This window comes from Capnocytophaga sp. oral taxon 878 (assembly GCF_002999135.1).
Taxonomy (GTDB): domain Bacteria; phylum Bacteroidota; class Bacteroidia; order Flavobacteriales; family Flavobacteriaceae; genus Capnocytophaga.
In genome coordinates this window covers 2,057,672-2,115,342 of sequence record NZ_CP027229.1, presented here as the reverse complement: position 1 = coordinate 2,115,342, position 57,671 = coordinate 2,057,672, and the positions used below count along the sequence as shown (strand labels likewise).

The window sequence follows — 57,671 nt, the reverse complement described above, 5'->3', positions numbered from 1 at the left end:
GGAAAGAAAAGAAGATGTAAAGCAAGGTGAACTCTTTAACCCTATGGAAGCAATGCTTAAAAAAGGAATGGGTACACTTGCCTATCAAGATGGTTGGAACCTCTTTGACCAGTTCTACTTCACCTATGATTTGCTTAAAGAAGACAAAAGCAGTTACCGTTATTGGAAAACTGGTATCTTTAACCGTCCGTATTTAACCAATCCCAAAGGGCGTTACAAAGGCTACCCCTTCCGCAGTATGAGCAATGGCAACTACACTTGGGGCTATTCCGACCATTTCCCTATTTATATGTATTTAATAAGAGAACTGAAATAAAGCTATTAATAATATAAAAATGCTATTTAACGAGTATAAGTATTTTAACTACTCTTTTCCTGAACCTCAGTATTTAGGAGCTAAACACACCCATTTAGCGTGGATAAAAAAATTTATCCCAAATGGGGTGTATATAGCTCTTGATGCTTTTGCAGGATCCCAATCAGTAGCTTACCTATTTAAACAAATGCAGCTACAAGTGATTACGAATGATTTTTTAAACTTTAATCACCAAATAGGATTAGCACTCATTGAGAATAGTCAAGATACCCTTACTCCTGATGATGTATCTTTATTGCTTTCAGAGTCTCCTCAAAAAAGCGAATACACTCTTATTTCCGATCTTTATACAGATATTTTTTTTGAAAAAAGTGAAGCTTTTTTCTTAGATAATTTTAGAGCAAACATTCCTTTATTAGCTTCAAAATACAAGCAAGCTCTTGCTTTTGCAGTACTTAATAGGAGTATGACACGTAAGATTACAATGGGGCATTTTGCTCATACACAAGCCTTGAACTATGCCAATGATCCTCAACGTGTTAAGCGTAATAGGAGTTTAACGCGCCCCATTCGAGATATTTTTGAAGAGCTTTTACCTAAATACAATAACGCTGTTTTTAATAATCAAGCTACTAATAAAAGTTACCAAAAAAATATTTTAGACTTACTCCCTTTGTTAGACCGAGTAGATCTTGCATATTTTGATCCTCCTTATTGTGATAGTCACGCCGATTATCAAAGTTTTTATCACTTACCCGAAACTTTCACTAAGTATTGGAAGGATAAGCAGTTTGTTAATACTATTAAACGATATGAGCCACAGCAGTTTAGTGGTTTTGATAAAAAAAGAGATGTAATCACATCTTTTGAAACTCTTTTTGAGTACAGTAAAGATATCCCACATTGGCTTATCAGCTATAATGACCGCAGTTATCCATCTATAGAAATTCTCACTACTCTTATTTCTAAATACAAAGAAGTAACAGTAGAAGCTAAGTCTTACCATAACGGTAGGGGAGGCAAAGGTAGTGTGGCAGGGAGCAAGGAAATTCTTTTTGTATGCAAACCTAAACTACATATTAGCTTTGCTGTTCCTAAAAAAGAAATATTGACCTATGGACAACTTTAAACATTGGAAAGAATCACAACAAAAACAACAATTAGCAGTATTTAATACTGATAGTAGTGCTTTGTTGTGGCTTAAAATTAAATCTATTTTACGCAAAGAATTACTATCTAAGTTCCTTAGTTTATACCATATAGATTTAAAACACACTACATTGAGTTTGCAATTTGAAGAACTATTCAATTTATTAGAACAAGATATTCCTAAATCTCACGCTATGTTGGATAGCTTTATAAAACAAATAAGTTACAAACAAATTAAGGATTCTAATCAAGAGCAACTCATTTCCGAACTTTACAAACTCAACTATTTTCAATGGGGAGGAGACTATCAGAACTCATTAGATAAGTATCTTATAAGTAAGTATGTAAAGGTAAAACAACCTTCATATCAAGAACTATTATCTAAATTCGACACCGAAATTAATACTACTGTACAAAATTATGTGCTAAGTAGCTGGTATAATCACTGGAGCAGTATCTTGATAGAAAACATCTTTAAGCAACATCCTATTGTGTTACCTACTATTGGGCAAATAAAAAATGTAGATTTCATCATTAATAATATCCCTTTTGACTTAAAAGTTACTTACTTTCCCAATGAATATATGAAGCAAAAAAGAAAGGAAATAGGATTGCCTTCCGAGCTTACTTTTTTGAAAAATAAGGCTGCTGAACTGGGAATTTTCTTTGATAAAAAAGCTAAACCAGCTACTATACAATACGAAATCATAGAAAAGTTAAAAGACAGAAATGACACATCCTCTATAGCTATATTAAAGCAGTTAGAAAAAGAGCGTTTAAGTGTTATAGCTCAAGCACAACTAAATCCTAAGTTACTTATACAGTGGCTTTATGAAAATCAAGGAGAGATGCGTTTTGGAGCTGAAAACAGATTGTTTCTAATACTTGTTGATACTGATGATTTTGAAAACTCGTGGAAACTAAAGCGTAATATTAATATACTTCAACCCGCTATTCATCAGTATTTAGATAGCTTTAGCAAGAAAGAAACTCACTCACTAAAAATAGAGTTTACCTATAAAAATAATATTCAAAAATACACAGCTTTAGCTGATTGTATTTTCATTGTAAAATAAGTATTCTATGCTCCATTATTTTTCATCAGATTTCACTATTGGAATATTGGGCGGGGGGCAGCTCGGCAAAATGCTGCTCACCGAAACCCGTAAGTTTGATATTGCAACCAAGGTGCTCGACCCTGCTGCCGATGCCCCTTCTCGCATAGCTTGTAATACCTTTGTACAAGGTAGCCTTACCGATTATGATACGGTATATAACTTCGGCAAAAATGTTGATGTGCTTACCATAGAAATTGAGAACGTGAACGTAGCTGCCCTTAAGCAATTACAAGCCGAAGGGGTGAAGGTATACCCCACACCCCAAACCATTGAGCGTATCCAAAGCAAGGCTACCCAAAAGCAGTTTTATGCAGCTCATAACATTCCTACTGCCGATTTTAAGGTGTTCAATCAGCTGTCCGAATTAAAGCAAGCCATAGAGGCAAAGGCGGTAACATTGCCTTTTGTATGGAAGTCAGCCAGATTTGGCTACGATGGGAATGGGGTCAAAATAGTGCGACAACTTTCCGACCTTACCTCCTTACCCGATGGTGAGTGTATTGCCGAAGCACTTGTGCCTTTTGCTAAAGAATTGGCTGTAATTGTAGCCCGTAGTGCCAGCGGCGAGGTACGCACATACCCAGTGGTTGAAATGGAGTTCCACCCCGAAGCCAATCAAGTGGAATATGTATTGTGTCCAGCCCGTATTAACGATGCTATAGCCCAAAAAGCACGCAGTGTAGCTATGCAGGTGGCCAACGCTTTTCAGGTGGTAGGACTTTTAGCAGTCGAACTTTTCCTAACAGCCGATGGTGATATATTAGTGAATGAAGTAGCACCACGTCCGCATAACTCGGGGCATTATAGTATCGAGGCCGCTTATACCAACCAGTTTGAGCAGCATTTAAGAGCGATATTGAATTTGCCTTTGGGCTGTACCGATAGTAAGGTTGCAGGCGTAATGGTGAACCTTGTAGGAGCCGAGGGCTACCAAGGCGATGTAGTATATGAAAATATAGAACAAATATTAGCTATGGACTGTGTTACACCTCACATTTATGGCAAGCGCCAAACACGTCCTTTCCGCAAGATGGGACACGTAACAATTGTAAGTTCCGATATTGAGCGCGCAAGGGCTATTGCCGAAAAGGTAAAGAACACTATTTTAGTAGTAAGCCGTTAGTAATCATCAGGATTAGAAATATTTAAAAGGCTGTTAGGCGTGAGTTTAGCAGCCTTTTTTGTTCTGTATTTATTCATTTTCCTACACTCATCCTATGGCTATTATTGGGTGTATACATACTTATGATAGTTAGCTAAAAGTTTCTTTTTTGAACCTTTGCAGCAGGTATATTATCTTTGCTTGATAGTTTCTGTAAGAATGATAACAGGGCTGCTTTTGTTTAATAACCTGAAAATCAACATTTAATTAACAGTTTCTATTTAAAATAAGAATAAAATAGACTACTATCTTTATTTTCATTTGGAAGTGTAAAAAAACTGTTGTACTTTTGCCTCGTAAAGACACGAAAAACAAATAATATAATGGCAACAACGAATAACAACCCTTCATCTACTAAGAAGAACAGATGGTTTCGCTTTCTGATTCCATCGTTAGTAGGGATACTGATAGGGCTTGGGGGATATATATTTTATATCTCTAAAGCACATTCCTATCTAAGTGATGATCCTAAAGCGTGTGTGAACTGCCATATTATGGAACCAGAGTATGCTACTTGGTTTCACTCGTCTCATGGGCGAAATACTGTATGTAACGACTGCCACGTGCCTCACGACAACGTGTTGCGTAAGTACTATTTCAAAGCCACTGACGGGCTTCGACACGCTACTATGTTCACCTTACGTATGGAACCTCAAGTGATTAAAATACACGCTCCAGGACAAAAGGTGGTACAAGAAAACTGTATACGCTGCCATAGCACCCTTGTAAGCGAAGTGCGAGCAGGTAAAGTTACTGCTGAAATGGCACACGCCGATAATGGTAGGCTATGCTGGGACTGCCACCGCGATGTACCTCACAGCCGTGTGAGAGGGCTTAATGCGGCTCCTCATTCGCCTGTGCCTATTGTGGACAATATGCCGAGCAACACTCCCGATTGGCTTGACAAAATGGTGAAAAACAGAGAAAAATCAAATAATTAAAAAAAAACGAAATATAATTTATACAGCGATGAAAAAGAAACATTGGTTAATTGCAGGTTTATTAGCAGTGGTTACCTTTTTATTAGGTCTATTGGCTAATTCAATAATGAATAGATCTACAGAAGCTCAGTTTATCGCAAGAGGCGGTAATAACCTCCCCGATCAGGAATGCAAAAACGAGCTCTTTGAACCGTTCTATCCTCGTGAATACGCTTCGTGGGCAGCAACTGCCGACACTACATTCCGCTCTAGGTATATGAGCAGTCAAGATGATGATTTGCTCGCTTTGCGCCCCGAAATGGTAATCCTTTGGGCTGGTTATGCTTTCTCTAAGGGATACAACGCTCCTCGCGGACACATGCACGCTATTGAGGATGTTACCAAAATTCTCCGTACTGGTGCGCCTACCGATTCTACCCACTCTCCTCAACCAGGTACTTGCTGGACTTGTAAAAGCCCTGATGTGCCTCGCCTTATGAAAGAAGTAGGTGCTGAAACTTACTATAGTGCTCCTTGGGATCAATGGGGTAGCCAAATCGTAAACCCTATCGGTTGTGCTACTTGCCACGATACTAAAACTATGAAATTGCAAGTAAGTCAATTGGCTTTACAAGAAGCCTTCAAACGTCAAGGTCGCGATATCAATAAAGCTACTCATCAAGAGATGCGTTCTCTCGTCTGTGCGCAATGCCACATAGAGTACTACTTCAAAGGTGATAAAAAATATCTTACTTTCCCTTGGGATAAAGGTATGACTGTTGAAAAGATGGAAGAGTACTACGATGCAGAAGGTTGGACTGACTATGTACACCCACTTAGCCGTACTCCTATCCTCAAAGCACAACACCCCGACTATGAACTTTCTCAACTCGGTATTCACGGACAACGTGGCGTTTCTTGTGCCGATTGCCATATGCCTTACAAAACTGATGGCGCTGTGAAATTTACTGATCACCAAATCAGCAGTCCATTGCGTAACGTGTCTGCAAGTTGCCAAACTTGTCACCGCCAAAGTGAAGAAGAATTGGTGAAAAACGTATACGATCGCCAAGATGCTGTATATGGTATGCGTATGAAACTCGAAAAACAATTAGCAAAAGTACACTTCAAAGCTAAATTCTTGTGGGATAACGGTGCTACTGAAGAACAAATGAAACCTACTTTGGCACTTATCCGCAAATCACAATGGCGTTGGGATATGGTACACTCTTCACACGGTGCCGCTTTCCACGCTCCTATCGAATCTGAACGCCTCCTTAGCGATGGTCTTATCTATGCTTATCAAGCTGAAAATAATTTAGATGTGCTTAAAGAAAAACTAAACATCAAAACAGCTTTCGTAATGCCTGATATCAGCACTAAAGCTAAAGCTCAAAAAGAAATTGGTCTAGATATCCCTAAAGAAGAAGCTGCTAAGAAAAAATTCTTAGAAACTATCGTTCCTAAATGGATTAAAGAGGCTAAAGAAAAAGGTCGCTTAGTAACACAAAAATAAACGAGCCGCATAGGCAAGTGCGAGTCGTATAGGCTATAATAAACTTTGCCAGAGTTTTAGAACTTTGGCAAAGTTTATACTTTTAATTTTAAACTTTTCACTAACAAATGAAGCAATATCCTTTTTCTATACTTGTATCGTGTATATCGCTTGTTATAGGCTTTATACTGCAAGTTAGTTTGGGAAGTATCAGTAAGAGCTGGTTTACTTTCCCATATAATATTATCGGTGGTTTTGTATTTGTAGTACTTATCACTGCTGTGTATTTTTTGTTTAGGAAATCGGCTTTTATAAGCAGGTTTTCATCGGCTCCGTTTGCTATAGTTACTGTTGTAACCCTTGGGTTACTTACTATAGGGTTGGGCAGTATTAATGTAAATGCTGAGGAGGTAGCTCATAGTTTCATAGGTAAACTTGGGCTAGATGATATTACTAAAACGTGGTATTTTGGTGTTATTTTCGTGTTGGCATTGATGAATCTTTGGTTTGCTATACTAAAGCGTTCGTTGGTGTATGAGGCTAAGAATATTCCATTCCTTTTGAACCACTTTGGCTTATGGCTTGTTATGTTTGCCGGAGTATTGGGACAAGGTGATTTGGTTCGGCTAAAAATGAACCTTTACAAGGATAAGCCTGAATGGCGTGCTTATACTGATGATAACAAGATGGCTGAACTGCCTATAGCTTTGGAGCTTAAGGAGTTCAGTATAGATATTTATCCTAATAAACTTTTTGTAATAGATACTAGTGGTACAGCTTTACCTAAAGAGAAACCACAGGGTTTTATGCTGGAGAAAGAGGGTGATAATGCAACTTTGTTACATTGGAAAATTACGCTTCATCAGTATCTTGAGAAGGCTATTCCTGATACGGATAGTACTTATACCCATCACCTTATGTGGGGGGCTACTAATGCTGCTAAGGTAACGATAGAGGATCTTCGTACTCATACTAAGAAAACGGATTGGATTTCGGCAGGGAACTTCCAGTTGTCGCCTCGAGCTATTCATTTAGACGATATGCATACGCTGGTAATGGCACCGCCTGAGGCGCGCAAATTCCAGTCGCAGGTACGTATTTATGAGAAAGGTAAGGAAGGTGTTTTGGAAGAGAAGATAGAGGTAAATCACCCTATTACGGTAGATGGCTGGCGTATATATCAGCTTAGTTATGATGAGCGTATGGGGCGATGGTCGGAGTTGAGTGTTATTGAGCTTATATCAGACCCTTGGTTACCGGTAGTGTATGTGGGTATTTTCTTACTGCTATTGGGTGGTGTAGCCTTTTTATTTCAGGCTAAAGACAAGAAAGAACAAACTTCTAATTCTTAACTTATAATATTATGTGGCATTATTTTGATTTAGTAACTTATATAACAGTAGCATTGTGGGTGCTTTCGGGTTCGCTTATTTACAGCAAGAGCAAGGGCTTAAGGGCTGTGAGTATAGCTTCACACATAGTAGCTACGCTTACCATAGGTGGCTTTATAGCTGCGCTTTGGCATAGTTTGGAGCGTCCGCCTTTGCGTACATTGGCAGAGACGCGTATATGGTATTCATTCTTTATGGGCTTGATAGGTTATGCTATCTATCTGCTTTATAGGCATAAATGGATACTTAGTTATTCGGCGGTGATGGGGATTGTGTTTGTGGTGCTTACTTATACGCATCCTGATACGATGAATAAGGCGCTGATGCCTGCCCTACAGAGTGTGTGGTTTATCCCTCACGTTATTGTGTATATTTTTGCGTATGCGATGCTTGGGATGTCTTCGCTTACTGCTTTTTATGGTATTTATAGATATAAAAAGGGACTGGAGGTGCGCTCGGTATTTGCGGTTACTGACCAGCTTATAAAAGTGGGATATGTGTTTCTTACTTTTGGATTGCTTTTTGGGGCTCTTTGGGCTAAAGAGGCTTGGGGGCATTACTGGACGTGGGACCCTAAGGAAACGTGGGCTTTTATTACGTGGCTGGGGTACTTGGTGTATTTGCATCATAAATACAATCATCGTGAGAGCAAACCTTTGCAGAGCTTTATAATTGTAGGAGTGTCGTTTATTTTATTGTTGATTTGTTGGTTTGGCGTGAATTACTTGCCAACAGCGCAAATGAGCGTGCATACTTACTCGGGATAATTGTTGGGTTGGCAATTTGGCCAACTTGTATATTAATAGGTAACTAACAGTGAGAAAGGCTGTTGGTTACCTATTTTTTTTGGCTAATAGATAAGAGATAAGGTGGGGAGAGGTGATGAGGAAAATGTGGTTTTTTGGGGATTTTGTTGCGAATTCTGCAATAGGAGAGTAAGGGGGTGATACGGCTGATAATCAGTGGTGTGGCGTTTATCCTTCGTTTATAGTTCGTTTATCCTTCGTTATAGGTTCGTTTATCCTAAGGGATTGCTGGGGGGTGGTTGGGGGAAGAGCGAACTTGAAGTGGGTTGATTATTAAGGGATTGTATTTTCTGCCAAAAAAGAAAATAAGTGGTGCTTGGCTTTGAAATATTGGCAATAAAAATGGAAAAAAGATGAATTTTTGGCAATGAGTTTTATGAGGTGGGGTGCTGGGGTGTGGGGGAAAATGCTGTGACTTTGGGGGTGGTGAGTTGCTAATTGTTAATTATTGACTATCTTTGCGGCATTGATTATTAAAAGGGTATATGCTTCATAGGATTAATCTTGAGAATATATTGTTTCTTGATATAGAGACGGTGCCACAACACGAGTTATATGCTGAGCTAACGGAGGAGGAGCAGGGGTTGTGGGAGGAAAAGACGCGTTATTTGCGCAAGGATGAGTATAGTGCTGAGGAGTATTATGAGCGGGCTGGGATATGGGCTGAATTTGGCAAGATAGTGTGCATATCGGTGGGTTATTTTTCATTCAGGCACCAACAGCGTACCTTTAGGGTGCGTTCGTTTGTGGGAGAGGAAAGGAGACTACTGATGGACTTCGTGCGTTTGGTAGAGGAGCATTTTTCACGTCCGAATCATTTGTTATGTGCGCATAATGGTAAGGAGTTTGATTTTCCGTATTTGTTACGGCGGATGATTATTAATCGTATTGCGATCCCTCAGAAGTTGCAGTTTTTTGGTAAGAAGCCTTGGGAGGTTCCGCATTTGGATACGTTGGAGTTGTGGAAATTTGGGGATTACAAGCATTATACATCGTTAAAACTTTTGGCTTACACGCTTGGGGTGCCATCGCCTAAAGATGATATTGATGGTAGTGAGGTGCGTGATGTGTACTATGAGGAGGGGGATGTAGATCGTATAGCTGTATATTGTGAGAAAGATACTATTACAGTGGCGCAGTTGGTGCTGCGTTTTAGGAATGAACCACTGCTGGAGGAGGATGAAATTTTGATAATAGGGGATAGGAATTAGGGTGATGAGGTAAAGTGTTAAAAATGTTAATTTTTATTTGTTAATTATTAATTGTTTTGTATCTTTGCCCAATATTAAACTCCCTACACAATGAAAGAAGCGTTAGAACAAGAATTAATTGATTTAGCCACCGGAATTATTGCTAACAGAGGTAACTTAGACCTTGAAGCCTTAGGCAAAGAAGCACAACGAATAGTTGAGAAAATTACTATTCTAAACTTTGTGGAGAAATACTACCAGACGATGCGAGCTTCGGAAGAGCGAGTGATGTATGCTATGCGCAAAGTAGCTCTTTTTATCAATGAGAATAAAGAAGATATTTTAAATTTGGGTGAAGCTGTTGAGGCGAAGCCGCTGCCTTCATTAGAACCTAAGAAGGAAGAGACTGAAAAGCCAGCTTTTGTAGCTATGGAGCCACAACCGGTAGTAGCGGCAAAGGAAGAGCCTGCTGCTGAGACAGAGCCAGAACCTGCTTTTGTAGCTATGGAGCCAAAGCCTATAGTGGCATCGGAACCAGAACCTATTATTACTGATATTTTGGTGGATGCAGAGCCTATAACAGCAGCTGCAGAACCCGCACCTGAGCCAATACATGCAGGAGAGCCAGTGCATACACATACGCCTGAGCCAATACACGTAAGTGAGCCGGTGCATACACATACGCCTGAACCAATACACGCAGCAGAGCCGGTGCATACACATACGCCTGAACCAATACACGCAGCAGAGCCGGTGCATACACATACGCCTGAGCCAGTACACGTAGCAGAGCCAGTGCATACACATACACCTGAACCAATACACGTAGTAGAGCCAGTGCATGTATCAGAACCTGTACACGCTCCTGCTCCTGAACCTGCTTCAGTTGAAAATAATCAAGATGTTATTGCAACTACGGAGGATTGGAATGACTGGAATAATTGGCAAACTCACTTGAATGATGCACAGCAATATCCTGAAGAAGTGCCAGCAGAAGCCCCTGTGCATACTCCTGAACCAGTACGTGTATCGGAGCCATTGCAAGAGGTAACAAGTATTAACACACAGCAACCAATGCGTGAGAGTACTTATACTGCTCCCGATTGGGCAGTATCAATAGAACAACCTATAAGACCAGTACAGCCAACGCAACCAGATCCTATAGCAACTCCGGAAGCAGTATCAACTCCAGAACCGGTACAGCAGCAGACAACACAAGAGCAAGAGATATTAAAACAAACGCCATCATTGGAAGAGTTTTTGGCAAAATCAAAGGCTGCTGCTTTTGATAAGAAAGATCCTGAAGAGCCAAAGCCAGTACAATCATTAAATGATCGTTTTAGTAAAGAAATGCAAATAGGGCTGAATGATAAGTTGGCTTTTATACAAAAATTGTTCTTTGGCAGTGAAAGTGAGTACAACCGAGTGCTAAAACACATAGAAGGGCTACATACTTTGGAAGAAGCTGTACAATACATTCAGCAACAAGTGAAGCCTACCTATACCAACTGGAAAGGTAAAGAAGAGTATGAAGAGCGTTTCTTACACTTTGTATTGCGCAAGTTTGAATAATGAGTAAGCTATACTTAATACCAACTCCTATAGGCAATTTGGAGGATATAACCTTACGAGCCCTTAGGTTGCTAAAGGAGGTAGATATGATATTGGCGGAAGACACCCGTACCAGTAGTAAGTTACTAAAACACTACGATATACACACCCCTATGCAAAGCTATCACCTTTTTAATGAACACAAGGTGGTAGAGGGATGGGTACAGCGCATAAAAGGAGGTACTACTGTAGCTTTGATTACTGATGCGGGTACGCCGGCTATATCAGACCCTGGTTTTTTGTTGGTACGAGCTTGTGTAGCAGAAGGAGTAGCTGTGGAATGCTTACCAGGAGCTACAGCTTTTGTGCCAGCCTTGGTGAGTAGTGGATTACCTAATGACCGATTTGTATTTGAGGGGTTCTTGCCAGATAAGAAAGGACGACAAACTCGTTTACAGTTTTTGGCAGAAGAAGTGCGTAGTATGATTTTTTATGTGTCGCCGCATAAACTGCTTAAAACACTTACTGAGTTTATTACTGTTTTTGGAGGAGAACGTTCAGCAAGTTTGTCGAGAGAACTGACTAAGTTACATGAGGAGACCCAACGAGGTACGCTTGAAGAGCTTTTAGAGTATTATAAAGATAAGAATATAAAGGGAGAAATAGTTTTAATAGTATCAGGGAATAAATGAGATTGCTTCATATTGAGACATCGGGGATAAACTGCTCGGTAGCGATATCGGAAGGAGAGCGTATTATAGCTGAAAAATCGGAGAATAAGGGGAGTTTTACCCATTCTGAGAGTTTGCATTTATTTATAGAAGGGGTAGTAGCAGAAGCAGGAATATCTTTATCGGAATTAGATGCGATAGCTGTAAGTGCAGGGGCAGGCTCATATACTGGGTTACGCATAGGGGTAGCTACTGCTAAAGGACTCTGTTTTGCACTTGCTAAACCACTGATAGCTGTGCCTACGCTGCAAATTATTGCAAGCCAAGTAACCGATAGTGATTGTATTATTGCGATGCTTGACGCACGACGTATGGAAGTATATAGTGCTGTGTTTGACAGTAAGCACCATTTTGTACAACCTACAGAAGCTAAAATATTAGAATCCGAAAGCTACCAAGATGAACTAGAGAGAGGAAAAGTGACCTTTATAGGAGATGGAGTAGCTAAGTTTGCATCTATTTGCAAGCATCCTAATGCTGTATTTGTACTTGATGCTTATCCACAGGCTAAAGATATGTTGCCTTTTGCAGTAGCAAAATACAAGGTAGGAGCATTTGAGGATATAGCTTATTTTGAGCCTCAGTACTTGAAGTAGTAAATAAGTAAAGGGCTAATTATCAGAAGGGAATATGATAGATTTAGATTTTATCTAAAAATATTTGGTTAAAAATTTGGTAGATTAGAAAAAAGGTTGTAGTTTTGCAGCCGAAAAATAAAGATGGTGGTTTTAGCTCAGTTGGTTAGAGCGTCGGATTGTGGTTCCGAAGGTCGTGGGTTCGAGCCCCATATTCCACCCTATATTAGAACCTACCTTTGAATGGTTTCTATTAGACATATTTTTAAGATTTAAGATTTAATAAAGCAGCCTTACTAATTGTAGGGCTGCTTTTTATTTGCGTATGAGAACGAGAAGTATAAAGAAAAATGTAATAAACGTAGTAACCTTGGGTTGCTCTAAGAACGTGTATGACAGTGAAGTGCTAATGGGACAACTAAAGGCTGGAGGTAAAGAGGTTGTACACGAGAAAAAGGGGAACATAGTAGTGATTAATACTTGTGGATTTATTAATAACGCTAAAGAAGAGAGTATTAATACTATTTTGGACTATGTACAGCAGAAAGAAGCTGGCTTGGTAGATAAAGTATTTGTTATGGGGTGCCTCTCGGAACGTTATAAACCCGATTTGGAAAAAGAAATACCCGATGTAGACCAGTATTTTGGTACAAGTGAGCTTCCAGCCTTATTAAAAGTATTAGGAGCTGACTACAAACACGAACTGATAGGAGAAAGACTTACTACTACTCCTAAAAACTATGCTTACTTGAAGATATCGGAAGGATGTGACCGACCTTGTAGTTTTTGTGCTATCCCATTGATGCGAGGAGCACACATATCAACGCCTATAGAGGACTTGGTTACTGAAGCTGAGAAATTGGCAGCTAAAGGAGTAAAAGAACTTATACTTATAGCTCAAGATATTACCTATTACGGTTTGGATTTGTACAAAAAACGCGCTCTGGCTGACCTATTACGCGCTTTGGTGAAAGTAGAAGGTATAGAGTGGATACGCATACATTACGCTTTCCCTACAGGGTTTCCAATGGATGTGTTAGAGGTAATGAAAACGGAAAGTAAAATATGTAAGTATTTGGATATCCCATTGCAACACATTTCGGATAAAATACTTATTAGTATGAAGCGCGGTACTACTCAAGAAAAAACTACTAAACTACTTACCAAATTTAGAGAAGCGGTGCCTGAAATGGCCATACGCACTACCCTAATAGTAGGTTACCCAGGAGAGACTGAAGAAGACTTTAATGCCTTGAAAGACTTTGTAAAAGCAATGCGCTTTGATCGATTGGGGTGCTTTACTTATAGCCACGAAGAGAATACTACCGCCTACGAACTAGAAGATGATGTGCCTGAAGAGGTGAAACAAGCACGAGCTAATGAGATTATGGATATCCAATCGCAGATATCATGGGAACTAAACCAAGAGAAAGTGGGTAAGACCTTCCGTTGCCTTATAGATAGAAAAGAGGGTAATTACTTTGTAGGACGTACTGAATACGACTCGCCGGATGTGGATAATGAGGTGCTTATAGATGCTAAAAAACACTATGTAAAAATAGGTGATTTTGCTACTATAAAAATAACAGAAGCATCGGATTATGATTTGTACGGAGAACCTGTGAACAACTAAAACACTATATAATTTGCTAATTAACACATACTTGTTGATTAGCAAATTATTACTACTTTTGTAGGCTGAAAAACAAAACCTTAACATATTCGTGAAAAAACAAGTTCAGAAAACTATTCTTCTTATTATTGTCCTTGTAATTATAGCAGGGACTATTTTCTTCTTTTTCAACAAAAAACCTAATGAATATACAATTGTAAGCCCTACTGATACTACTGAAAAGGGCTATATAGGCTCGGCGTCTTGCAAGCAGTGCCATGCGAAAGAGTATGCTGAGTGGACTGTTTCTGACCACTATAAAGCTATGCAATTGGCTAATGAGCAAACAGTGCTTGGCAACTTTAATAACACTACTTATACGGCTGATGGTATTACCTCACGTTTCTACCGAAAGGATGGTAAATTTTATATCAATACGGAGAATGAGAAGGGTGAATATCAGGATTATGAGGTACTGTATACCTTTGGCTATTACCCTTTGCAACAATATATTACTGATTTTCCTGATGGTAAAAAACAGGTGTTTAGGCAAAGTTGGGATAGCCGTGAGCATAAGTGGTTTCACCAATATGCTGGAGAGCTTATTGCTCCTGATGATTACTTACATTGGACACAATCGGGACAGAATTGGAACCTGATGTGTGCTTCTTGCCATAGTACGAATCTGCAAAAGAATTTAAATGCCCATTCGGATTCATATCACACTACTTATAGCGAACTTACGGTGGGCTGTGAGGCTTGCCACGGAGGAGCTAAAGCCCACGTAGAAAGTGGTGGCAAGCAGGCTACCTTCGCTCTTTCGACCCAAAATGAGGAGCTGAATGCTTGTATGCCTTGCCATACGCGTAGGGGAGAAGTTACGCAGCATCATAGTATGGTAAGAGAGGTGATGGATGAATATATACCTGAGGTGCCTGTAACAGATCTTTATTTTGCTGATGGGCAAGTATTGGGTGAGAACTACAAATATTCGTCGTTTTTGCAAAGTAAAATGCATCAGCAGGGGGTGAGGTGTACTTCTTGCCACTCGGCACATACGGGCAAACTGAAAGCTGAAGGTAGCAAGGTGTGCTTACAATGTCACGCTCCTAAGTATGCTACCAGTGAGCATACTTTCCATAAGGGTAATGAGGCAGAAACGGATTGTAGGGTTTGCCATTTGCCTACTCGTACTTATATGGGTAATGATATTAGGCATGATCATAATTTTTATGTGCCACGCCCAGACCTATCGGTGGAGTATGGTACTCCTAATGCGTGTAATGCGTGTCATACTAACAAAAGCGCGCAGTGGGCGGCTAATGCTGTTGTGCAGTGGTATGGGAAGGAACGGGCGCCTCATTTTGCTGAAAACTTGCTGAAGGGGAGTAAGCAACAAGGGGAGTATAGTATTACTGCCTTGCGCAGCCTGCTGAACAGCAAAACGACTCCTGATATAATACGTGCGGCGGCGGTGTATTACCTTGGTAATATGCCTTCGGAGGCTTCTTTTGCCCTTATTAAAAAGGAACTGAGGGCGGCAGACCCCCAAACGCGTTATAGGGCTGTGATAGCTATAGCGGATTACCCTTTGGAGCAGTATGAGGCAGATTTATTGCCTTTGCTTACAGATAAAGTGAAGGCGGTACGTATGGTAACGGCTAATGCGTTGCTGACACATAGAGACCTTCAAACTTGTAATACTTATGCTGGTTTTGGACAGGCGCATAATGACTATAAGACCTTTGTGCTATCGCAGGCTGATTTTCCTTTGGGGAGTGCTACGGCAGGTGATTATTTTGTGAAGGTAAATGATAGGGATAATGCTATTCACTTTTATGAGCGTGCGCTTACAAAGGACAAAAACTTGAACTATATTAGGCTTAACCTTGCTACCCTTTACAACAGTAGGGGTGCTAATGAAAAGGCTGAGGCTGTGCTTAAAGAGGCGTTGCGATATGAGCCTAAAAATGCGCAAATACCGTACTTTTTGGCTTTGCTGTACAGTGAACAACAACGGTATGCTGAGGCTAAAACGGGTTTTGAGCAGGCGATGCGCTTGGGGATGAATGACGAATCGGTGAAGCGGAATTACCAGAATTTGCTACAACTGATGAAAACGCAACGATAGTAGAGGGGATTTTAGCATAAAGAAGACCGTTGGGCTGAGGCTTAACGGTCTTTTTTGTAATAGGTATTGAGGGGTGTGTGGTTTGATTATTTTATATGGGATACTTGGTTGTGAGGGTGTGCTGACTATCCTTCGTTTATAGTTCGTTTATCCTTCGTTATTCGTTCGTTCAGGTTATAGGCTGTATTTTTCTGTTTTAGGGTATAGATGGAGGGAGGGTGGGGTATTTTGTAATTGAAGTTTTTGTAGGCAAGGATGTATGTTATGCTTAGAGGGTGTATGTATAGAAAATGAAGGGGTTTAGGGGCTATACTTTTTTCAATTAGCTATTAAAGTTCTTTGGAAATAAATGGGTTATGGGTGTTGGGAAGGAGGAGTTAAAGCTATTGCTGCTTACTTGGCTAAACTTAAGTGGATAGATGGTTTAAAAGGGTATTCATCTCAATAAGAAGGCTGAGATGCTAATCTGTTATTTTGCTAATTGTAGTAGTTAGCGGGAAATGATCTGATAAGGGCAGATAGTGTGTTTTAAAACTATGTATTCTAAATTTTTTATCAACTAAAATAAAATCGATACGGAAAGGGAAGTAAGCAAAGTTAAATGTACGTCCAAAGCCTCTGCCTGCTTCCTGAAAGGCATCATTCAGTTTATTACCTCGTACTTGCCTATAGATATATGAGTAAGCGGTATTATTAAAATCGCCAGTTACAATTATTTTGTGCTTACATTGAGCTTGATGAGCCAAGAACAAGCTTACTTGTTCTTGTTGTTTTGCAAACCGCCTGCTTATATTTTCTACTAGTTCTTCTTTATCTTCTTCCCACAGATCTTCTTCTTTAGCACTTACATGCAATGATTCTAAGTGCATATTATATACCCGCACAGTATCATTATCAGTTAATATATCGGCATACATCGCATTATTAGCTGTTTTGGGAAACTGTAATGATCCCCAGTTCACAATCTTCTTTTTGCTAAAAATAGCTAGCCCTATCTTGTGTCGTTGTTGTTTTACTACTATTGCCTTATAGGGGTATCCTTTAGGGTAATAAAGGGGTGAATTATAAAATTCTTGTAGGAGTATAACATCTGCTGATTCATTAGCTATAAATGAAGTAATACGCTTATGCAAGTCTTCATCAGGATGCCAATGGTAATGGTTAAATAGTCGTACATTAAAGGATAGCAGTTTTAAGCTATTTGCTTTTACCTCCTCATTCCTACCGAAGGGTTGTACCCATAGCCCTACCAATCCCAGTCCCAAGCATAGTGCTACCCCCGATATAAGCACCAGCTGTCGTCGGCGTATCAACCAGTAAATAGCAAATAAGCAGTTAATAAGCAGCAATATAGGTGTTAACAGTCCCAACACCGATAGGTAACCAAAGTGTTTAGGCGGCAAGTAAGGCACCAAGTAGCTTAGTAGCAAAAGCATTGCCACTACATAATTACTATAACGCCCTATTTTTGATAGTTTCTTCTTCAATTTATCCTCCTATGGACAACTAATCTTTATCTCTTGAAATCTGAAATCTAATATAAGTTATCGGTTTCCCTTGTTCTAAGTAAAACTGCTCATAAAATGTCTTAATTTCAGTCACTTCTGTCGGTACGCCATCGCTGTTATATATGTTGTGATTAGCATAAAGTACCTTATGTTTTGCCCCGTGTAATAATCCCAAAGTATAGCCGTGCATAAACTCGCTATCTGTTTTAAGGTGGATATATCCCTCAGGCTTCAAAATATGAGCATACCGTTCCAAAAAGCTTTCATTAGTAAGGCGGTGCTTGGTGCGTTTATATTTTATTTGAGGGTCAGGGAAGGTTATCCATATTTCGCTCACTTCATCAGGGGCGAAACATTTTTCTATCAGTTCTATTTGCGCACGTAAGAAAGCTACGTTATTTATATCTCCTTCCAAAGCCGTTTTAGCTCCTCTCCAAAAGCGCGCTCCTTTTATATCTATTCCAATAAAATTCTTCTCTGGGTGCCGTTTAGCCAACCCTACCGAATATTCTCCCTTACCACATCCTAATTCCAGTACTATAGGGTGGTCATTCTTAAAATAAAGCTCATTCCAATGCCCTTTATAGGCAAAAGCATCTGTTAATAGTTCTTCGCGCAATGGCTGAATTACATTGGCAAAGGTCTTATTCTCTTCAAAACGTTTTAGTTTATTTTTACTTCCCATAAAATTATTAGCAAATTAGTAAAAGTCCTCATCACCTCGCTCTCGCTCTTTCTTATCGGTTCAATTTAATCCGAGACGAGGCTATTACCGAGGCTATTACACCCAGTATAATAATAGTAGCCAGCACTATACCTACATTCATAAAGGTAATAGCCACTGGGTAAGGCAAAGTAGGGCTTATCATTACAAACGAATAGTGTTGTTGCAGTAGTATGATTATCGTTCCTATAGCCACACCTATAACCGCTCCTATAACCGATGCCATAGTACCTTGCCAGAAGAATATCTGTCGCATTTGTCTTTGGTTCATCCCAAGGGCATACAGCGTTTGCAAATCTTCTTTCTTATCCAAAATCATCATTATAATAGCCCCTACAAGGTTAAAAAAGGCAATGATAAGCACCAAAATAAAGATCAGATATACAGCTATGTTTTCAGTATTCAGCATCCGGTACAGGGCATCGTTCAGCTGAGCGCGGTTTTTCACTACCACAGGCTGCTTAAAGGCTGTGCTAAGCTCGGTCATCACCTCCTTTTCATTCGCTTGAGGTGCCAATTTCACCTCAATAGCCGATACTTCTTCCCCCGTTACTCCCATCAAAAACTGAGCCTCTTCCAAGGTCGAGAACACATATTTCTTATCCAAATCCTCCGTCAGCTGGTAAATACCCTCCACTACCGAGAAGGCCTGCCTATACGGCATTGGGTCATTCAAAATACTACCCTTCCCAGCCTTCGGTACCACTATCTGCAAGGGCGAACTCCTATTTAATAAGTTCAGTCCCAAATTATTAAATATCGTCGCTCCCACAATAACCCCTGGCGAATGCAGCTTCCAATCCCCTATTATCAAGATACTATCTACGGCATTCACTTGCGGGTAATGCGCATCCACCCCCTTTATATAAGCAATATGGTTTTTCTGTGCGTGGGTCAAAAATACTTGTTCCTCAAGTACTTTGCTGTAGTGGGCTATCCCTTTTATTTGCCTCAGCCGCAACGTATCTTCAGCCCCTACCCCAAGGTACTTCCCTTCTTTAGGGAAAACCTTTAAATCTGGGTCAAATGTCGATGAAAAAGAAAGCGTGAAGTTCTTAAGCCCAGCAAATCCCGCCAATACAATAAAAAGAGCAGCAGTACCCAGCACCACCACAAAGGCCGTAACCCTATTGATGATGTTGATAACATTCTGCGAGCTCTTAGCAAAAATATACCTACGAGCTATGTAAAAAACCGACTTCACTGCTCCCTAAGTCATTTTCCGTTTGTACAATAAGGCGCGGTTCTCAATCGGGTTATCCTCCTCTTTTAATGATTTTTCAATCCCCTCTATATACTGCAATGAGTCATCTATATAGAAAAACAATTCCGGCATACGCCTAAACTGATGCTTCGTAATTTGCGACAACTCATGTTTAATAATAGGGCTATTAGCAGTCACACCCTTAAGCACAGCCGCCGCCTCACTCTCAGGAAATACACTAAGGTACACCTTAGCTACCGATAGGTCTACCGTTATATTCACCTTAGTTACCGATATCAGCAGGTTACGCCCTCCAGCATCCTGAATAGAGCGAAGCAATACCTTGGCCAATTCCTCCTGAATGATACCCGCTATTTTCTTTTGTCTGTTATTTTCCAATGCAATAATTATTATATTCCGACTGCAAAAGTACAAAATAATTTCCAATAAGCAATTACCCTACCATAACATTCCCCCCAAACGCCTTCCAACCACCCTCTATCCCGAACGAACGAATAACGAAGGATAAACGAACTATAAACGAAGGATAGTTAGCCAGCAGGCACAGCTCAGTATGCCGCCAAGGATAGTCTCCTTCTCATCACTTCCCTCCCCCTCTCATATCTCCCTCAAAAAAAACTTCCCGAAAAATTTGGAAAATATTTTTATAAGTATTACTTTTGGCGCGAAAATAAAGCTAAACAAATTCTTAAAATATGTAATAACAATACCCCCAACCTCACCTCTTTACCAAATCTAACAAGGTGTTTCTCCTCAAAAACTAATAAATAACAAGCAAATTAACCTACTTATGAAAAAGAATCTCTTTTTAATCTGCCTTCTAATTTTTAGCAAAGCTTTTTCTCAAACCTTGTTAGAAACAGACACCAAAGGAATGAATATCACATTTAATATTCCCAAATCTTTTCAGTTCTCCAATAATACAACCACCATATATCCAGCCGAGATAACAGAAAAGAATCCCTTACCCTCTTTGGCACAAATTTATGGAATCGAGATCGATGCAAACGATGTATTTATCAACTCCCTTTGGGGAATGATTACCTCAGTAGCCTATAACAAGGATAAGGACTATTATGTTTTTATCAAAACTTTTCAAAGCTCTAATGATAGAAACGGAGTAAGTGTAAAAACTCTTGCCAATTGCCTCTCCTCTCAAGAGATTTTATGGTTAGAAACCCTTCCTTTTGATGCTATAAAACAAAAATTCCGTTATGGCATCCCATTTAGTGGAGCGACAGAATATGAAGCCTATGAGTTATACCAAATGCTTCATTTCTTCGACAAAAAAGAAGCTAAAAACTTCTTTAATGGCGAAATAATGTTCAGCTTCCCCGTCAATTTAAAAGGACAAAAATACAAGGAAAAATACGCCCATTCCAAAGCCGTAGTACTCCAAAAAGGAGGCAAAATAATCTATTTGTATTTTATGATGACCAACGACAATTTCTGTAACTTCAATACCTTCCTTAATGACTTTAGCAAAGTATTTTGGTTCAATAACTAATATCCTTTTATGAAAAAATATAAAGAAGTGCTTAATACTAGGAGTATTATATTACATTTAACATCTCTTCTTTCAAAAGCAGGAGGTATCTCTTCTATTTGTCCATTCTCATTTATCTTCTTATGCACATGAAATAGGTCATGTTTTAGGACTTCCACACACTTTCTTAAATGAGGGTAAAAATTATCAGCAATTAGCAAGGGACGCAGAAATATATGCAAGGAAAAGAAAAGAAATAACTGATAAAATAAGAAATTTCATTAAAGATGCTATTAATATGAGATCTCCAAATATAGATAAAATAAAAAGTGAAAATGAAGCTGAGTTTATTGAAGCTGAAACACAAAGAAAAAAATGGGAAATAATAGCAAAAGACTATAGAAAAATACAAAAATATGATATTTATAAATTTATACAGAAGGAAACAAGTAATATAATGGATTATGATCACAATGATCAGAAGTTTTTTAATAAATATCAGATTGATATAATGCAAAGTGAAACTAAGAAATATTATGCCAAAAAATAAATTATTATATCTGTTTTTTTTTACCTTTTGTGCTTGCAAACCTATAATATATAGGTTGCCTCCTGAATATGTAATTATTATAGATAGGAAAGCTACAGGGTATGATATAAGTGTAGATCATTTTGTTAGAGATTATTATTTTAATAGCAACGGAAAATTCCTACGTGTAAATGATACAATAGTACCTTCTAACTATCATATATATAAATGGTTTTATATAGATAATAAAAGAATTGAACTTGAATGTATTAAAATCATAAATGGATATTTAGAAGGCATATATACAATAAATCCAGATATGCCTTTAAAAGAAATCTATTATAAGAAAAGTAAAATGGCGGGAAAATATATAGTATATAATACAGATAGACAAATATTATATCGGACATATTTTACAAATGGGAATGGTTATTGGAAGGATTATTACTATAAAGAAGGTAAAATAAGAGAAGAAGGAAAAGTTGTGAACCACTATAAATACGGCGAATGGAAATATTATAATGAAAATGGAAAAATAGATAGCATTAAAGCATACCAATTAAGCGATTCCATAGATGTTCGATTTCCTCATTGTTTATTTAATAAAAATGAACCTTGCTATTGAGAGAATATGGTTATCCAGTTCAAAGTCAAGCTGATATCTTTTTTTAATAAAACCACTAATAAATATTTATACAATGAAAAAAATCATCTTCACCCTACTGCTTAGTATGAGCCTCTCATCAATCGCCCAAAACACCAAAGATGAAGGCACTAAATTCTTAAAAACTTTTTATACAAAGTACATCAATGAAAGCTTTAAAAACAATGAGATGGACTCCTATCTATCCGATTGTTTTAATCAAAAATACCCACTATTGTCCGAAATGTTAGGCGTCGATGTCATTGTTCGCGCCCAAGATGTAACCCCCCAAATGCTCACAAATTTACAGGTCACACCTATCAAAAACAAATGGTATAAAGTCTCTTATCTCACCAATTACAACAATAAAAAAGAGCGAACCAACATATACGTTAAGCTCAATAATAACAAAATAACAGACATCTATCCTTGGCATATAGATACCGATGTTATCGATGCCCAACCAGCTCCCCCTGCCAAAATAGCCAATACCAATGCGCTTACTTTTGTGAAAACCTTCTATGAAAACTATTTAAATGCTTATTTTGATTGCCCTAATCAGGCACAAAAAACCTTAAAAGCTATGCAGCAAAAGTACTGTACCCAAAAGTTTATCAATAAAATAGCCTCCTTAAAAAAGTACAGAAAAGAGGATAGTAATGAGTACTATTATGACCCTCTTATTGATAATTCCTACTTTGATAAGTCTTTCCTTAAATCAGTTACTATAACTCAAGCATCAGGAAAGATAATCTTTCAATACACAAACGCTTGCAATATCAAAATCCAACTACATATCCATACCCAAAAGTCAAAAGACAACACATTCCTAATTGATGATGTTTCAATCCAATAACCAGCACCCCCTACCACAGCATATATTTGTAAGGTAAATAGTTATTAAAAAAAATAGTATGAACACATTTTTCAAACTCACTATATTGCTTCTATTTTGTAATACTTGGGCACAACAGCAGTCTCCCCAATGGTCTGAAAGTTTAGAAGATAATCAGCAACAAATAATAAGCAAGGCAGCACACACTTCCGATGTGTATGATCTTTCTGCCGAAACTCTTACCGACGAGAATGGCAAGGTATATTACTTTCAGTTCTCACCTATTTATCAAAAAAAAGGTTACACTACTCTATTGTCAAAGTATGATAATGTAGTTTTTCTTTTGAAAATGAAAAAGCCCTTAGATGCTGTATGGGTACTAAAAAACAACAGCCTCTACTTGCAAGATTTCACCTGTTTCAGAACCGGCACCGATGAGGCGTACCAATCACAAAAAGCAGCAATGCTCACCGATTTAGAACCCTTCTTTGAGGCTAAAAAAGACAGCAAAGGGCATATAAAAGCCCAATTTCTTACAGGCCAAATGCACTTATACGCACAACAGCCCAATCAAGTAAGTCCCCAAGCCCAACAGCAGTATTTTGTTGCCCACTTCAAAAAAGGCAAACTCCTAAAAATGGAAGAAACCGATAACTATTGGAACCCTAAAAAGTAGTATTCAATACCCTATAAGCACTCTTTAAAAAGTGTGTAGAATTTCTGAAGTAGTAAAATATAAAAAGTAATCTAAGATGAAGCAGTTATTATTATTATTTTGTTTTTTTGTAGCTTTTACGGCTACAGGCTTTAGCCAAACAGCTTTGCAGCAATACTTACAGGAAGCCAATATAAGCTTTAATCCTCCTCAGTATCTTGTGTTTTCACAAAATGAAAAGTCTGTTTATCCTAATCCTATCGACACAAGCAAACCAGCTTCAAAAGATAATCCTTTTCCAACAATGGCACAATCCTATGGAATGGAATTAGCCTCGGGCGATACCTATCTCAATGCACTTTTATGGATGGTAACCTCAATAGTCGAATCCAAAAAAGATGATTATTGTGTGCTTGTTCAAACACCCGCTATTAATATTAAAAAAATACCCAGATATTCTCTTCCAGGTATAAATAATTGCTCCGAAGAAGAAAAGTATATTTTAAATAATATGTCCTTTGATGGGGTCAAATTTAAATTTAGATATGGCAAACCTTTTGAAAAGGCAACTTTAGCTGAATCTCTTGAACTGATGGAAATGGTACACTTTTACCCTAAAGAAAAAGCAAAAGAATTGTTTAACGCCAATGTTTTAGCTACTTTTCCAATAAATATGAGGGGTACAGCTTATAAAGGCAAGTACAATCGAGTGAAATGCGTTGAAATTAGCAAAGAACAATCCTTTATAAACTTATACTTTATGATGACTGACGAGAATTACAGAAAGTTCGATACATTCTTAGAGGATTTTAAGAAAGTATTTTGGTTCAATAACTAATATCCTTTTTTCATAAAACCACTAATAAATATTTATACAATGAAAAAATCATCTTTACCCTACTGTTTAGTATAAGCCTCTCATCAATCGCCCAAAACACCAAAGGAGAAGGCACTACATTCTTAAAAACTTTTTATACAAAATGAAGGATTACAACTCTATTTTTTTGAAAATCCATTTAAGATAAACGCTCAAGGGAAAATGGAAAGAAATAACATAACTGATAACATAATGGATTATAGCAGTATCCAATATTGTTTCTATGAATATCAATTTGAGGTTATAAAAAAAATATATAATGAATTCAAACATATATAGATGTAAATTTTTATTTATTTTTTTTGTATGTGTAACATTATTGTCTTGTGGAGAAAAAATAATTTATGATAAACTTTTAAATGTATTAAAAATACAAGAAGATGTAGACTATAAAATTAAAAAGAAGAAAACAGGTATTTTTTCTTATCCAAAATTTGGCTTCTCTTTTTCTTTAAAGAAAGGAAAATTTAATGGTCCTTTTAAAATTATCACACAAAATAATGATACCATTTTGTATATTAATTTTGTAAATGATAAAATTAATGGATATTATCAATTTATAGATTATAGACAAAAAATAATGTATCCTTATAACTTTATTTTCACTACAAAGTATAATAAATTTATTAAATTCTATGGTAAAGGCTATGTAAATTCAGAAGAAAAAAGGGAAGGCTATTGGATAGAACCATTAGGAAGAGGGTCATATATAAGTGGTAAAAAAGAAGGATATTGGGAAGAATGGGATATTGAAGGCTATATTTTAAAAAAAGGAATGTATGTAAATAACCAAAAAGAAAAATTATGGAAAGAAGATATTCCCTTTTTCAATATTTACACAGAAGGTATCTATATAAATAACAAAAAAGAGGGTATATGGATAGAAAGAGATAAGGATACCACTTATAAATTGGAATTACTTTATTTAAATGATAGAATAAAAGACACTTTAAATAAGATTCTTCCTTATCCCTGAAATAGGTGAAGAGGTATTGGTAGATTTTGAGGGTGGTAATGCAGAGCGTCCTTTTGTGCTGGGGGCACATTCCTAATTGATGATGTTTCAATCCAATAACCAGCAACCCCTACCACAGCATATATTTGTAAGGTAAATAGTTATTAAAAAAATAGTATGAACACATTTTTCAAACTCACTATATTGCTTCTATTTTGTAATACTTGGGCACAACAGCAGTCTCCCCAATGGTCTGAAAGTTTAGAAGATAATCAGCAACAAATAATAAGCAAGGCAGCACACACTTCCGATGTGTATGATCTTTCTGCCGAAACTCTTACCGACGAGAATGGCAAGGTATATTACTTTCAGTTCTCACCTATTTATCAAAAAAAAGGTTACACTACTCTATTGTCAAAGTATGATAATGTAGTTTTTTTGCAGAAAATGAAAAAGCCCTTAGATGCTCTATGGGTACTAAAAAATAACAGCCTCTACTTGCAAGATTTCACCTGTTTCAGAACCGGCACCGATGAGGCGTACCAATCACAAAAAGCAGCAATGCTCACCGATTTAGAACCCTTCTTTGAGGCTAAAAAAGACAGCAATGGGCATATAAAAGCCCAATTTCTTACAGGCCAAATGCACTTATACGCACAACAGCCCAATCAAGTAAGTCCCCAAGCCCAGCAGCAGTATTTTGTTGCCCACTTCAAAAAAGGCAAACTCCTAAAAATGGAAGAAACCGATAAGTATTGGAATCCTAAAAAATAATAACAAAACCACAGGAGAATATACAATACATAAATGTTATAGTAACCAAGCCTAACACAATTTCTTTCTAAAAAAGCCCATTGCAGAGGCAAAAAATAATGAATAACATCAAGCAGCTTGCCTATCAGGTAAGCTGCTTTTATATTAAAAAAACACTTCCTACTTTAGGCAGCATCTCTCTCCTGCTTGCTCACAAATAAATTACTTCTAATTCTCAATTGTTATTTAATAATTATTTTGTACCTTTGCACTATGAAAAAATATTTAATAGCTTGTTTAGGTAACATAGGGGGCGAATACGCCCACACACGTCATAATATCGGTTTTATGGTAGCCGATACTTTAGCCAAAACTCATAATGTTTCATTCTCTACCGAAAAATTAGGTGATTTGGCCGAAATTAAGGTCAAAGGGCGTACTTTCATACTCCTAAAACCTTCTACTTATATGAATTTAAGCGGCAAAGCAGTACGCTATTGGTTAGAAAAAGAAAAAATACCGGTCGAAAACCTCTTGGTCATTACCGACGACCTTAATATCCCCTTCGGCACCATCCGCCTCAAAGGAAAAGGTAGCGATGGAGGTCACAATGGTCTTAAAGATATCCAAAGCCAGCTTAATACTCAAAATTATGCACGCCTTCGCTTTGGCATCAGCAGTAATTTCGAAACAGGTAAGCAGATAAACTACGTACTTGGTGAGTGGACTCCCGAAGAGCAAGCCCTCTTGCCAGAACGCCTTGAAAAATGTGCCGAAGCAGTACTTTCCTATGGCTTAGCAGGCTTACAGAATACAATGAATACTTTTAATAACAAATAAATGTACACACATCACATTCTTCTTATAGTGCATCTTATAGCAGCCACCATTTGGGTAGGCGGGCATTTGGTGCTGGCAATAGGTTTTTTACCCAAAGCCCTCAAGCATAATGATTTTAGCTATATTGGCAATTTTGAAAAAACCTATGAACCCATAGGGATGCCCTCATTGGTAGTGCTCGTAATTACAGGCATCATAATGGCGTATGATTATAGTGCGAGCTTTAGCACTTGGTTTTCGTTCAGTACACCTATAGAGCGCGTAGTATCACTTAAGCTTATGTGCTTGCTCACATCTGTATGCTTTGCTATTTCAGCACAAACACGTGTATTGCCTCAGTTGCGTAAAGGCAATATGAAAAAATTGCCAGAAATGGCAGTGCATATTATCTGCGTAACCACTATAGGCGTACTAATGGTAGTACTGGGTAGTTTTGTTAGAATAGGAGGTATATAACAAGAAAACGTATATTCTGTTAATTTTTTTTGTACCTTTGCACAGAATAAGAATCTTTATTATTACAATCAAAATTCACTATTGAACAATGAAAAAGCAACTATTTCTTATCAGTATTTTGCTAGTAAGTGTTTTTGCCTATGCACAGAAAAACCCTGTTAAGGTGGCTTGTGTAGGTAATAGCATCACTTATGGCTATGGTATTGATAACCGCGAACAGAATAGTTACCCCTCAGTACTCCAGCAGCTTTTAGGAAAAGGCTATGAGGTGGGTAACTTTGGTCATTCAGGCGCTACCTTGCTTAGCAAAGGCCATAAGCCTTATATCAAGCAGGACGAATACAAAAAAGCTCTTGCCTTTGCGGGTGATATAGTAGTAATTCATTTAGGAATTAATGATACCGACCCCCGTAACTGGCCTAACTACCGTGATGAGTTCGTGAAAGATTATTTAGCTCTTATTAAATCTTTCCGTGAGGCAAACCCCAAAGCACGCATAATCATTGCCCGTATGACTCCTCTGGCTCACCGCCACAAACGCTTTGAATCAGGTACTCGTGATTGGCACGCCGAAATACAACACTCAATAGAACTTGTAGCCCAAGAAGCTGAGGTACAACTCATCAACTTTCACGAGCCTTTATATCACTATCCCCAAATGCTCCCCGATGCCGTACACCCCAATGCCAAAGGGGCTGCTATCTTAGCCCAAATAGTGTATGGTGGTATTACGGGTAATTACGGGGGCTTGCAGCTGCCACAAGTCTATTCTAGCAATATGGTATTGCAGCACGGCATTCCACTCACCCTACACGGTATTGCCAATACAGGCACCAAAGTAGAAGTGAAAATAGGCAACCAAAAACAAACAGCCATAGCCGATACCAATGGTAAATGGGCAGTAACCTTAGATCCCCTACGCGCCAAAGAAGTCTATACTTTAGCTATTACAGCTGGCAAAGAGAAACGCACCTTTACCAATGTAGCCGCAGGCGAGGTGTGGTTATGCTCTGGCCAATCAAATATGGAGTTTTATATGAACCAAACCAGTACAGGCAGTAAGGATATTCCACAGGCCAATAATCCTAACATCCGCTTGTATGATATGAAAGCCCTTTGGCGTACCGATCCTGTCGAGTGGAAGGCTTCAGTGCTTGATTCTCTTAATATGTTGCAGTACTATGCACCTGCCAAGTGGGAAGTATGTACCCCCGAAACAGTATCTGATTTTTCAGCAGTAGCCTATTATTTCGGCAAAACACTACAAAAAGATTTAGATATGCCCATCGGGCTTATATGCAATGCCATTGGCGGCTCACCTACCGAAGCGTGGATAGATCGCCATACCTTGGAGTATGATTTCCCTGCCATATTATATCACTGGCGCGATAATGATTTTATAATGGATTGGGTGCGCTCACGTGCTTCACAAAATATTAAAAAGAGTGATGATAAGCTACAAAGGCATCCTTATGAACCAGCCTATTTGTTTGAGGCTGGTATCATACCCCTGCAACAGTTTCCTATTCAAGGGGTAATTTGGTACCAAGGCGAATCAAATGCTCATAACAAAGATGCTCATAGTAAGCTGTTCCCTCTATTAGTAAAAAGCTGGCGCAATTACTTTGGTAATATGCAAATGCCTTTTTACTATGTGCAGCTCTCAAGTATCAATCGCCCATCATGGGGGTGGTTCCGTGATAGCCAGCGTAGGATGCTTTCTCAGGTGCCTTACAGTGGTATGGCTGTAGCTTATGACTATGGTAATCCTACCGATGTACACCCTAAAAACAAACAGCCTATAGGTGAGCGTTTAGCCTATTGGGCACTGAACAAAACCTATGGCAAAACAGAAGTAACCCCTTCAGGTCCCTTGTTTAAAAGCGTGCGTTATGTCGAAGGGGCAGCTTTCATAACCTTTGATTATGCTCAAGGATTACACTCCTCCGATGGCAAACCCTTACGCACCTTTGAGCTATCAGGTAGTAATGGAATATTCTATCCAGCAATAGCCGAGGTAGTAGGTAATCAAGTAAAAGTTACTTCTCCTCAGGTTCCCATACCTACACAAGTACGTTTCGGTTGGCAGCCCGTTACCGATGCTAATTTAGTGAACGAAGCCAACCTGCCAGCCTCTACTTTTACAACCGAGAAATAAGGATTAGGAAAGAGAAAATAAGAAGAGCTATGAAAAAAGAACAACTTAAACAAATGGCAAAAGGAAAAGGCTTTGTAGCTGCCCTCGATCAAAGTGGCGGCAGTACCCCCAAAGCCTTGAGTTTATATGGCATTACCCAAAGCCAGTATAAAGATGAAGATGAAATGTTCAGCCTTATTCATCAAATGCGCACTCGTATTATTAAAAGTCCTGCTTTTAATAGTAATAAAATTTTAGGAGCTATTCTCTTTGAACAAACAATGGACAGAGAAATAGATGGCAAACTCACTGCCGACTATCTCTGGGAAGAAAAACATATTGTTCCCTTCTTAAAAATAGACAGAGGCTTAGAAGAAATTGATAGCGAAGGCGTACAACTGATGAAACCTCTTGAGGGTTTAACCTCATTGTTGGAAAGTGCTAACCGACATCATATCTTTGGTACTAAAATGAGGTCGGTAATTAAAAAAGCCTCTCCTATGGGTATTGCCAATGTAGTACGCCAGCAGTTTGCAGTCGCCAAGCAGGTAATAGCATCGGGTTTAGTGCCTATTATCGAGCCCGAAGTAGATATTAACATCCCCGATAAATCATTAGCCGAAGCTATTTTGCGTGATGAAATTCGTAAGTATTTGGATAACCTACCCGATGATGCCAATGTAATGCTTAAACTCTCATTGCCTACTATTAATAACCTTTACAAGGAGTTTACCAAGCACCCACGCGTAGTGCGTGTAGTAGCCCTTTCAGGAGGTTATACCCGCGACCGTGCCAACGAAATTCTTGCCCAAAACAAAGGGGTGATAGCTAGTTTTTCACGTGCCCTTACCCAAGGGCTTTCGGCATCACAAACCGATGAACAGTTTAATGAAACACTTGCCAGTACTATTGAAGGCATCTACCAAGCATCAATTAAATAATAACTAATAGGTAGAAATAAGAGGTAAAGCAGTATATCTTACTGTTTTACCTCTTTTAATTGTTAATTGTTAATTATTATCTTATGCGTACTCTTGTTATAGGAGATATTCACGGGGCTCTGCACGCCCTTACCCAAGTGCTAGAACGCGCCAATATACAACCCGATGATTTTCTTATCTTCCTTGGTGATTATGCCGACGGATGGAGCCAAACCCCCGAAGTGTTGGACTTTTTGATAGATTACCAACAAAAGCACCGTTGCCTGTTGTTACGTGGTAATCACGATGCTTTGTGCTATGATTTTCTTTTAGGAAAGCCTATGGATACCCTTTGGCGACTACATGGAGGCAAAGCTACCGAGCTTGCTTACCAACACGTAACCACCGAGCGCCGCACAGCACACCTTAATTTCTTGGATTCACTTCAAAATTACCACCTTGATAGCCAAAACCGTCTTTTTGTACACGCTGGTTTTAGCAACCTCCGAGGTATAGCTTATGAGCATTTTGAAGAAATGTTTTATTGGGACAGAACCCTTTGGGAATTAGCCCAAAGTACTACTCTTTCTCCTACCAATCCTCTTTATCCTAAACGATTATCCCTTTACCAACACATATATATAGGGCATACTCCTACTACAAGGTTAGGCACCGATAAGCCTCTCTCCTTTAATGGTGTTACCAATGTAGATACAGGAGCAGCCTTTAAGGGGCGTATTACCATTATGGATATTGATACTGCCACTTACTGGCAAAGCGACCCCGTTTTTACCTTATACCCCAATGAACAAGGACGTAACCAATAATAAATAAAATGAAAAGACTGATATTCCTATTGTACCTATTACCCATAAGCCTTATGGCTCAAGAGTACCATAATAGCGCTCCCTTTAAGGCTATTGAAACAAAATTTAAAATTGACAAACGCCGCGTAGTTTGGCACTTGTACTCCGAGCAAACCTTTATAGGTGATACACTGCACAAACTTATTGTTTTCCCACTCGAAAAGAAAGAAACTACAGCCTATGATGCTTATATAGTGCGTTATAACACCCAAAAGCAACGCATAGAAAACTACTATATAGCTGACAATTTTTGGCAAAACAATGAAAAACAACGTATTCAAGGGATAGAAATAAGTAAGCGCACTCCCGAAGTGAAACCTAAAACTTTTGCCTATGAACTTCGTACTTTTTATTCTAACCTAAATCGTGCCCAGCCTATAGGAAGTGAGCAGTTATTATGGTTAGAACCTAAAGGAAAGAAACTTAAACCTATTTTTATTGCCAATGCTCTTAGCTATCAAGGTAATATTACCACAGGTAATAATATCCCCTGCAAAGGTGAAACAACTGAAGTACGCAGCATTTTTACTATTTCTGCCGAAAAAAAATGTGGTTATTATATAGTACAAGAGCAACGCAATACCCAGCAAATTAATATCACCACAGATGATAAAGGTATCTGCACTGATAAAATTACCGATAGCAAGGAAGATTTTTTGCAGTGGGAGTACTCAAGGAAAAATAGCCAATATACCCATTAAAACCCTGCTAACTACCTAACTATTAGGCTCTCATTTGTGATAAATATCACATTTTTCAATATTTTTTTCAGTAAGATATACGCAACGCAAAAGCTGTAATATTAGCATATTCTCAATAAATCTATTTTTTAACATAAAATCTTCAAGCAATAAGTATTTTTATTGCGAATTTTCAAGTAATATCTTCATAAACGCTTCGAAAAAAATAACTGCAAAATTTGGCTGAAACATAAAAAGTATATACCTTTGCCTTCGAAATTAAAAAATAAGTAGAAAGATGAGACTGAACAAAGTAGTTTTTGCTCTATTATTAGCGTTAATAGTGCATGGGTTTGCGTTAGCCCAAGAGCGAGAAATAACGGGTGTAGTACGCGATGGCAACGGGATGGAGTTGTTCGGAGTAGCTGTTGTTGTTAAAGGTGAGCAGTCCAAAGGAGTGCAAACTGATATGGATGGGCGTTACCATATTAAAGTAGCTACCGGTAAAACACTAGAGTTTTCATTTTTAGGGATGAAAACTAAAACCGTAAAAGTAGGCTCTTCACGCACTATAGATGTAACTTTAGAAGAAGAAGCTCAACAAATTGAAGAAGTAGAAGTAGTAGGCTACATAACAGTGAAGAAAGACCAATACGTGGGTACTGCTGCTACTGTAGATAAAGATGCGCTTAAAAGAAAAAGTGTATCAAACGTATCAAAGGCTATTGCGGGAGAAGTAGCAGGGGTACGTGTCATTAACTCTTCAGGGCAACCAGGTAGTGGGGCTACTATCCGTATTCGTGGGTTTGGTTCAGTAAATGGTAACCGTGATCCTCTTTTTGTAGTGGATGGGGTGCCTTATGAAGGAGCTGTATCATCAATTAACCCTGATGATATTGAGAGTATGGTAGTACTTAAAGACGCTACTTCTACCTCAGTATACGGTTCACGTGGTGCTAATGGGGTTGTTCTTATTACTACTAAAAAAGGACGTGCTGATGTATCACGCATTCAAATAGAATCAAAGGTAGGGTTTAATATGCGTTTATTACCTCGTTACGATGTAATCACAAGTCCTGAACGTTATATAGAGCTTAGCTGGGATGCTTTGCGCCAAAGTGGTGCCCTAACACAAGCTGCCAATCCTACTAAATTTGCTAGTGATGGTTATACTAGTGCTGCTGATTATGCTAGCAAAAATCTATTTGGTAGTTTAGGGATAGCTCCTAAATACAATATGTGGAATGTAGCAGGCGCTAACCTTATCAATCCTGCTACTGGTAGAATAAATGATGGGGTTACCCGTAAGTATGACCCTGAAAACTGGGGTGACTACGCTTTCCAAACAGCTGTACGTAGTGAGTACAATGTAAGTATGAGTGGTGGTAGTGGTAAAACTACTTACTATACAGGTTTTGGCTACCTTAAAGATGAAGGCTATGCTATCAATACTGGCTTTGAGCGTTATACAGGTAGGCTTAACTTGGGCTACCAACCCAAAAATTGGCTTAAAGGTGAGTTTAACTTGAACTATACTCATACAGAAACTAAAGCCAATGGACAAAGCTCTGACTCTGATAGTTTATTCTGGTTTAGTGATAATATTCCTTCTATCTATCCGTTATTCTTACGTGATGCTAATGGCAACAAAGTAGAAGATCCTTATTATGGAGGTTACCAGTATGACTTTGGTAGAGGACGTGGTTTTGGTGCCCTTACCAATGCTATTGGGCAAGCAACTTATGATAAAAAAAATAGAACACGTAATAGTTTAATTGGTAATGTTTTCTTACGTGCAGATATAGTGAAGGGACTTACTTTTGAAACTCGTTTGGGAGGTGAGTATTATAATAACGCTTTTAATAACTATACAAACCCTTATTATGGAAGTTCGGCAAGCCAAAAAGGTTCTCTTGATAAAAGGAGATATGAATTGCTAAACTATACTTTCTTACAAATGTTGCGTTATGCTAAACAATTTGATAAACACAATTTACAGGCGTTTGTAGCTCACGAAAGTACTACTTATGATTATTATACTTTTAGAGGTGATAAGAATGGTTTGGTAGACCCAAAAGGTACAGAACTTGAAAATGCTATTAAGTTGGGTAATATGACTTCTTTCATCTATAACTACCGTATGGAAAGTTATTTTGGTCAGTTGTTATATGATTATGAAGGTAAATATTTGTTCTCAGGTTCTTTGCGCCGTGATGGTTCTTCACGATTTTTGAATAACAAATGGGGTACATTTGCTTCAGCAGGTTTGGGCTGGGTAGTGAGTAGAGAAGACTTCTTGAAAGAAAAAGAATGGTTACCTTACTTTAAGCTTAAAGCTAGTTATGGTACTGTGGGAGACCAGTCGGTTGACTCAGATGGAGGAAACGTGTCTTATTACTCAGGTTATGATGTGTATGATTTGGGTAACTTTATGGGCTTGCCTTCAGCAATGTTTAACCGAATAGGATATCCTGACCTTACTTGGGAAAAAGCTAAAATATTCCAAGTAGGAGCTGAATTTATCTTCTTAAAATCACGTGCTATAGATTTGCAAGTAGATTATTATCACAAAACTACTGATAATTTGATTTTTGACAGCCGTTTGGCTCCATCTACTGGTAATGGTATTTGGAAAGTAAACGATGGTAACTTGGTGAATAGTGGTTTTGAGTTTAACTTACAAACACATTTGGTAAACACTAAAGATTGGCGTGTGGATTTAGGGGTAAATGGTGAAGTACTTAGTAATAAGCTTACCAAAATGCCTTATGATAAATCAATACAAGGTGAAAAAATAATTGATATATCAAGTATTTTTGGTAGAAGTAAAGGTCATTCACTTTATGATATTTACACACGTGAATATCGTGGTGTAAATAGCCAAACAGGAGCAGCCCAATGGACTATGCACTATGCTGATAACAATAATAATGGTACGTATGACAGTGGAGATGTAGCTATAACTTCATTACACGAATATCAAGCTAAAAATCCTAATGCTAATATTAAAGAAAGTATAACTGAAAACTATAGCCAAGCTACCCAAAAGTATATAGGTAAAAGTGCTATACCTGACATACGTGGAGCATTTAACTTGAATGTGGGATACAAAGGTTTTTCAGTTAGCGCACAGTTGTTATATAGCTTAGGAGGTTATTCTTACGATGGGGCATACGCTAACTTGATGAATAGTGATAAAGTAGGAGGGTATAGCTGGCATAAAGATATGGAAAACCGTTGGAAACAAGCAGGAGATGTTACTGATATACCAAGATTATCATCAAACTATGGGAATGATAGTGATGCCAATAGTATATCATCACGTTTCTTGACTAAGAATGATTACTTGGCACTGAACAATGTTACTTTGGCTTATAACTTAGATAAAAAAGTATGCCAAACTATAGGCTTTGAAGGCTTGACTTTTACCTTGGCAGGAGATAACTTATGGCTTTATACTGCTCGTAAAGGGTTCAACCCTACTACCTCTGAGTCGGGTAACTCAAGTACTTATACTTACTCACCTTTATCTACTTTTACTTTAGGAGTAAAAGCAACTTTTTAAACGGAATGCACTATGAAAAAGATATTAACATTTAGTATACTATCGGCAGTAGCTTTTAATTTTACTGCTTGTAAAGATGATTTTCTTACTACAGAGCCTACGGCAGTGGTATCAACAGCTCCTGCTGATGTACGCCTTAATGGTTTGTACCTAATGACTTATCAATCGGGTACGGGAGGTACTTCGGCACAAACTGACTTCGGGCAAAAGCACGTGGATATTTGTACTGATATGCTTTGTAGTGATATGGCTTTGTTGGGAGCAAGTTATGGACAGTATCAAAACGTTGCTAACTTAACTGTTACTCAAAGGCCTAATGATAACTATAACTACGTTCCTTGGAGGTATTATTATAGAATGATATATGAGGCTAATAAATCAATAGCTCAATTGGCAACTCCTAAAAACAATAGTGAGAAATATACTTTGGCTCAGTTTCGTGCGTTACGTGGTTATGCTTATTTCTACTTAATGCAGATATTCACCACTAAGTATGAGCCAGATTCAAGTACTAACTCTATCCCTCTTTACACTACTGCTGATATTGCTGGTAAGGCAAGAGTGAAACAATCGGAAGTGTATGCGCAGATAGTAAGTGATTTGGAATTTGCGGTGGCTAACCTTAATGGTTTTACACGTAGCAAGAAAGGTATGATTGATAAATATGTGGCTGAAGGCTTACTTGCTTATACCTACGCTGCTATGGGCAATAACCAAAAAGTGGCTGAATTGGCACAAGATATTATTAATAATAGTGGCTACCCACTTACCTCACGTGAGCAAACGGTGTATGACCCGGCTACTAAAAAAGGAGGTGGCTTTAATGATGTTGAAACCAGCAGCTGGATGTGGGGTATAGATATTATCACTGAAAATAATTTGACATTAGATACATGGTGGGGAATGATGGATGTATTTACTTATGGTTATGCTTGGGCTGGAGATGCTAAAGCTATGGATGATAAACTTTATGCTCAAATACGTGCTAATGACATTCGTAAAAAGCAATTTACTACTATAGATGATGCTGAATTAGTTGCTGCTAATAAGTTCTTTGCGCCTGATAGAGTATCGGGGGGACAAAGGAAAGTTACTACTGATTACGTGTATATGCGTGTAGATGAGTTTTACTTATTGGCTGCTGAAGCGTTGGCTAAGTTAGGACAAGATACACAGGCTAAAACTATCTATAAAAAGCTTTTGAAATTGCGTTATCCTGAGGCAACTGCTGCTACGGATATAGCTTATGTGGATGCCCTTACTAATGCGCAGTTGCAAGATGATATCTACCTTAACACTCGTATTGAGTTATGGGGTGAAGGTAAAACTTACCTTGCTATGAAACGCAACCATAAAACGATAGAAAGAGGTACTAATCACCTTGAGAAAAAGAATGAAAGTTTTAGTTATGACAATCCAAGACTTACTTTCTCTATTCCTCAGAATGAAAGTATCAATAACTTGAACTTGTAGAAGTTTTTAAATACATATTAATAAAGATGAAACTGCCCTCGGTGACGAGGGCAGTTTTTTTATGTGGAAAGGTTATTGACAGTTAAGTGATATAGAGAAAAATGAAATAGGTATGAGATAAGAGGTGAGAAAGGTAGTAGGGGGCTGGGAAGGTAGGAGGCAATTAGCAATAATGAAGAAAAAAGAGAAGAGGTGTGAGAATAATGTGGGGATTGGTGGATTTGGTTGCGGATTATGCAAAATAAAAGTTTTGATATTAAAAGGCTGATTATCAGATTTGAAATGGCTTTCCTTCGTTTATAGTTCGTTTATAGTTCGTTATAGGTTCGTTTATCCTAAGGGATAGCTGTATGGTGCTTGGGGTAATGATGGTAGAGAAGAGGATTGATTATTAGGGGATTGTGATTTTGAGGGGGAGGTGAGGTTGGGGATGTTTTTTTTGAGGAATTGGCAATGAGGGGGAAAAGGTAAGAGATAAGAGGTAAAAGGTAAGAATTGGGGTGGGAGGGAAGGGGACAGATGTTGGATTTTAGGAGGTGGGTGGGGTGGGAGGGAGGGGTATTTTTGTTGTGGTATAGAGGGGAGTTTTGAGGTTTTGCCTTTTTTTTAAATTTGGTAAATTGCTAATTAGTAAGTATCTTTGCACCCTCAAACTTAAAAAAATACAATTTGAACAATGAAAAATAGGGATTTAGGACTATTGGTGCTGCGATTTACTATAGGATTGCTGATGATTCCTCATGGTATTAATAAAGTATTGCATGCTGAGGCTTTTTCGTATATTGAAAGTACCTTAGAGGCGAAGGGATTGCCTACTTTTATAGCTTATGGGGTGTTTGTAGGTGAAATTATAGCGCCTTTGCTTATAGTATTGGGTTTTCGGACTCGTTTGGCGGCCTTAGTAATGTTTTTTAATGGGCTTAGTACGCTTTATTTAGCATATTGGGGAGAGCTTACTGCTTTGACCCCTCATGGAGGTTGGACAGCGGAATTACCTGCTCTTTTCTTTTTAGGGGCTTTGGCTCTGTTCTTCACGGGTGGTGGTAAATATGCTCTTTCTGCTCGCAATAAATGGGATTAACAAATGCTTGAACAAATCAATCTTACCTACGAGAAAGTAGTGCTTGTAGGGATTATCAATCAGATACAAACGGAAGAAAAATCGAAGGAATACCTTGATGAACTGGAGTTTTTGACTTATACTGCTGGAGGTGAGGTGCTGAAGCGCTTTACCCAAAAGCTGGATGTGCCTAACCCAAAGACTTTTATAGGAACGGGAAAGATGGAAGAGGTGCAGCAGTTTGTAGAGGAAAATGAGGTAGGTACTGTTATTTTTGATGATGAGCTTACGCCTGCACAGCAGAAGAATATTGAGCGGATACTGAAAGCGAAGATATTAGACCGTACGGGGCTTATTTTGGATATTTTTGCGCAGCGAGCCCAGACGAGTTATTCACGTACGCAAGTGGAGTTGGCGCAGTATGAGTATTTGTTGCCGCGCCTTACGGGTTTGTGGACGCACCTTGAGAGGCAGCGAGGAGGTATTGGGATGCGGGGTCCTGGTGAGACGGAAATAGAGACTGACCGGCGTATTGTGCGAGACCGTATTGCCTTACTGAAGAAGAAACTCACGGCTATTGATAAGCAGATGGCTACACAGCGGAGTAATAGAGGCGCTTTGGTGAGGGTGGCATTGATAGGTTATACGAATGTGGGCAAATCGACCTTGATGAATGTGATAAGCAAGAGCGAGGTATTTGCTGAGAATAAGCTATTTGCAACGCTTGATACTACAGTGAGGAAGGTGGTGATTGAGAACTTACCTTTCCTGCTGAGTGATACTGTAGGGTTTATACGTAAACTGCCTACCCAACTTATTGAATCGTTTAAAAGTACGCTTGATGAGGTACGTGAGGCGGATTTGCTATTGCATGTGGTGGATATTTCGCATGCTAACTTTGAGGAGCATATAGAATCGGTAAACCAAATATTGGCTGAAATACATAGTGCTGATAAGCCGACTATTATGGTTTTCAATAAAATTGATGCTTATACGAATGAAGAGATAGCTGAGGATGACTTGACTACGGAACGTACTAAGAAGCACTTTACGCTTGAAGAGTGGAAACAGACTTGGATGCAGAAAGTGGGACGAGATGTATTGTTTATTTCGGCAAAAAACAAAGATAATTTGGAAGAGTTTCGGGAGGTAGTATATGAGAAAGTGAAGGATATACATATAACGCGTTTCCCTTTTAATAACTTTTTATATCAGAAAATTGAAGAATAAAATATTATGGGCTTTTGTGGCTTTTTTGAGTACCACATTGGCGGTGGCGCAAAGTGATGAGTCGCTTAATACTGATAGGCCTGACCAGAGTGAAGGGGTTTATACTTTGCCTAAGGGGCAGTTTCAGGTAGAGAATGGGCTTGTTTTTAGTAAAGAAGAGGGCTTTGACAACCTGATGTTGCGTTATGGACTTATCACTAATACAGAGATACGCTTGGAGGCTAATTTTGATGTTAAAACGCCAGACTTTAGCAGTACTGTTTTTAGTGTAAAGCAACGCTTGTGGCAGTCGGAACGGTACTTGCCTTCGGTGTCATTGATAGGTTATGGGCAGTACAGCAAAGGAGAAGGCAAGGCGTATACTTTTGATGCTTGTTTGGCTTTTGAAAGTGTTTTGGCTGATGAGTTTTCGCTGGCATATAGCTTGAGTAGTGTACAGCAGTTTGAGGGATATAACTTTACTACTGAACTGAACTACACACCTACCTCAAAGTTTTGGGGTTTTGTAGAATATTATGCTACCTATCAGCCTCATTATGCGCCTTTGCATAATATTGATGTAGGTATAGCTTATTTTCTTAAACCTAATCTTCAGCTTGACCTTAGTGGTGGGCGTACCCTTTTTCAGCCTGAGGCTAATTACTTTATAGGGGTAGGGGTAGGATATTTATTTAAATAACCAATAATAATTTTAGGAATTGGCTAAGATAGGAAATATAGATTTAGGGGAGTTCCCGCTGTTACTTGCTCCGATGGAAGATGTAAGTGACCCTCCGTTTCGGAGGCTTTGTAAAATGCACGGGGCAGATATGCTTTATAGTGAGTTTATATCATCGGAAGGGCTTATACGTGATGCTATTAAGAGCCGACAGAAATTAGATATTTTTGATTACGAACGGCCAGTAGGTATACAAATATTTGGGGGAGATGAGGAAGCTATGGCACTCTCGGCTAAAATAGTGGCTACAGTAAACCCTGATTTGGTGGATATTAACTTTGGCTGCCCTGTGAAGAAGGTAGTAAGCAAAGGAGCAGGAGCTGGTGTACTTAAAGATATTGACTTAATGGTGCGCCTTACCAAAGCTGTGGTAAATAGTACTGATTTGCCAGTAACGGTAAAGACCCGATTGGGCTGGGATGAGCAGAGTATTAACATAGAAGAGGTGGCAGAGCGACTGCAAGATGTAGGTATCAGTGCTTTAACTATTCATGCTCGTACTCGTAGCCAGATGTATAAAGGACATTCGGATTGGAGTTATATTGCAAAGGTGAAGAACAATCCTCGTATTCATATTCCTATTTTTGGCAATGGAGATATTGATAGTCCGGAGAAAGCTTTATTGTACCGTAATACTTATGGTATAGATGGTATAATGATAGGGCGTGCGGCTATTGGTTATCCTTGGATTTTTAATGAGATAAAGCATTATTTTGCTACTGGTGAATTACTCTCTCCTCCTACTATTGTTCAGCGTGCTGAAGCAGCACAGAATCATTTATTATGGTCGGTAGAATGGAAAGGAGAGCGGCAGGGAGTTTTGGAGATGCGACGTCATTATGCTAACTATTTCAAAGGTATCCCTAACTTTAAAGAATACCGGCATAGGTTGGTAACTTTTGATAGTTCGGCAGAAATTGTAAATGAACTTCAAAAGATTAGCACAAGTATTACATTCTAATTTTTCATTTCGGGGAGGTACTTCCAATATCGTTTAGGCATATTTCGCTGTTGGTATCGACTATTTTTACGTTCTGGGATATTGATATGCTTGAAGTAGGTTTTCCAGAGAGATTCATAACTTTCTTCAGAAGTATTTAATAGTTTACCAAAATTCTTATCAGCAGGGGTAAAGGGGATTACATTATGGAGGTTATAAGCAAATCCGTAATTGCGTTCAGGGTCGAAAAGTACCCATTGCTGATTGGAAAAGCGAGTTTTGAAGTGATGTATTATTAGAGGAAGTACATCATAATATGGACTTATCTTTGCGAAATATAGATCGCCTACACGCTCAAATCGTACAAATTCTTTCATACGATGAGCTTCTCTTCCTACGCTTTTAGCGGCATTGCGGATAGCAAGTACAGAAGGGTTCCCGAAGTTATCTAATACTTTTTCTTGTGGGAATTGTAGGAATAATCGGACGACTTCTAATAAATGGGTTTCAATACCTTTTTCTTCAGAAATAAAAGCTTTTAAAAATATAGAGGAATCCTCAGAGCCCATAAGGTTTTCTATCTTGCGAAGTACTCGTTGGGCTTTAGCAATATCGGTATATACAAAATGCTCCTCACCAAAAAGTGTAGGAGCAAAAAGTTTTTCAGCAACTATATTCACTTGCTCATAGCGGTATTCAAACACTGTAAATACCGCTGTGAGGAAGCCCTCATAACTGCTATCATATACTAAATGTATCAATGTTTAGAAGAGTGATAATTGGCCAGTAAAAAGCTCTTTATGCTTGCTTTTACTATTGCTTATGAGTAAGCTGCGTAGTTTAAGGCTATCCATGGTGCCTGCTAATGGTGTAGCTCCTTGGCAAGTAATGAAGTATTTTGCGCGATTGAGACTTACTCCCATCTGTTTTAGTGAATAATAAGTGAGTTTTTGGAAAGAGCGTGCTGCAAGTATTTTCTGTACCGATCTTACGCCAACTCCTGGTATGCGCAATAATAATTCACGAGGGGCAGTATTCACATCTATAGGGAAAAGGTGTTGGTGGCGAAGAGCCCATGCTAGCTTAGGGTCTATTTCAAGATCAAGGAAAGGCTGTTGTTGGTCAAGTATTTCATTAGAATCAAAACCATAGTAGCGCATCAGCCAGTCAGCTTGATAAAGGCGGTTTTCACGTACTACTGGTACTTGGCTGTGTATAGAGGGCAGTCTACTATCAGATAGTACTGGGACATAACCTGAGTAGTATACACGTTTTAGTTGTAGCTTACTGTACATATAGTTTGCTACATCAATAATTTTCTGATCAGTTTCATTGGTTGCTCCAATAATCATCTGTGTTGTTTGCCCAGCAGGAGCAAACTTAGGAGTATGTTTAAATTTTTTCTTCTCAAGAGCTGTAATAGCTAATTCATTTTTCACATACTGCATAGGAGCAACCATCTGTTGGTGGTCTTTTTCAGGGGCGAGGAGTTTAAGTCCCTCTTTGGTAGGGATTTCAAGATTTATAGATAGCCTATCGGCATATAAACCAGCTTCATATATTAAGTCTTCACTTGCGCCAGGAATTGTTTTCAGGTGTATGTAGCCATTAAAGCGCTCTTCTAAACGTAGTTTTTTAGCCACTCTTACTAAGCGTCCCATAGTGGTATTAGCATCTTTAAAAACGCCTGAGCTTAAAAAAAGTCCCTCTATATAATTTCTTTTATAGAAGTTAATGGTCAAATCTACCACCTCTTCTACAGAGAAAGCTGCACGTGGAATATCATTACTTCGGCGTGATACACAATATACACAATCATAAATACAATGATTTGTAAGCAGGATTTTTAGCAATGAAATACACCTGCCATCATCAGTGAATGAGTGGCAAATACCAAAGTTTGCAGCATTACCTAACTCACCTTTTACTCCTTTTCGGTTACTACCACTACTCGAACATGATACATCATATTTGGCAGCATCAGCAAGTATAGCTAATTTTTCTTTAATACGCTCAAAATTCATATAGGGTAGTATTGAACAGATTATAGCCTATTTAAAGCTTTAATAAGGGCTTCTACATTCTCAGTAGGGGTAGCCCATGAGGTAATAAGTCTAATAGCAGTATGTAGTTCATCTACTTTCTTCCACTCATAAAAATCAAAGTCTTCGGCAAGCTTCGCTACCTCCTCATTCTTTAATATTGGAAATAACTGATTCGTACAAGTTTCTGAAAGAAAGCTAACACCCTTAGCGTCAAAGGCCTCTTTGATACATTTCATCTGTTTATTAGCATGTCTGCCTAATTGGTTGTAAAGGTCATTTTGGAAAAGAGTTAAAAACTGCAAACCTAATAATCTTCCTTTAGCTAATAAAGCTCCTTTTTGTTTTATATAATATGAAAAACCATTACCAATGAATGGATTTCCAAATACTATTGCTTCACCTATCAAAGCTCCATTTTTAGTTCCTCCTATATAAAAAGCATCAGTGTAGCGGGCAAGATCTTCCCAAGTAATATCATTTTGTTCAGCATTCATAGCATGTGCCAAACGCGCTCCATCCATATATAGTAACAAGTCTAAATCTTGGCAACATTGGTATAAAGCTTTTAGTTCTGATAAAGTATAGATAGATCCTACCTCTGTTGCATTAGTAATATATACCACACGAGGTTTTACTTGGTGAGGGTAATTGGTATAACGAGTAGCATAATCGCGAATGGACTCAACAGTTATTTTTCCATTTACTGACGGAGCAATATGTATTTTATGTCCTGTTCCTTCAATAGCTCCAGTCTCACTATCAGTGATATGAGCTGATTCACAGGCAATAATACTTTCATAAGGGCGTAATACATAACCCAATACCAAGAGGTTTGCTTGCGTACCACCACTCACAAAATACACTTGTGCTTCAGGAGCTGCTATACGCTCTCTAATAAGTGTTTTTGCTTTACTACTATATTCATCAAGTACATATCCTGCTTGTTGGGTAAGGTTTGTTTGTAATAAAGCCTCTAAGATAGCAGGGTGAGCCCCTTCTGAATAGTCATTTTTAAAAGAAAGTTTCATAATCAGAAAATTGCTTCTAATTCACTTAGCAAGGGGGATTTTTTATCTTTATCTGATAGTAAGACAGATTCAGCAGGCAGTTGCCAATCAATACCAATAGCAGGGTCATTCCATAGTACACTACCTTCGCTTTGTGGTGCGTAATAATTATCGCATTTATACTGAAATATAGCTTCTTCACTTAGTACAGCAAAGCCGTGTGCAAAACCTCTAGGTACAAAAAACTGTCGCTTGTTTTCTTCTGTAAGTAATACAGCTTCATACTGTCCAAAGGTAGGCGAATTACGGCGTAAGTCTACAGCTACATCTAGTACCATTCCCTTTACTACTCTTACCAATTTTGATTGGGCAAAAGGTGGTTTTTGAAAGTGTAATCCACGTAACACTCCGTATGATGATTTTGACTCGTTATCTTGTACAAAGGTAACCGGAGCTACCAACTCATTAAATCTTTGTTGTGAAAATGATTCAAAAAAATAACCCCGTCCATCAAAGAATACTTTAGGCTCAATGATTACTAAACCTTCAATTTTTGTTTTAATAACATTCATTAATTTTTCTGTTTTTTTTACTTCTTCCCTCCCGACTTCAACCGGTTGATACGCTCTGTTATAAGGTCTCCTGTAATGAAATCAATATTAGGTTCAGTATATGCTTTTTGGTATGTTTTCAGTGCTTTTTTATGATCTAAAGTCTTTTCATAGTATTCAGCCAAAAAGAAATTAGGCATAGCTGTTTTAGCATAGCCATTTTCCTCTACATATTTAGAAAGCTTCTTTAATGACTCCCAGTCTGCGGTATGGTTAATAGCAGTATAATCTGCTAAAATATCATTTAGTAAAGGTTTTTTCTTAATACCAAAATAACTATCAATAGTATTGTATTTATTCTCCAAATACTCAAAAACCCCATTGCTAAGGGTTTCCATTTTGGTCTTAAACTCCTTCCCTCCTATAGGTTTATACACATCAAAACACAAGTCTAAAGCTTGTGAAAGTGCTTCTAATTTAGCTGCATTCACATTTCTACCCTTCAAATCTGCAAAATGATATTCTATCGACTCGTGTGAAGCGGTAGAACGCAAAAAGCCCTCAAAACGGACTGTAGTATCGTAATTCAGCTTATTCTCTATATCACTAGTAGCCATATAGTAGAAGGTGCGGTTAGGAGTTCCCAATGCCAATACTTCGGCAAACTGTTCACCTGTACGTGGTACAGTAATAGGGTTCAAACTCACATACATATTGAACACAGGCTTGTCTGTTAGCATATAGTAATTTAGCAAAAATCCTGCTTGTTCCGAGCCTATGATCCCTTTCATACCAATAGGGAACTTCCCTTGCATATAAGGCACTAATTCAGTCGTAATAAACTCAAAAAAACGTGCCGACTCATTAATAGGCCGTGCTACCTCATCAATAATAGCTACATCTTCTAACGGAATGTCATACACCCCTACTACTATACACTTAGGCACTTCATCAAATTGCTCATAATAGCGCAACATCGATATCAGTGGGTCCATTAAAGTTTCTGCATTTAGTACTACCAATAGCGGATAACTCTGTTTGTCCGAGTATTTTTCTGGCTTGTAAATACCTATCTTCTGCTTCCTGCCCATCTTCCCCGAGCTAAATGTCTCCGTACTGAATTGGGCAAAAACACCTTGAAACACCAATAAAGCAATAATAAATGTACAAATCTTTTTCATTGTGATATGCTATAATTTTATTTGTTAGAATGCCACAAATAAAATAAAAATCCACTACACAGCCAAAGCTATTTCACTATTTAACTAAACTTTAACGTATGCCCTTTATACCGATACTACTGCTTTAATAGCCGGATAAGGGTCGTATCCCTCTAACCTGAAATCCTCATAGTCAAAGCTAAAGAGATCTTTTTTAGCAGGATTAAGATGCATCTTTGGTAATGCACGAGGCGTCCTACTTAGCTGTAGTGCAACCTGCTCTCTATGATTGTTATAAATGTGTACATCACCAAAGGTATGCACAAAATCTCCTAATTGTAACTCACATACCTGCGCAAGCATCATTGTAAGCAGTGCGTATGAGGCTATGTTAAAAGGCACTCCCAAAAACACATCTGCACTGCGTTGGTATAACTGGCATGATAGCCGTCCATCAGCTACATAAAACTGAAATAAAGCATGACAAGGCGGTAACGCAGCCTTACCATTAGCTACATTCTCAGCAAATGATTTTCCAGTATCAGGCAATACCGAAGGATTCCAAGCCGAAACTATTATACGCCTACTCTCAGGGTTCTTTTTCAGCGTTTTTACTACCTCCTTTATTTGGTCAATAGCCTCACCATTCCAGTTCCGCCATTGCGCACCGTATACAGGGCCTAAGTCCCCATTAGCGTCTGCCCATTCATTCCAAATGCGCACCCCATTATCAGTAAGATATTTAATATTAGTATCGCCTTTTAAAAACCACAATAACTCATAAATTACCGATTTCAAATGTATTTTCTTAGTAGTTACCAATGGGAAACCCTCATTCAGGTCAAAACGCATTTGGTAACCAAATACACTCGTAGTACCCGTACCTGTACGGTCATCTTTAGCATACCCTTTCTCAAGTATATGCCGTAATAAATCGTGATATGCTTGCATTATGATTATTCAGTTTTTACTTTCTCCCAAGTATCTTTTAAGCCTACAGTTTTATTGAATACAAGCTTATCATCAGTACTGTCAGGATCTACACTAAAGTATCCCAATCGTTGGAACTGCAATGTCTCACCTACTTTAGCACTCCTCAAGCTCGGCTCTACATAAGCAGTTACTACTTTTAATGATTCAGGATTGATATAATTCAAAAAGCTATCCTCTTGTCTATCAGGTTCAGCAATTGTAAATAGGCGGTCATATAAGCGCGCTTCAGCCTTCACACAATGCCCTACCGATACCCAGTGTAACGTACCCTTCACCTTGCGCATGCTAGCCTCAGTACCACTACCACTACGGCTTTCAGTATCATAAGTACAGTGTATTTCTGTAATATTGCCATCAGCATCTTTCACCACACTTTCAGCCTTAATAATATACGCATTCTTTAGCCTCACCTCACCGCCTAATTTTAGTCGGAAGTACTTTTTATCAGCCTCTTCCCTAAAATCATCACGTTCTATATAAAGCTCTCTGCTAAAAGGCACCTTCCGGAAAGTCAGTTCACTCACCTCTGGGTTATTTTCAGCCTCAAGCCATTCTTCAGTATCTTTAGGGTAGTTTGTAATCACTACTTTTATAGGGTCAAGCACCGCCATTACTCTATTAGCCTTTTTGTTCAGATCCTCCCGTACACAAAACTCAAGTAATGATACATCTATTAAGTTCTCACGCTTCGCAATCCCTATCGTATCGGCAAATTTCCGAATAGCCTCAGGAGTATACCCCCGGCGTCTAAGTCCCGAAATAGTAGGCATACGCGGGTCATCCCACCCAGCCACATAATTTTCATTTACCAATTGCAATAGCTTTCGCTTGCTCACAATCGTATGACTAAGGTTGCGGCGTGCAAACTCCCTCTGTTTAGGGCGCGTTCCTCCCTCTCCTTGGGGCAACGCTTCCCTCGGCATAACTTGGTCTAAAAACCAATCATATAACTCCCTATGCGGCAAAAACTCCAATGTACAAAGTGAGTGCGAAATCTGTTCAAGGTAATCACTCTCACCATGTGCCCAGTCATACATAGGGTAAATATGCCATTTATCCCCAGTACGATGGTGCGAAGCATTCATAATCCTATAAATAATAGGGTCTCGCATTAGCATATTAGCCGATGCCATATCTATCTTAGCCCTAAGCACATAAGTACCATTCTCAAACTCCCCATTCTTCATCCTCTCAAAAAGAGCAAGATTCTCCTCAACAGGAGTATTCCTATACGGACTCTCACTTCCCGCAACCGTAGGCGTACCCTTCTGCGCAGCTATCTCTTCCGAGGTCTGTTTATCCACATAAGCCTTCCCCTGCTTTATAAGCATAACAGCCCAATCATATAGTTCTTGAAAATAGTCCGAAGCATAACACTCCTTATCCCATTTAAATCCAAGCCATTCCACATCCTTCCGGATAGCATCCACATATTCTTGTTCCTCTTTTGAAGGATTCGTGTCGTCAAAACGTAAATTCACAGGCGCATTATAACGCAACCCCAATCCAAAGTTAAGGCAGATAGAACTAGCATGCCCCAAATGCAAATAGCCATTGGGTTCAGGAGGAAAACGAAAACGCAAAGCATTAGCAGGAAATCCCCCAGCCAAATCCTCCTCAATAATATTTTCAATAAAGTTATTGGAACGTTGTTCTTTTAATTCTTCACTCATTTTTTCAATGATTAATGGTATATTATTTCAGACTGCAAAAGTACAAATAATTTGCCAATTACCAAATTTTATTACACCTTCACACTCCCCAAGATACCCCCAGCACCCAAAACAATTCCACCATAACCCCCAAAACATTCTAATATCATTTTCAGAAGATTCTAATGTGATTTTCAGAAGATTCTAACATCACCTTCCCAGCACTCCAATATCACCATACCATTACCCTATCCCGAACGAACGAATAACGAAGGATAAACGAACTATAAACGAAGGATAGTTTCCCCCCTAACACACAAAAAAAGAGCAAAGCGCTTTACACACTTTGCTCTATAATATCCTTGTTATAAGTATAACACTCCTATCTACCCATATAAATCAGCAAGATACTCACATCCGCAGGCGATACACCACTAATGCGCGAAGCCTGTGACAAAGTAGTAGGTCTAATCTTCTTCAGCTTCTCCCTACCCTCAAATGAAAGCGATACAATCTTATCATAATCAAAATTATCAGGAATCCTTACACTCTCCAGCCTGTTCAGCTTGTCAGCATTATTGCGTTCTTTCTCTATATAGCCAGCATATTTCACCTCCACTTCGGCACAAGTCTTCTCTTCCTCGCTAAGGGTATGAGTAGCAAGGTACTCAGCCACACTTTTCAGATGTTCAAAGTCAGCAAGGGTAACATCAGGGCGCGAAAGCACTTTCTGTAGTTTATCACCCTGTTTCATTGCCGATGAGTCATATTTTTCTAATATAGGATTCACCTCTTCAGGGGTTACACTCAGCTCTTTTATATAAGTAATAAAGTCACTCACCCTACGCTCTTTAGCCTCCCATAAGCGGTACCTAGCTTCACTCACAGTACCTATTTCATAGCCCAGAGGCGTAAGCCTATTATCAGCATTATCTTGTCGCAAAAGCGTACGATATTCAGCACGTGAGGTGAACATACGGTAAGGCTCCTCAGTACCCTTAGTAATCAGGTCATCAATAAGCACCCCAATATAAGCCTCATCTCTTTTCAGGATAAAAGGCTCACGTTCACGCACTTTCAGCACAGCGTTCACCCCCGCCATAAGTCCCTGTGCAGCAGCCTCTTCATAACCAGTAGTACCATTTATTTGCCCAGCAAAATAAAGGTTCTCTATCAGTTTAGTCTCCAAGGTATGTTTCAGCTGGGTAGGGGGGAAGTAATCATACTCTATAGCATACCCAGGTCTTAAAAACTTCACATTCTCAAATCCCGCCACTTGGCTAAGGGCAGCATATTGCACCTCTTCAGGCAGCGAGGTCGAAAACCCATTCACATACATCTCAACCGTATCCCATCCTTCAGGTTCTACAAATATAGGGTGCCTTTCTTTATCAGCAAAACGATTAATCTTATCCTCTACCGATGGGCAATAGCGCGGCCCCACACCGTGAATAATCCCTTGGAACATAGGCGAACGGTCAAAACCCGTACGCAGTATATTATGCACCCGCTCATTGGTGTAAGTCATATAACAGTCCTTTTGCACAGCAAGAGGTTTAGTTTCATCACTAAATGAAAACTTCTGCGGATTAGCATCCCCCGGCTGAGGTATCATCTTACTAAAATCAAGCGAGCGGGCATCCACACGGGGCGGCGTACCCGTCTTCATACGTCCAGCCTCAAAACCGTGTTCTACAAGGCATTCAGTAAGCCCGTAAGCAGCAGGTTCACCAGCGCGTCCACCGCCAAACTGTTTCAGTCCTATGTGCATTACTCCGTTCAAGAAGGTACCATTGGTAAGCACCACACTTTTAGCTTTAATACTTACCCCTAATGAGGTGCGTACTCCTACCACTTTATCCTTTTCTATTAGCAGGTCATTCACCATCCCTTGAAAAAAGTCAAGAGTAGGAAGACTCTCCAGTTGTAAGCGCCATGCTTCCGAAAACCGCATCCTATCCGATTGCGCACGCGGACTCCACATCGCAGGCCCTTTGGATTGGTTCAGCATCTTAAATTGGATAGCCGTTTTATCCGTAATAATACCCATATAGCCGCCCAGTGCGTCTATCTCACGCACTATTTGTCCCTTAGCAATACCTCCTACTGCAGGGTTGCAGCTCATTTGGGCAATATGTTGTAAGTTCATAGTAATTAGCAGGGTTTGTGCGCCCATATTAGCAGCTGCCGCAGCAGCTTCAGCTCCTGCGTGTCCACCGCCTATTACTATTACATCGTATTCAGTTCTAAACATTAGTCATTACTCGTTAGTTGTCAGTTTGTATGCTCGTTTTATTCAAATAGAATTTATAGTCAAAAAGAAATGGTTTGCGAATTTATCAAACGGAAATTGAGAGTTAGAAGTGACTCTAACTCCTTTTTATAAGTATGTATATTATCAAAGAAATTCCTTATAGCATCTCGGAATTCTGTCTTGTTCCGATAGAAACCCGTATTGATTACTTTTTTTCGTAAGAATTTCCACAAGCGCTCTATTAAATTGAGGTTCGGAGAGTATGGAGGCAAGAAAATTTGCTTGATTCTATTATCTTCTACCCAGTTTTGAAGTTCTTTATTGTGATAGTAGCGAGCATTATCGGATATAATATAAATATTTTTAGCGTTTGGATGCTTTTTAAGAGCTAATTCGTAAAGTTCTTTTGTTGATTCTGCATTAACGCATTCACAATCAAGAGCTATTACATCTGTAACATCATAAGCATTAAGTAAACCATTAATATTCACTCTATCACGCCCACTAACTGTTGGTTGTTGAAACTCTTTACCTTTCTCTATCCAAGCATAAGTGGAACGGCTGTTGTGCGTAGGATGAACACCATCGGCAAAATACACCACATCCCCTTCTTCCTTTTCTTGAAGAATTTTAGAGAGTGCTTCAGCAAATAGTTTTTGTTTTAAAGGATCCGCTTCACAAGGCACTTCGGTTGTTTTCTTGTAGGAAAAACCAATTCTGTTAAGTAAATCAGCCATTCCTTGTGGAGTATAGGTAACTTCAAAAGTGTCTTTAACCCATTGAGATACTTGTTTTGCATCTGTATAAAGATGTGTGCGTAACTCTTGTTTTAAGGATTCTATTTGAAAAATATTAAGCAGACCTTGATAACCTCTATAACGATTCTCAAGGAGTTTATCTAGTCCTCCTTCAAGATATAAGGAACGATAACGATAAACAGTAGAAATGTCTATACCCAAGCAATCAGCAACAAAAATAGGAGTATTGCCCATAGAAAGCATCAAAATGCAGGTAACTCGGGCATAATCCGAGCGACCTTGCAAGTTGCGTTGGAGCTTTCTAAGTTCCTCTATTTCTGTTGGTGACACTGTTAGTTCCATAGACAATGCAAAGATAATAAATCTTTTATTTATTCGCAATCTAAATTTGTTTGACTATATATAGCTATTGCAATAGGTGTTAGCTGGGCATGGCGGCTTTTGCCAACGTGTTCAGCTGGTGGGTTTTTCAAGTGTTTTTATTTCATTACCTAAAACAGTAATTACTTGATTGTTGGAAATAGGTCTCAGATCTATTTTCGGTGAATATTCGTTTACTACTTTTTGACTAGATTCCTCATATGGAAAGTTCAGATAATGAGGCAATAAGTAAAAATCTACCAAATGTAAGCCTGAATAATCAGTAAGTTCAGGAGCTTTTTTGGTCTCGTCCATATCGCTAACAAATTCAATAGTAGGAGAGGCAATGACAGAACCCGCTGAAGTACCTATGTACAACTTTCCATTATTAATTTGTTCTATAAGTAGCTTGTCAGCCCCTTTCTTTTTTAGTTCTTGCATTAGGTAGAATGTATTCCCTCCAGAAATGAAAATATAATCATTTCGCTCTAATGCTGTAGCTATTTCTTCGGTAGTAGCGGTAGAAACTTCTAATTCTTCTATGATAAGACCTAATTTTTCAAAGGCTTTTCTATCATCATCTACATAAAAACGCACTTTTTCTACCAAACTTGCTGTTGGAATAAAAGCAAGTTTTTTCCCTTTTACGGGTTCACCTGCAAAATCTTCAAACAATTCTGCTACTGAACTGAATGATGAGGTTAAAAATAATCTTTTCATATGTGATAATTATTTAAGATTTCTAAATTTAGTTCGAATTGCCTCATTCTGTTAAGTAAATCAGCCATTCCTTGTGGAGTATAGGTAACTTCAAAAGTGTCTTTAACCCATTGAGATACTTGTTTTGCATCTGTATAAAGATGTGTGCGTAACTCTTGTTTTAAGGATTCTATTTGAAAAATATTAAGCAGACCTTGATAAGACAGTGCAAAGATAATAATTTTTTATTTATTCGCAATCTAAATTTGTTTGACTATAATTGCCAATATAAAGCACTAGCCTACTTCATTTTCTCCCCTCTTTTTTCCTAATAAGGCATTGTTATTTTTCTTTATTCAGCAATTCGTCTAGTTCAGCAATACTTTTCTCAAAGCGTTTTATAAGTTTAGGGTTACACACCTCGTGCCATAGTTGTGGTTGCTCATACCAAGCCGTATCTCCACCAGCCTTAATATGCCCAAGTTCCAATTCCCCATCAATCTCTACAACCGAGTAGTAATCCGAAGGGAAATAAGCATCCTTAACATCGTAAAAAACTATAGCTTTAGGCAGATAAAAATCACCGTATTCGTAAGTATTATGCGGCCTTTCGTTGTTCCATACCACAGCGTATTTAAAAGCCTTTTCCGATTTCCAAAAAGCAAACCCCGAACTCTTTTGTGGCAATTCAAAAATCTGCAAAGCATCCTCCGGAATAAAGGCGCATCGCTCAATAATTTTATCAAATACCGAAGTAGTAATAACCTCATTCTTCAGTCGAGGCTTATGCAGTTTTCTTTCCCTATAATATATACGTGGCATAACGTTTTAAACTCTTTTGAAATTGCAAAAGTACATTATTTTTTTTGAATACACACAAACTAATAAAAAATTAATACCTCCCTACCACCACATAACACCCCTCCCAATATCCCAAAACTATAACCCTACCCCGAACGAACGAATAACGAACGAATAACGAAGGATAAACGAACTATAGTTAGCGAGCTGGCGCAGCTAAGTATGTCGCGAAGGATACCCATTCAGCCACTCCTACCTACCACATCCATTTCTCAGCCTGTATCAAAAACCAAAACCCTCTTCCCACCAACCGCCACACCCCCTCCTTCCTCACAATTCTTCTTGTCTTTTATCTACCTTTAAAATTTGCGAATTAAAATAATTTGCAGTATTTTTGCGGTCTATTTTAGTAACAACAGTACAATGAGAAAATATATTACTCTTTTAGGGCTTTGCATAGCAAGTTCACTTCACGCACAACAACAACCCATTGATTATATCAATCCCTTTATAGGAACCTCCAATTTCGGTGCTACACACCCTGGCGCTATTGCTCCGCGCGGTATGCTCAGCATCTCGCCTTTTAATGTAGCTTTCGATACTACTGGGGTGAAGGCTCCACTCGAAAAAGACAGCCGTTGGCTTTCCAATCCCTATGTAAATGAAAATAAATTCTTCACAGGACTCACCCACGTCAATCTCAGTGGCGTAGGCTGTCCCGAACTGGGGGTGATTATCGCAATGCCTACTACTGGCAAGTTACAAGTAAACCACCTCAATTACGGCTCTACCTACACTCAAGAAGTTGCCAAAGCAGGCTATTACAGTAATTTCCTCACCAAATATAATATCAAAACCGAAGCTACTGCCACCACCCGCGCAGGTATTACCCGCTATCACTTCCCCAAAGGTGAAGCCAACCTGCTCATCAATCTCGGATTGGGGCTTACTAATGAGAAGGGCGCAATGCTCAAATTCGTATCACCTACCGAGGTCGAAGGAATGCGTATGGTAGGTACTTTCTGTTATAACAGTCCAGAACTCGCCTATCCAGTGTATTTTGTAGCCAAAGTAAGCAAGGCAGCCCCTTCTTATGGCGTATGGCATACTCCCGAAAAGCACCAAGGCGTCGAAGCCCAATGGATGTGGTACAACGGCGAAACTCGTCTTAAAGAGCAATTCGCTCGCGAGGTAGTAGGCGATAGTATAGGGGCGTATTTCCGCTATAAATTTGATAAAGAGGAAGTAGTGGAACTCAAAGTGGGTATTTCCTACGTGAGCATTGCCAATGCTCGTGAAAACCTCGAAAAAGAAATAGGCAACCGCACTTTTAATGAGGTATATGCCGCTACTCGCCAAACGTGGAATGATGCCCTTCGCGCTACTGTCGAAGGTGGTACCGACGACCAAAAAACGATATTCTACACAGCACTCTACCACGCGCTTATTCACCCCAACCTACTCAACGATGTAAATGGCGATTACCCTGAGAGCAAGACTAACAAAATAGGCAAAAATAACCAGCGCTATACGGTGTTCTCGCTTTGGGATACCTATCGCAATTACCACCAGCTGCTCACCCTGCTCTACCCCGAACAGCAATTGCAAATGGTGCGTACTATGTTAGATATTTACAAAGAAAGCGGTTGGCTGCCCAAATGGGAACTCAATTCAACTGAAACCTTTACAATGGTAGGTGACCCTGCCAGTATCGTATTAGCCGATACTTACCTGCACGGCCTTACCGATTTTGATATACAAACAGCCTACCAGGCAATGCTCAAAGGGGCAAATACCCTTGAAAATAACCCTATACGCCCAGGGGTAAAAGAGTATTGGCAATTAGGTTATCTTAGCGTAGACGGAGGCGTAAAAGGTCCCGTATCTACTACCCAAGAGTATAATATCGCCGACTTTGCCATTGCTCAAATAGCTAAAAAATTAGGCAAAAAAGCCGATTACGAGAAGTTTAACAAACAAGCCTATTCGTATAGAAAGTTATTCGACAAAGAAACTCATTTATTGCGTCCCCGTCACGCCAATGGTAAGTGGTATGCACCTTTCAATCCCGAAAGTGGTGCCAATTTTGAAGAGAATGTAGGCTATATCGAGGGCAATGCGTGGCAGTATGTCTATATGGTTACCCACGATGTGAAAGGAATGATTAAGCTAATGGGAGGCGAGAAAGCTTTTGAAAAGCAACTCGACCATATTTTTGATAGCAAGCAGTACGATATGGCGAACGAACCCGATATTGCCTACCCCTATCTCTATAACTTCCTAAAAGGCAAAGAGTGGAAAACACAACAGAAAGTAGACCAACTCATCAATGAGTATTTTCAAAACAAACCCGCAGGACTCCCTGGTAATGAAGATACAGGGGTAATGTCCGCTTGGCTTGTCTATGGTATGGCAGGCTTTTACCCTATCACTCCTGCTGAGCCTACCTACACCTTTACCTCGCCTAAGTTCAATAAAATCACCTTGAAACGTGATCCAAAGTACTATCCAGCAGGTGATTTAGTGATAGAAAGTAATGCTTCACCCGAAAATATCTATATCAAAAACATCTATATAGATAACAAACCCTACAAGTCGTATTTCATCACCCACGAAGCACTGAAAAACGCTAAAAAAATACGATTTGAATTAATCAGCAAATAAATCAACAAAAAAAATAATTGAGGTGTCAAAATAATTTTATACATTTGTACTCTGAAAATTAATGTATTATGGAATTATTTAAGGGACAAATAAAGGACTATAATATAACTCAAAAACCGAGTAATGACGGAAAGAATTTTCCTACATTACACAAAGTAATACACCAAGCAAAATCTTGGATAAGAGGTATATATTCTTGGGTTTCAGAGTTTAATATAGACCGCTATTTAGCTGAGTATAGTTTTAGAATCAATCGCTCACAGAGCAAAGAGACTATCTTTAACAAATTAATGAAAAGAATTGTAGAACGTTCTCCCGTTTCCCCAAAGTCAATTAGTATGTAGCTAAATAGACACCTCAAAAAACAGATTTTAAACACTGTTCAACAAGGAGTGACTGTAGTAGCATATCAATATAATTTATATGGAGTTCGTAAATCTTTATCAAATAATTATCAGTATATTGCTCTAAAAATAATGGTATATTTTTGTAATAAATATAGTTCAAAACTTATTTTTGATAAAGATAAGATGAGTAAGTATGTAATAACTAAAGAACAAGATGATTTTTTATATAGAATACAAGACCAGATACTGGAGTATGCAAAGGAAAATGATGGGATCAATTCTATAAAGGTTCATCTATCAAAAGAAGATTTACACAAATTAAGACATCAGTATCTACACTGTTCTAATCAGGATGATGATATGATAGCTATGTATGGGAGATATAAAGAAGGAAAACCTAAACGAGACATTTTACAAGGATAAATTATGAAAAAGTATGTAATAATAGGCATTATAGTGCTTCTGATAGGAACACTCGTTTACTATAGAAAGAATGTAGCTTGGAAACTTAGTAAAGCAAAACATTCTATAACAAAAATAATGAATAAGATGACAAAAAAATACCACTGGCTTATTTTAACCACAGGAGATGAAGGATATACAACAGAAATAGTAGATGGTGCATTCATTTACAATAATGGAGAAAGGGAATATATTCCTTCTATGCAAAGCTTAAAATCAACTCTATTCCACGACTCAGGAACAGATATCGTAGGAGAGTGGGAGCGTCCTATCCCCGTAAAAATGGAGATTACCTGGTTTTCGTATGCGGAAAATAAGTTTTATTCAGGTTCTTTTGATTTAGATGTGCCTCGTATCACTAAGTTGTTTCAAGAAGGTTATCTTGACAAGTTTGGCGATACCAGCTATTATGATTTTAAAATTGCAGTATTGCCTGCAGGACAGGTATTGCTCTATTTAAGTGGAGCCAATACTATTTTAGTTGGTGAATATCAAGCAAAAGAGTATATTGTAGAAGGAGATGAGGCTTTCCATAGGATAATGGAAGTACCAGAAATAAGCATTGTAAGGGATTGGTCAAGAGAAACCACTGCACAACAATACCAAAATAGTATGCCGCAACAAACTCAAGAGGAGATCAGAAACAATAAACTTTCAACTCATATATGGAAGGAGGTTATCATTAAATACCCTTGG

Annotated in this window: 53 protein-coding genes, 1 tRNA gene and 2 pseudogenes (2 of these 56 running past the window's edge); 40 read left to right on the top strand and 16 right to left on the bottom strand. The window is 38.6% G+C overall.

Features of this window, described 5'->3' with window-relative positions:
* The 15 genes from C4H12_RS09485 to C4H12_RS09415 form a co-directional block, all read left to right on the top strand.
* Positions 1-316, top strand: the 3' end of a protein-coding gene (locus tag C4H12_RS09485) for an endonuclease/exonuclease/phosphatase family protein (RefSeq protein WP_106098704.1). 728 nt of this gene lie to the left of the window's left edge; the window shows 316 of its 1,044 coding nt (coding positions 729-1,044); the start codon falls outside the window, past its left edge; its stop codon occupies positions 314-316.
* Positions 317-335: 19 nt separating this feature from the next.
* Positions 336-1,445, top strand: coding sequence for a DNA adenine methylase (locus C4H12_RS09480; protein ID WP_106098703.1), 1,110 nt, complete (start codon positions 336-338; stop codon positions 1,443-1,445).
* Positions 1,432-2,541 carry a hypothetical protein gene (locus C4H12_RS09475; protein WP_106098702.1) on the top strand — a complete coding sequence of 370 codons (1,110 nt, stop codon included), beginning with the start codon at positions 1,432-1,434 and terminating at the stop codon, positions 2,539-2,541. Before C4H12_RS09480 ends, C4H12_RS09475 begins: the two co-directional genes overlap by 14 nt.
* A gap of 7 nt (positions 2,542-2,548) precedes the next feature.
* The gene (locus C4H12_RS09470) at positions 2,549-3,706 is read left to right on the top strand and encodes a 5-(carboxyamino)imidazole ribonucleotide synthase (protein ID WP_106098701.1); all 1,158 of its coding nucleotides are present in this window, start codon (positions 2,549-2,551) and stop codon (positions 3,704-3,706) included.
* 362 nt (positions 3,707-4,068) lie between these two features.
* Positions 4,069-4,686, top strand: coding sequence for a cytochrome c nitrite reductase small subunit (gene nrfH / locus C4H12_RS09465; RefSeq protein ID WP_106098700.1), 618 nt, complete (start codon positions 4,069-4,071; stop codon positions 4,684-4,686).
* A gap of 28 nt (positions 4,687-4,714) precedes the next feature.
* Positions 4,715-6,181 carry an ammonia-forming cytochrome c nitrite reductase gene (gene nrfA, locus C4H12_RS09460; RefSeq protein ID WP_106098699.1) on the top strand — a complete coding sequence of 489 codons (1,467 nt, stop codon included), beginning with the start codon at positions 4,715-4,717 and terminating at the stop codon, positions 6,179-6,181.
* A gap of 107 nt (positions 6,182-6,288) precedes the next feature.
* Entirely contained in the window at positions 6,289-7,512 is a 1,224-nt protein-coding gene (locus C4H12_RS09455) for a cytochrome c biogenesis protein ResB (protein WP_106098698.1), read from the top strand.
* A gap of 11 nt (positions 7,513-7,523) precedes the next feature.
* Positions 7,524-8,318: a cytochrome c biogenesis protein CcsA gene (ccsA, locus tag C4H12_RS09450; protein WP_106098697.1), complete on the top strand. Its 795-nt coding sequence runs from the start codon at positions 7,524-7,526 to the stop codon at positions 8,316-8,318.
* Positions 8,319-8,842: 524 nt separating this feature from the next.
* The gene (locus tag C4H12_RS09445; protein WP_106098696.1) at positions 8,843-9,568 is read left to right on the top strand and encodes a 3'-5' exonuclease; all 726 of its coding nucleotides are present in this window, start codon (positions 8,843-8,845) and stop codon (positions 9,566-9,568) included.
* A 90-nt stretch (positions 9,569-9,658) separates the two neighbouring features.
* Positions 9,659-11,119, top strand: a complete 1,461-nt coding sequence (locus C4H12_RS09440) for a hypothetical protein (protein ID WP_106098695.1) — start codon at positions 9,659-9,661, stop codon at positions 11,117-11,119.
* Positions 11,119-11,790 (top strand): 16S rRNA (cytidine(1402)-2'-O)-methyltransferase, encoded by a 672-nt coding sequence (gene rsmI / locus C4H12_RS09435; protein WP_106098694.1) that lies wholly within the window; start codon positions 11,119-11,121, stop codon positions 11,788-11,790. The genes C4H12_RS09440 and rsmI overlap by 1 nt, the downstream gene beginning before the upstream one ends.
* On the top strand, positions 11,787-12,425 hold the full coding sequence (gene tsaB, locus C4H12_RS09430) for a tRNA (adenosine(37)-N6)-threonylcarbamoyltransferase complex dimerization subunit type 1 TsaB (protein ID WP_106098693.1): 639 nt from the start codon (positions 11,787-11,789) through the stop codon (positions 12,423-12,425). The genes rsmI and tsaB overlap by 4 nt, the downstream gene beginning before the upstream one ends.
* A 125-nt stretch (positions 12,426-12,550) precedes the next feature.
* Positions 12,551-12,626, top strand: a tRNA-His gene (locus C4H12_RS09425).
* A gap of 103 nt (positions 12,627-12,729) precedes the next feature.
* Positions 12,730-14,037: a 30S ribosomal protein S12 methylthiotransferase RimO gene (gene rimO, locus C4H12_RS09420; protein ID WP_106098692.1), complete on the top strand. Its 1,308-nt coding sequence runs from the start codon at positions 12,730-12,732 to the stop codon at positions 14,035-14,037.
* A gap of 91 nt (positions 14,038-14,128) precedes the next feature.
* Positions 14,129-16,147: a multiheme c-type cytochrome gene (locus tag C4H12_RS09415; RefSeq protein WP_106098691.1), complete on the top strand. Its 2,019-nt coding sequence runs from the start codon at positions 14,129-14,131 to the stop codon at positions 16,145-16,147.
* A 461-nt stretch (positions 16,148-16,608) separates the two neighbouring features.
* On the opposite strand, the gene C4H12_RS09410 is transcribed toward C4H12_RS09415, so the two are convergent.
* The 4 genes from C4H12_RS09410 to rbfA are packed head-to-tail and all read right to left on the bottom strand — an operon-like array spanning position 16,609 to position 19,982.
* The gene (locus tag C4H12_RS09410) at positions 16,609-17,634 is read right to left on the bottom strand and encodes an endonuclease/exonuclease/phosphatase family protein (protein WP_106098690.1); all 1,026 of its coding nucleotides are present in this window, start codon (positions 17,632-17,634) and stop codon (positions 16,609-16,611) included.
* A 19-nt stretch (positions 17,635-17,653) separates the two neighbouring features.
* Positions 17,654-18,340, bottom strand: a complete 687-nt coding sequence (trmB, locus tag C4H12_RS09405) for a tRNA (guanosine(46)-N7)-methyltransferase TrmB (RefSeq protein ID WP_106098689.1) — start codon at positions 18,338-18,340, stop codon at positions 17,654-17,656.
* A 52-nt stretch (positions 18,341-18,392) separates the two neighbouring features.
* The gene (locus C4H12_RS09400) at positions 18,393-19,550 is read right to left on the bottom strand and encodes an ABC transporter permease (RefSeq protein ID WP_106099466.1); all 1,158 of its coding nucleotides are present in this window, start codon (positions 19,548-19,550) and stop codon (positions 18,393-18,395) included.
* 39 nt (positions 19,551-19,589) lie between these two features.
* Complete coding sequence (gene rbfA / locus C4H12_RS09395) at positions 19,590-19,982, bottom strand: 30S ribosome-binding factor RbfA (RefSeq protein ID WP_106098688.1); 393 nt, start codon at positions 19,980-19,982, stop codon at positions 19,590-19,592.
* A gap of 496 nt (positions 19,983-20,478) precedes the next feature.
* Here rbfA and C4H12_RS09390 point away from each other — a divergent pair, with 496 nt between their 5' ends.
* The 21 genes and pseudogenes from C4H12_RS09390 (at position 20,479) to dusB (ending at position 41,243) form a co-directional block, all read left to right on the top strand.
* Positions 20,479-21,111 (top strand): hypothetical protein, encoded by a 633-nt coding sequence (locus C4H12_RS09390; protein WP_129588231.1) that lies wholly within the window; start codon positions 20,479-20,481, stop codon positions 21,109-21,111.
* A gap of 277 nt (positions 21,112-21,388) precedes the next feature.
* Complete coding sequence (locus tag C4H12_RS09385) at positions 21,389-21,640, top strand: hypothetical protein (RefSeq protein ID WP_106098686.1); 252 nt, start codon at positions 21,389-21,391, stop codon at positions 21,638-21,640.
* Positions 21,627-22,244, top strand: coding sequence for a toxin-antitoxin system YwqK family antitoxin (locus tag C4H12_RS09380; protein WP_106098685.1), 618 nt, complete (start codon positions 21,627-21,629; stop codon positions 22,242-22,244). The genes C4H12_RS09385 and C4H12_RS09380 overlap by 14 nt, the downstream gene beginning before the upstream one ends.
* Before the next feature lie 73 nt (positions 22,245-22,317).
* On the top strand, positions 22,318-23,118 hold the full coding sequence (locus C4H12_RS09375; RefSeq protein WP_106098684.1) for a DUF3828 domain-containing protein: 801 nt from the start codon (positions 22,318-22,320) through the stop codon (positions 23,116-23,118).
* A gap of 58 nt (positions 23,119-23,176) precedes the next feature.
* On the top strand, positions 23,177-23,773 hold the full coding sequence (locus C4H12_RS09370; RefSeq protein WP_106098683.1) for a hypothetical protein: 597 nt from the start codon (positions 23,177-23,179) through the stop codon (positions 23,771-23,773).
* A 76-nt stretch (positions 23,774-23,849) separates the two neighbouring features.
* The gene (locus C4H12_RS09365; RefSeq protein WP_106098682.1) at positions 23,850-24,590 is read left to right on the top strand and encodes a hypothetical protein; all 741 of its coding nucleotides are present in this window, start codon (positions 23,850-23,852) and stop codon (positions 24,588-24,590) included.
* A 298-nt stretch (positions 24,591-24,888) separates the two neighbouring features.
* Positions 24,889-25,605, top strand: a complete 717-nt coding sequence (locus C4H12_RS09360) for a hypothetical protein (RefSeq protein WP_106098681.1) — start codon at positions 24,889-24,891, stop codon at positions 25,603-25,605.
* Positions 25,589-25,675, top strand: a pseudogene (locus C4H12_RS13985) (phage baseplate assembly protein V); the annotation flags it as partial. The gene C4H12_RS09360 and the pseudogene C4H12_RS13985, both read left to right, overlap by 17 nt.
* Positions 25,676-25,761: 86 nt before the next feature.
* Positions 25,762-26,358, top strand: a complete 597-nt coding sequence (locus tag C4H12_RS09355; RefSeq protein WP_106098680.1) for a hypothetical protein — start codon at positions 25,762-25,764, stop codon at positions 26,356-26,358.
* 252 nt (positions 26,359-26,610) lie between these two features.
* Positions 26,611-27,177: an aminoacyl-tRNA hydrolase gene (pth, locus tag C4H12_RS09350; protein ID WP_106098679.1), complete on the top strand. Its 567-nt coding sequence runs from the start codon at positions 26,611-26,613 to the stop codon at positions 27,175-27,177.
* The gene (locus tag C4H12_RS09345) at positions 27,178-27,633 is read left to right on the top strand and encodes a CopD family protein (protein ID WP_106098678.1); all 456 of its coding nucleotides are present in this window, start codon (positions 27,178-27,180) and stop codon (positions 27,631-27,633) included. It begins immediately after the preceding gene.
* An 88-nt stretch (positions 27,634-27,721) separates the two neighbouring features.
* Positions 27,722-29,791, top strand: a complete 2,070-nt coding sequence (locus C4H12_RS09340) for a GDSL-type esterase/lipase family protein (protein ID WP_106098677.1) — start codon at positions 27,722-27,724, stop codon at positions 29,789-29,791.
* A gap of 29 nt (positions 29,792-29,820) precedes the next feature.
* Positions 29,821-30,711, top strand: coding sequence for a fructose bisphosphate aldolase (locus C4H12_RS09335; RefSeq protein WP_106098676.1), 891 nt, complete (start codon positions 29,821-29,823; stop codon positions 30,709-30,711).
* Between the two features lie 83 nt (positions 30,712-30,794).
* The gene (locus C4H12_RS09330) at positions 30,795-31,517 is read left to right on the top strand and encodes a metallophosphoesterase (RefSeq protein WP_106098675.1); all 723 of its coding nucleotides are present in this window, start codon (positions 30,795-30,797) and stop codon (positions 31,515-31,517) included.
* An 8-nt stretch (positions 31,518-31,525) separates the two neighbouring features.
* Positions 31,526-32,257 carry a hypothetical protein gene (locus C4H12_RS09325; protein WP_129588230.1) on the top strand — a complete coding sequence of 244 codons (732 nt, stop codon included), beginning with the start codon at positions 31,526-31,528 and terminating at the stop codon, positions 32,255-32,257.
* Between the two features lie 277 nt (positions 32,258-32,534).
* Entirely contained in the window at positions 32,535-35,801 is a 3,267-nt protein-coding gene (locus tag C4H12_RS09320; protein ID WP_106098673.1) for a SusC/RagA family TonB-linked outer membrane protein, read from the top strand.
* Between the two features lie 12 nt (positions 35,802-35,813).
* Entirely contained in the window at positions 35,814-37,274 is a 1,461-nt protein-coding gene (locus tag C4H12_RS09315; RefSeq protein WP_106098672.1) for a RagB/SusD family nutrient uptake outer membrane protein, read from the top strand.
* A 676-nt stretch (positions 37,275-37,950) separates the two neighbouring features.
* Positions 37,951-38,355, top strand: coding sequence for a DoxX family protein (locus tag C4H12_RS09310; RefSeq protein WP_106098671.1), 405 nt, complete (start codon positions 37,951-37,953; stop codon positions 38,353-38,355).
* Positions 38,356-38,358: 3 nt separating this feature from the next.
* Positions 38,359-39,564 carry a GTPase HflX gene (gene hflX / locus C4H12_RS09305; RefSeq protein WP_106098670.1) on the top strand — a complete coding sequence of 402 codons (1,206 nt, stop codon included), beginning with the start codon at positions 38,359-38,361 and terminating at the stop codon, positions 39,562-39,564.
* Entirely contained in the window at positions 39,545-40,243 is a 699-nt protein-coding gene (locus C4H12_RS09300; RefSeq protein ID WP_371514499.1) for a transporter, read from the top strand. Before hflX ends, C4H12_RS09300 begins: the two co-directional genes overlap by 20 nt.
* 19 nt (positions 40,244-40,262) lie before the next feature.
* Positions 40,263-41,243: a tRNA dihydrouridine synthase DusB gene (gene dusB / locus C4H12_RS09295; protein WP_106098669.1), complete on the top strand. Its 981-nt coding sequence runs from the start codon at positions 40,263-40,265 to the stop codon at positions 41,241-41,243.
* On the opposite strand, the gene C4H12_RS09290 is transcribed toward dusB, so the two are convergent.
* The 12 genes from C4H12_RS09290 to C4H12_RS09235 all read right to left on the bottom strand — a co-directional run bounded on the left by C4H12_RS09290 (position 41,240) and on the right by C4H12_RS09235 (position 53,523).
* Entirely contained in the window at positions 41,240-41,983 is a 744-nt protein-coding gene (locus tag C4H12_RS09290) for a TIGR03915 family putative DNA repair protein (protein ID WP_106098668.1), read from the bottom strand. The two genes, dusB and C4H12_RS09290, sit on opposite strands and share 4 nt — an antisense overlap.
* 3 nt (positions 41,984-41,986) lie before the next feature.
* Positions 41,987-43,246 (bottom strand): putative DNA modification/repair radical SAM protein, encoded by a 1,260-nt coding sequence (locus tag C4H12_RS09285; RefSeq protein WP_106098667.1) that lies wholly within the window; start codon positions 43,244-43,246, stop codon positions 41,987-41,989.
* 20 nt (positions 43,247-43,266) lie between these two features.
* Positions 43,267-44,295, bottom strand: a complete 1,029-nt coding sequence (locus C4H12_RS09280) for a low specificity L-threonine aldolase (protein WP_106098666.1) — start codon at positions 44,293-44,295, stop codon at positions 43,267-43,269.
* A gap of 2 nt (positions 44,296-44,297) precedes the next feature.
* Positions 44,298-44,846 (bottom strand): dTDP-4-dehydrorhamnose 3,5-epimerase, encoded by a 549-nt coding sequence (rfbC, locus tag C4H12_RS09275; protein ID WP_106098665.1) that lies wholly within the window; start codon positions 44,844-44,846, stop codon positions 44,298-44,300.
* Positions 44,847-44,863: 17 nt separating this feature from the next.
* Positions 44,864-46,006, bottom strand: a complete 1,143-nt coding sequence (locus C4H12_RS09270; protein WP_106098664.1) for an alpha/beta hydrolase-fold protein — start codon at positions 46,004-46,006, stop codon at positions 44,864-44,866.
* A gap of 105 nt (positions 46,007-46,111) precedes the next feature.
* Positions 46,112-46,936: a thymidylate synthase gene (locus C4H12_RS09265; protein WP_106098663.1), complete on the bottom strand. Its 825-nt coding sequence runs from the start codon at positions 46,934-46,936 to the stop codon at positions 46,112-46,114.
* A 5-nt stretch (positions 46,937-46,941) separates the two neighbouring features.
* Positions 46,942-48,651 (bottom strand): glutamine--tRNA ligase/YqeY domain fusion protein, encoded by a 1,710-nt coding sequence (locus C4H12_RS09260; RefSeq protein WP_106098662.1) that lies wholly within the window; start codon positions 48,649-48,651, stop codon positions 46,942-46,944.
* 361 nt (positions 48,652-49,012) lie between these two features.
* Complete coding sequence (mnmG, locus tag C4H12_RS09255; RefSeq protein WP_106098661.1) at positions 49,013-50,884, bottom strand: tRNA uridine-5-carboxymethylaminomethyl(34) synthesis enzyme MnmG; 1,872 nt, start codon at positions 50,882-50,884, stop codon at positions 49,013-49,015.
* Between the two features lie 59 nt (positions 50,885-50,943).
* Positions 50,944-51,984, bottom strand: coding sequence for an IS630 family transposase (locus tag C4H12_RS09250; protein WP_106097921.1), 1,041 nt, complete (start codon positions 51,982-51,984; stop codon positions 50,944-50,946).
* Positions 51,985-52,095: 111 nt separating this feature from the next.
* Positions 52,096-52,722, bottom strand: coding sequence for a Type 1 glutamine amidotransferase-like domain-containing protein (locus C4H12_RS09245; protein ID WP_106098660.1), 627 nt, complete (start codon positions 52,720-52,722; stop codon positions 52,096-52,098).
* Positions 52,719-52,895, bottom strand: a complete 177-nt coding sequence (locus tag C4H12_RS09240) for a winged helix-turn-helix domain-containing protein (protein WP_254424848.1) — start codon at positions 52,893-52,895, stop codon at positions 52,719-52,721. The genes C4H12_RS09245 and C4H12_RS09240 overlap by 4 nt, the downstream gene beginning before the upstream one ends.
* Before the next feature lie 148 nt (positions 52,896-53,043).
* Positions 53,044-53,523: a hypothetical protein gene (locus tag C4H12_RS09235; protein WP_106098659.1), complete on the bottom strand. Its 480-nt coding sequence runs from the start codon at positions 53,521-53,523 to the stop codon at positions 53,044-53,046.
* Between the two features lie 402 nt (positions 53,524-53,925).
* Between C4H12_RS09235 and C4H12_RS09230 the strand changes: the two genes are divergently transcribed.
* The 4 genes and pseudogenes from C4H12_RS09230 to C4H12_RS09215 form a co-directional block, all read left to right on the top strand.
* Positions 53,926-56,166, top strand: a complete 2,241-nt coding sequence (locus C4H12_RS09230; protein WP_106098658.1) for a GH92 family glycosyl hydrolase — start codon at positions 53,926-53,928, stop codon at positions 56,164-56,166.
* Between the two features lie 89 nt (positions 56,167-56,255).
* Positions 56,256-56,510 (top strand): annotated as a pseudogene (locus C4H12_RS09225) (transposase); the annotation flags it as partial.
* A gap of 48 nt (positions 56,511-56,558) precedes the next feature.
* Positions 56,559-56,936, top strand: coding sequence for a hypothetical protein (locus tag C4H12_RS09220; protein ID WP_129588229.1), 378 nt, complete (start codon positions 56,559-56,561; stop codon positions 56,934-56,936).
* 3 nt (positions 56,937-56,939) lie between these two features.
* Positions 56,940-57,671, top strand: the 5' portion of a protein-coding gene (locus C4H12_RS09215; protein WP_106098656.1) for a DUF2931 family protein. It continues 474 nt past the right edge of the window; 732 of the gene's 1,206 nt are visible here — the first part of the coding sequence; its start codon is at positions 56,940-56,942; the stop codon falls past the right edge of the window.

Excerpts from the sequence above, each read along its gene's own strand:
- C4H12_RS09480 (WP_106098703.1), top strand. The coding sequence starts at position 336 with ATGCTATTTAACGAGTATAAGTATTTTAACTACTCTTTTCCTGAACCT.
- C4H12_RS09475 (WP_106098702.1), top strand. The coding sequence starts at position 1,432 with ATGGACAACTTTAAACATTGGAAAGAATCACAACAAAAACAACAATTA.
- C4H12_RS09470 (WP_106098701.1), top strand. The coding sequence starts at position 2,549 with ATGCTCCATTATTTTTCATCAGATTTCACTATTGGAATATTGGGCGGG.
- nrfH (WP_106098700.1), top strand. The coding sequence starts at position 4,069 with ATGGCAACAACGAATAACAACCCTTCATCTACTAAGAAGAACAGATGG.
- nrfA (WP_106098699.1), top strand. The coding sequence starts at position 4,715 with ATGAAAAAGAAACATTGGTTAATTGCAGGTTTATTAGCAGTGGTTACC.
- C4H12_RS09455 (WP_106098698.1), top strand. The coding sequence starts at position 6,289 with ATGAAGCAATATCCTTTTTCTATACTTGTATCGTGTATATCGCTTGTT.
- ccsA (WP_106098697.1), top strand. The coding sequence starts at position 7,524 with ATGTGGCATTATTTTGATTTAGTAACTTATATAACAGTAGCATTGTGG.
- C4H12_RS09445 (WP_106098696.1), top strand. The coding sequence starts at position 8,843 with ATGCTTCATAGGATTAATCTTGAGAATATATTGTTTCTTGATATAGAG.
- C4H12_RS09440 (WP_106098695.1), top strand. The coding sequence starts at position 9,659 with ATGAAAGAAGCGTTAGAACAAGAATTAATTGATTTAGCCACCGGAATT.
- rsmI (WP_106098694.1), top strand. The coding sequence starts at position 11,119 with ATGAGTAAGCTATACTTAATACCAACTCCTATAGGCAATTTGGAGGAT.
- tsaB (WP_106098693.1), top strand. The coding sequence starts at position 11,787 with ATGAGATTGCTTCATATTGAGACATCGGGGATAAACTGCTCGGTAGCG.
- rimO (WP_106098692.1), top strand. The coding sequence starts at position 12,730 with ATGAGAACGAGAAGTATAAAGAAAAATGTAATAAACGTAGTAACCTTG.
- trmB (WP_106098689.1), bottom strand. The coding sequence starts at position 18,340 with ATGGGAAGTAAAAATAAACTAAAACGTTTTGAAGAGAATAAGACCTTT.
- C4H12_RS09390 (WP_129588231.1), top strand. The coding sequence starts at position 20,479 with ATGAATATCACATTTAATATTCCCAAATCTTTTCAGTTCTCCAATAAT.
- C4H12_RS09385 (WP_106098686.1), top strand. The coding sequence starts at position 21,389 with ATGAGATCTCCAAATATAGATAAAATAAAAAGTGAAAATGAAGCTGAG.
- C4H12_RS09380 (WP_106098685.1), top strand. The coding sequence starts at position 21,627 with ATGCCAAAAAATAAATTATTATATCTGTTTTTTTTTACCTTTTGTGCT.
- C4H12_RS09375 (WP_106098684.1), top strand. The coding sequence starts at position 22,318 with ATGAAAAAAATCATCTTCACCCTACTGCTTAGTATGAGCCTCTCATCA.
- C4H12_RS09370 (WP_106098683.1), top strand. The coding sequence starts at position 23,177 with ATGAACACATTTTTCAAACTCACTATATTGCTTCTATTTTGTAATACT.
- C4H12_RS09365 (WP_106098682.1), top strand. The coding sequence starts at position 23,850 with ATGAAGCAGTTATTATTATTATTTTGTTTTTTTGTAGCTTTTACGGCT.
- C4H12_RS09360 (WP_106098681.1), top strand. The coding sequence starts at position 24,889 with ATGAATTCAAACATATATAGATGTAAATTTTTATTTATTTTTTTTGTA.
- C4H12_RS09355 (WP_106098680.1), top strand. The coding sequence starts at position 25,762 with ATGAACACATTTTTCAAACTCACTATATTGCTTCTATTTTGTAATACT.
- pth (WP_106098679.1), top strand. The coding sequence starts at position 26,611 with ATGAAAAAATATTTAATAGCTTGTTTAGGTAACATAGGGGGCGAATAC.
- C4H12_RS09345 (WP_106098678.1), top strand. The coding sequence starts at position 27,178 with ATGTACACACATCACATTCTTCTTATAGTGCATCTTATAGCAGCCACC.
- C4H12_RS09340 (WP_106098677.1), top strand. The coding sequence starts at position 27,722 with ATGAAAAAGCAACTATTTCTTATCAGTATTTTGCTAGTAAGTGTTTTT.
- C4H12_RS09335 (WP_106098676.1), top strand. The coding sequence starts at position 29,821 with ATGAAAAAAGAACAACTTAAACAAATGGCAAAAGGAAAAGGCTTTGTA.
- C4H12_RS09330 (WP_106098675.1), top strand. The coding sequence starts at position 30,795 with ATGCGTACTCTTGTTATAGGAGATATTCACGGGGCTCTGCACGCCCTT.
- C4H12_RS09325 (WP_129588230.1), top strand. The coding sequence starts at position 31,526 with ATGAAAAGACTGATATTCCTATTGTACCTATTACCCATAAGCCTTATG.
- C4H12_RS09320 (WP_106098673.1), top strand. The coding sequence starts at position 32,535 with ATGAGACTGAACAAAGTAGTTTTTGCTCTATTATTAGCGTTAATAGTG.
- C4H12_RS09315 (WP_106098672.1), top strand. The coding sequence starts at position 35,814 with ATGAAAAAGATATTAACATTTAGTATACTATCGGCAGTAGCTTTTAAT.
- C4H12_RS09310 (WP_106098671.1), top strand. The coding sequence starts at position 37,951 with ATGAAAAATAGGGATTTAGGACTATTGGTGCTGCGATTTACTATAGGA.
- hflX (WP_106098670.1), top strand. The coding sequence starts at position 38,359 with ATGCTTGAACAAATCAATCTTACCTACGAGAAAGTAGTGCTTGTAGGG.
- C4H12_RS09285 (WP_106098667.1), bottom strand. The coding sequence starts at position 43,246 with ATGAATTTTGAGCGTATTAAAGAAAAATTAGCTATACTTGCTGATGCT.
- C4H12_RS09280 (WP_106098666.1), bottom strand. The coding sequence starts at position 44,295 with ATGAAACTTTCTTTTAAAAATGACTATTCAGAAGGGGCTCACCCTGCT.
- rfbC (WP_106098665.1), bottom strand. The coding sequence starts at position 44,846 with ATGAATGTTATTAAAACAAAAATTGAAGGTTTAGTAATCATTGAGCCT.
- C4H12_RS09270 (WP_106098664.1), bottom strand. The coding sequence starts at position 46,006 with ATGAAAAAGATTTGTACATTTATTATTGCTTTATTGGTGTTTCAAGGT.
- C4H12_RS09265 (WP_106098663.1), bottom strand. The coding sequence starts at position 46,936 with ATGCAAGCATATCACGATTTATTACGGCATATACTTGAGAAAGGGTAT.
- C4H12_RS09260 (WP_106098662.1), bottom strand. The coding sequence starts at position 48,651 with ATGAGTGAAGAATTAAAAGAACAACGTTCCAATAACTTTATTGAAAAT.
- mnmG (WP_106098661.1), bottom strand. The coding sequence starts at position 50,884 with ATGTTTAGAACTGAATACGATGTAATAGTAATAGGCGGTGGACACGCA.
- C4H12_RS09250 (WP_106097921.1), bottom strand. The coding sequence starts at position 51,984 with ATGGAACTAACAGTGTCACCAACAGAAATAGAGGAACTTAGAAAGCTC.
- C4H12_RS09245 (WP_106098660.1), bottom strand. The coding sequence starts at position 52,722 with ATGAAAAGATTATTTTTAACCTCATCATTCAGTTCAGTAGCAGAATTG.
- C4H12_RS09235 (WP_106098659.1), bottom strand. The coding sequence starts at position 53,523 with ATGCCACGTATATATTATAGGGAAAGAAAACTGCATAAGCCTCGACTG.
- C4H12_RS09230 (WP_106098658.1), top strand. The coding sequence starts at position 53,926 with ATGAGAAAATATATTACTCTTTTAGGGCTTTGCATAGCAAGTTCACTT.